This is a genomic window from Pseudomonas sp. SDO52101_S400 (assembly GCF_054071635.1).
Genome location: NZ_JBSVWF010000033.1, coordinates 1 through 57,671, shown reverse-complemented (window position 1 = coordinate 57,671; position 57,671 = coordinate 1). Strand labels below are relative to the sequence as shown.

Genomic DNA, 57,671 nt, shown 5'->3' with positions numbered 1-57,671 from the left:
TATTCACCCTATTCAATTGCACGTTCGAGAGTTCTTCGCTATACGCAGACTTTATCGTAATTGGGGAAATAAGATCTGAAATTACATATTTTCATGTAAAATATGGAGATGTATCAGATTGGTTCTTGCGCGGTCAGCATATCACTGGCCAGATTGGTGAATCTCTTAACTGGAATAATCCAGCGCCTCACCTGTCGGTTAATATAAAGACACCGGATGAAAATTTCTCTTTAAAGACCGAGACATTCGGCAGCCTCACAAAACTTGGCGAAGACCATGTGATACATGAGCATATTCGATTTATTTTTGAACGACTTGGTGATAATTTTTCAATCGACGAGGTGAAAGAAAAATCTTTTGAAGTGTCTACATTATTGTCTGTATTGCTGGCCAACCCTGTGTCTATTGCAAATGCGTGGGTTGGATGCGACGGGAACTACCCAATGCCAATTTACTTTTCGGCATTCAAGAAGGTAGATCGAGGAGACTCAAGCGACGTGTTTTGGCTAAGATGTTTTACCCAAAGACATTCGCTAAATGATAAATGGCAACTAGTCTTTGACCGATATTACTCTTCCCCATTTCGGAAGTCTTCGTGGGTTCGCCTAGCTGGCATGCAACGTTACGAGGGGTTCTGGGAGTTCAAAATCTTAGGATATGTAAGCTTGATGGACGAGTACGTCAGTACCCATGCCGCCCAAGCTAATCAAAAAACTATAAATGTTGAAAATAAAAAAGCAGCGCAATTTATAAATCGGCTAAAAAAATTAAAGCACCCACTAGATGACGCTCAGTTTAATGATGTAAAAACTCTAGCTGAATCAATATTTTTGGCTTCACGCGAACTCAACTTTAGAGAAAAATACGATTTTGCGTTAAGCCTCACGAACAAAGATATTTTAAAAGTTATAAATCTGACAGATGACGACTTTTCATCGATAAAAAGAATCAGGGACAAAATTGCTCATGGCAATGCCCCAGATTTGGCAGACACCTCATATCAGGAAATTCACTTTATTATTGAGAAGATTGCACTTTTAATGACATATTGGGCCCACGCAGATCTCGGCTTCTCACACTCTGAATTCGCCTCCGCTTTAATGCTTACTCACAACCACCTACATTTTAACCCTAAGCTAGATAGCATTTTTCTCAAGCGAATAACCAATTCGGCAACATTCATAAATGTTTCAAAGGAACTTTTTGACAAATTCCCCTCTGTTGGATACCCAATCATTAACGCTTGCTTTACTCAGAGCTTGCAAGGCGAGTTAAAATATTCTGCAGAGTACCAGGCAATGTACGACGCATGGATTAATGATCGCGGCCGAAAAGGCGTGTATGTTATTGATGCATTTGGAATCGCACCAGATAGATTCATCTCCGCGGCCAATCTATTTTTAGAATGCGGAGAAGAAATCAAAGAGTTACACATGGCATATATAATCATGGATGCTTAATATACCAAAATTCAAACCTGGCGAAACACCGGGCTATAGCACACAACCATTAAACAACCACTTTCGAGTAATTGAGTGCACACGAACAACAAAGGGGACAACAACAAAGGGGACAGATTTATTTATTGCCGACGGCTTCCTTGCAGGCCTGGGCGTGAGCGCAATTTGCGGTCCAGCAGCGCCAGCATGCGCCGTAGCTGTGGTTTTAATAGGCAGCATGGCAGGTGGCATTGCCGGAGGCGTCGTCGCAGATACTTTTGACGAAGAATTAGAGGAGCTTTCTCATTGGGAAGTATTTTAACTCCGGAAGATAAGGCCAAGATCCAGATAGCATTGGCTGAAGCCTTCGTTGACAACGAAGTTGACTATGCATACATCGCGGAGCGAATTAAATCCTACGATCTGAAAATTGTTGAAGACATACTATATTCAGAAGTGGCTCCCGTGTGTTTTGGCAATCTTGAGACGCCAGTTCCTCCCATCTGGACGGGGTTCAAGGATGAGTGGCTGTTAGACGAGATTGAAAAAGAACTGCGGGCTCGTCAACGGAGTAAAGTGCGGCAAACTTTTGACGAACTGAAGATTCTTTGGCTTCGTTACAGCTATCGCTATATTTGGAAAGAAATCTTAAAAAACATAAACAAACAATCAATTCAATAGCAAAAATTAGGACAGATATATTCATCAATTAGCAATGGGGACAGCAATGGGGACAGATTTATTTATCATTAAAAACCATCAAATACCCTTCTCTCTGCTCACTAGCTTATTAGTAGCATTCGAGAAAAATAAATATTTCCCCTTTTCCGTCTTTTTATTTCTGTCATGGCCGCATTCAACAGAACCGCTTTGTGGTGCGGTCGAGGTAGACTCACTGTCTGTTGACAACAAATAAATCTGCTCACTTTTTCTTCAAAAAAATAAATGCGTCCCCTTACTCTTCCGTCCCCTTACTCCCTTCGGCGAGGCTGAATTCATTCATCAGCAATCATTCACAGAAATAAATCCATACACCTTCGCTCCAGAATCAGAAAAGCGAACCTTGAGGCAAAGCCAAATACTTGTAATCAACCCCCTCTAATCCTCCAACCAAAAAAGGACTCTGAGGATCATGCCTGCGCCTATTTTTTAAAACAACTTCTTTACTGAAGGTAGCATAGCAATAAGAACACTCATGAAGGCAGGTATTATACATCCCTATATCGATGCTTTTAATGCAACCACACTCTTCTCGCTGGCCGCCATCTTTCTTAGAGCTTGCAGAAAAACCGAAAACCTCGCTTATCAAATCATTATCAATACATTTTCCATGAGGAACACCGATATTTGACGTATCAATACTTTCCGCACAGCTCTGTATTGACATCCCATGATCGCGCGCAACGCTCGCCATAAATTCAACTAATGCCAAAAGCGATTCAGGCACCTTAACTATATCAGTGCAAATCAGTCCCGGGACCACATTGAGATTTTTTTCTGTCTTCTTGTAGAAGTCCGCAAAGCTAATAACTACGCGCTTAGTCTTCCCCTTCAAAAGCTGCGAAAGCTTCAAAAAAAGCCTTTTATGCTCGTCTAGCGAAACCATATTAGACAAGAGAATCGGATCATAGCGCCAGACAACTTTATCCGCCCCGACCAGATCACTCAACTCACAAAAATTTTTCACCGCAGCATACGGCTTAGGCACTGACCTTTCAATTGCTCTTGGATACCCCGTAATTGTGTACTGAAAATAATACTTAAGCCCTCGCCGATCAAAATCAGCTAGATATTTTACTATATGGACTGGATTTCTTGTCCAGAACACTATGACATCAACATCTTTTTCCAACAATGAGACACGCGTAATTTGATTGGCATTGAAAGGATTTCTCGTTAGAAGAAATCCTTCCTCCACCCTATTAGCGAACCACTCAGCATAAAAGGCTGGAATATCTGTCCTTCTGCTGGCGCTAATAATCATACTTTTACATACTCCAAAAACTGGTAATCCATGAACTCATTACTAAATATCGGACTTTTTACCACATTACAAACACCACAATCACTTTTTTTGCCCCGACTTGCGCATACTATACGCCCAGCGTTCGGATAATAAAAACCACTATCGATGGTGGCTAGCCATGCAAATTTACCACCTGTCTGCGGATGCGGTAAATAACTTGTAACCGCATTATTATCCTGACAAATAAAGCCAGCAGAAACAAGCCTATCATGAATAACATTGAAAAGATCCGCATCAAGTGATCGCAACCCTTTAGTACAAACAAAAGAATTCAAAAAAAACAATCTTTTTTTGGGTGACGACGCGATAGCCTTTGCTAGGCTGCTTAGTGCTGTAGATTTACTTTCATAAATATCCCTAATTGACTTTGGAAAAACGAATACATCGTAATCCTTCAAATCTTTTGCCGTTAAGTCATATACATAGTCGTGCTTAAAACTGTAGTTAGCACCTTTGGCTGGCATCAGCCCTTGCGTTGACCACTGAGACTGGTCGATCCCAACATACGTAAAACTCACCCCTTGAAGATTATCTTTTAGCGCATAATAGTCAGGTGCCAAACCACATCCAAAAGAAGCGACATTAACGCTGTTAATACTCCTATTACCCAATCGAAGTCGCAAAGCGTCCGCCAAAGCACAATATTCAAAATAGTAAGCCGGCAAAAAACGTAACGCATACAGCTTTTGATACTTCTGAATAAAATACGAGCTATTTACAGGCGGCAACGTAGCAATCGAGCACCAGTCATTATCGCCCATAAAAGAAGCATGATAAGACATCACCATCTTATTAATAAACTGCCAACTGACCACCATTATTCCAGCTTCCATATCATTATTATCACAGCAAGCAAGGATATCCAACCTGGCTCGCCCAATCAGAGCTAATAAAGCACGAGTCAATTCTTCCCAACTCAAATACTTTGCTTTGACCTCTTCACCCAAGGTTAACATTTACAATTGACGCAGAATCTATCTCATGCTTATCGATATTTGTATATCTAGTAAATTTTGCCTTGCTCATTAAATCGCGTGAAAAGACTTTGATAGCATCAGCAATGTCTGCAGACAAATTCTTACAAACCACCTTATAGAGTTCGCGACCTGCAGTAGTCAGCTCCCAATAATTAAACTTCGGCACATCATACCTTGATGAAGTCAAATCGTTTTCACCAATAAAAATAAACAAGTCATTATTCCTAACAAAGACGACATCCTGCGCTTCTTCACCTGACACAGAAAGTTTAGTTTTTGGCCAAGGAGTAGACGTGTACATACCAGGAGTGAAGGTTGCTATCAAACCGGCATCTCGCAATGAAGAAAACACCTCCTTTGCAATCGGAGAATCTGACTTATTGTCAACTACAAGCTTATCAAAAAAGACATACTTGCATACCTCATTAAAATTCAATGCTTCTTTATGAGAAAGATTTTTTATAACATCAATAGTCCGAAGACTAATACTACCGGGAGAGTTTACCTCTTGAGCCAAAACCCTACCCCAAATGGCTTGCGCGCTTTCTGAGGAGATTAGCTTAGCTTCATTTTTCCACCTATTTATAAAATCTTGCAGTTCTACAGCCCCGTCCCCTCGGTCTCCTTCCTGAATATATTCCGCTGCATGCATTGAGCACCCTATTAAATTGGAAATCCCGTCTTCTTGATTTCCGTCCACAATCAGACGTTTGTAATTTGGCTTATCAACCTCAACAAGCCGCTGACTTGACTGGTCAAAATACGCCTCACCAGCGATTATTTTCTTAACATCTACTGCATCTTGAGCATTAGATAACTTTAGCATTCGTTCGGCTTCCGCGTGTCTCTCACCGAACAATAAATTAAATATATATCTAAGCCCTACCGGAGCAGCCTTCATTACCGGCTCCAAATCGGCCTTAACATTAATACCGCTATTTTCGCTGTCCATACACAGTCCTTATATTGTAACGAACGAAAAAAAATCGCAGAGATTACAACCTCACCTTAAAGCTACGAGGAAAGCTCAATTGACTCTATTTCGAATCAAACTGATTAAAAATCCTCAACAGGCTTTTTAACCTCAGCCAAAACCTTATTCGCCTCTAACCGCGGAAGCGTAAACCGAATAATCATCCCCGAATCCGCGCCCTGCCCCGCCATCACCAATTCAGCGGACCGAATATTCTCCGGCGCAGCAGCCAACGCGCTTACAGCATTGGTTTGCCCTTTAGCGTTCAAACCTTCAAGAAACGTGTAAGTCAGATTCCCCGACGCCAGACCAACCTGTTCAAAATTGGAAATCTTCGTCGTCAGCTCTTCAGTGCTTCTCGACTTTCTCGCGGTATCAAACATATCCAGAATGGATTTCTCATCACTCATGGAAACCAGCGTGAATGACTTGGAAAGCCCCGCAACGGCTTTAACATACAAATTCTGATCAAACGGGCTGATCAGTGAAACCATCATCAGCTTGTCACCGGAAAAAATCAGCGCGACGGTGAATTTCTCTTCCAGGAAATCCACATCGTCGATGCACCTCGCGGTCCCGCCGACATCTTCGGAGCAGTCGTAGTAACCGGCCGCTTCGGTGAATTTTGCGAGTGGGGTTTGGTAGACGTAATTCTTGAACAGCTTTTCTTCGGCGAAAGCCCCTTGAGCGGAAGCAAGCATGGCGCCGGCGACGAGAATGGATGACGTGATTTTCTTCAGCATGGGATCCCTTCCTCACTCTTATTGATAGCCCGATGCTATCAGTCCATTTCATGGCTGTCTCGCCTAATCCCACACTTGATGAGGTTGTATTTCCGCCGGATATCACTGAGCCCGACCGGTCATTCCTGATAAACTCCCCCACCTCCCAGCCACACCGATTCCGTACCCCCAATGCCCCCAATCTCCGCCACACCCGCCCCGCTCTCCCGCCGTTTCTCCGTCGCACCGATGATGGATTGGACTGACCGTCACTGCCGGTACTTCCTACGCCTGCTGTCGAAAAACGCCCTGCTCTACACCGAAATGGTCACCACCGGCGCTCTGCTGAACGGCGATCACGAACGTTTCCTCCGTCACAACGAAGCCGAGCACCCTCTGGCCTTGCAGTTGGGCGGTAGCGTTCCGCTGGACCTGGCCGCCTGCGCGCGTATGGCGCAGGAGCACGGTTACGACGAGGTGAATCTGAACGTTGGCTGCCCGAGTGATCGGGTGCAGAACAACATGATTGGTGCGTGCCTGATGGGGCATCCGCAGTTGGTGGCGGATTGTGTGAAGGCTATGCGTGATGCGGTGTCGATTCCGGTGACGGTGAAGCACCGGATCGGGATCAACGGGCGGGACAGTTATGAGGAGCTGTGTGATTTCGTCGGCACTGTGCGGGATGCCGGGTGCACCAGTTTTACGGTGCATGCGCGGATTGCGATTCTGGAGGGGTTGTCGCCGAAGGAGAACCGGGACATCCCGCCCCTGCGTTATGACGTGGCGGCGCGGTTGAAGGCGGATTTCCCGGAGCTGGAGATCATTCTGAACGGCGGGATCAAGACGATGGAGGCCTGCCATGAGCATTTGCAGACCTTTGACGGTGTGATGCTGGGCCGTGAGGCTTATCACAATCCGTATCTGCTGGCCGAGGTGGATCAGCAGTTGTTCGGCAGTTCGGCGCCGGTGATCACCCGGGCCGAGGCGTTGGCGCAACTACGGCCTTATATTGCCGAGCATCTGGCGACGGGCGGGGCGATGCATCACATCACGCGCCATGTGCTGGGCCTGGGCACCGGTTTCCCGGGGGCGCGCAAGTTTCGGCAGTTGTTGTCGGTGGATATTCACAAGGCCAAGGATCCGCTGGCGTTGCTGGATCAGGCGGCGGAGTTGTTGGCGGGTCGTTGATCGATGCGTTGATTGTGTGGGCAACGAATGAGCGTTGCCCGCGGCTGTAATTCTTTTGATGTACTGACAGGATGTCTTTTGTTTATGCCCGCGTTGAATTTCTCTGGCTTCAAGCGCTGCACCCTCCTTGCCTTGTTTTGCGTCACGTCCAATGTTCAGGCCCACTGCGACGGGCTGTGTCTGGGTAACACCGATACGCCATGGGAGGTGACCAAGCTGTCTGGTTTCACGCTTGTCTCTTTGCTGCTCACGCCCTTTACGGCCTCGCAAGAAACCACCGAAAGCCATAAACGCGTTTACTCCGCCGAGGAGCTGGAAGATGCGCGGCTCTACCTCGCCAGCGACGGCATGCTGCAAGCCGCGTATTTCACGTCAGCCTTGCAGCGTTTTCGTCATGAATCGCCTGATACGGAGTTGAGCGACCTCGCCGTCGCGGCGCTGATCAGCAGTCAATAATCAGGCAGCCGCTTCCGTCCAGTTCACCCACCCAAACACCCACGTAGCCAGGATCAGCAAGCCAAACGCGATCCGGTACCAGGCAAACGCGGCGTAGCTGTGGTTCGCAATGAACTTGAGCAAACCGCGTACGGCGATCATCGCAAACACGAACGCGTTGACGAAGCCCAAGGCGAAGACCGGCAGGTCGCCCGCCTGGAACAGTTCCCGGTACTTGTAGCCCGAATACACCGCCGCGCCGACCATGGTCGGCATTGCCAGGAAGAACGAGAACTCCGTGGCCGCTTTTCGCGACAGGCCGAACAACAGACCGCCGATGATGGTGGAACCGGAGCGCGAGGTGCCGGGAATCATCGCCAGGCACTGTACGAAACCGATCTTCAGCGCATCGGACCAGGCCATGTCGTCGACGTGCTCGACGCTCACCACATGATCCCGACGTTCGGCCCACAACATCACGATACCGCCCACCACCAAAGCGACAGCAACGGTGATCGGGTTAAACAGGTAATGATGAATCGCGTCGGCAAATAACACGCCCAGGACGACCGCCGGGAAGAACGCGATCATCAGATTAAGGGTGAAGCGTTGTGCATTGCGTTGGGTCGGCAGGCCTTTGACGATCTCGAAGATCTTCGGGCGAAATTCCCAGACGACGGCAAGAATGGCGCCCAGTTGAATAATGATGTTGAACGCCATTGCACGTTCGCCACCGAAGTCGAGCAAGTCGGCAACGATAATCTGGTGGCCCGTACTGGAGATGGGCAAGAACTCGGTGAGACCTTCTACCGCACCTAAAACCAACACCTTGAACAAGGTCAGTAAATCCATTAATCCTCCGTCAGAACGCTCGAAAAGAGCGCCCGGTCAACTGCATTCAGGCATTGGGTATCTGAAATTAAACAATGGGTAGATCCAGTCCCATTGCCCGATTGGGTGACGGAGAATATGTCTTATCAAAAGACACACTCAAGCCATGTTAATAATCGTCCGTCTGTGAACTTGCTCTCTTAGTGGCAAAAAAATTCGTCGCCCCCTAAAATGTGACCCAGCTCACATTCCCCTGAATCAAGCAGCGATCAATAGTGGCCATAGGACATAAAAGTGGTCGCCATAGTTACAAAATAGTGGCACCATTGCACATCGCCACCATCTAACGGCCTTCGTTTCGTTAGTTCACAGCCCCGAGAAAATCAACTAAAAGCTTGAAAAGCTTAATTATTGTTAGAAAACTCGGGAGCCACGTCTAAAAACCGCGTAAATGTTACCAATTGTCAGTCACAGATGAGAACCGGTGCTTTAACATCCCGATGTCAGCACTTTTTCGAGTCAACGCATCATGCTTACAGGGAACTTGGCGACTAGAAGCCCACACCGGACAAACAACGAGCCAGGCGTTCTCACTCTGGCTCGCACACGCGCTGTGGCTGAACATTTTAGAGCGTTGATCGCGCAGCATGTGCAGACCGATCTGGCTCTAGAGGCCAACTCCTTCACTAGTTCATATCAGCAAAATGAATATCACGGCTCCTATCGAGCCATCTTCATCATCATCGACACTCCCCAGGCACTTGAAGACAACCTGGCGCTGGTGGAAAACCTGCGTGCCGACAACTTGAAGCCGATCATTTGTGCGGTCATTACCGGTCGCGGCGCCTACAGCAAGATCAAATACCATCTTGCGGGGGCCGACTTCTGTATCAAGCTCAATACGCTTGCCGACGAAGGCGCCGAATTGTTCGGTGAGTTCTTCAGCAGTGAAGAATGGCTCAGGGATATAGATCTGGTGCTGGACCCCACTCGAATCTGCCTGTCGGATACCAGCAAGAAACTGGACATATCCTTTGCCGAAATGAAGATTCTGGAAGCGTTTGCGCAAACCAGTAATCACATCCTCAGCCATGATGAAATCGCCAGCATCATGGGGCTCAACACCAATTTCTACGACCCTCGCGCACTGGAAAAATCCATCAGCCGCTTGCGTGGGAAAATCAAGGACGTGTACGGTACGAACGCCATCCAGAGCATTCGCGGGTATGGCTACCGCCTGATGAGGGGGTTGATCTCGACCGCCTGAGTCAGGAAATCATCATTTGCAGCATACGAGGGAACGTCTGATGCAACGCTATGAAAATCCAACGTCTCACCGTTTTATTCGCAACACCTATCCAATAAAAAGCTGTCAATTGAATGAGCGCTGCAACACTTAAACATAACAATAAATCATTACTCTAAAAGCAGACCCAGTGGAACTTATCGCGGGCCATAATTGGGCCCAGACCCTGCCTGTCGATTATTTCCGAACGCGTTATAACTCGTCTGCCGATTACCTTTTAGCCAAATTTGGTGCGTTATTCAGGAGAGAGACATGGAAACCAGTACAACCCTCCCAAGAAAATATTTTGTTGTCGTGACGAACAATTCCGCGTCGCAGCGCGAACTCGAGAGCATTCTCTCCAGTGAGCGTTTCAATTCGTTTGGTACGTCTCAGGCACAGATGTTTGTTGAAGGTGTTGCTTCGCCCTCTTCCACTCCCACGCTGATGGAGTTCACTTACCCACGCGGCACAAGGAAAAGCGTCGCTCGCAGTATTGAACATGATACACAGCGAATATTGGCCACCCTCGAGTCTGAATGGCTGGCTGCGCAATCTATTCATTCATTCCAGAACACCCAGGCAATAACGTCGGACGTCAATGAAACTCGTCCTCCGGTCACAGAAGCCTGGCACCTCGACAATGATCAAGGCGTACTCGTCCGGGAGGATATCGAGATCAGTCTTACCGGCCTCGAAACCGCATTGGTCAGGAAAATGCTGCACCATGAAGAGCGCGTTGTCAGTCGCGACGATCTGATTCTCAGCATCGGCCGGGAACCGGAACAATATCGTGGTCTGGAGATGTGCCTGAGCCGTCTTCAAGACAAGTTCAAAAGTGCCAGCAACGGCGAACGACTGTTTCGCGCGGTCCGCAATCGCGGTTACTGCCTGATCCAGGAAGTTGTTGCATAAGCACAGCCTCCATATCAATGAACAGAAGCAAGTGCAATTACAAAAATAAAAAAGCACTTTGCTTGGTTTAACCCTCCTTTGTCAGTAATGCCTCCCTCCTCACCCTTCCTACGATAGCAAACACAACAGGGTTTATTAACCCTCCGCCCTTCGACCTTTTCTAACGTTTGATATTCTTCAATTCAATTGGTTGGCACTTTGCCATCTTGTTAGAACTCGTCAGACAGCTTCTTCCCCAATAACTTAGTCTATTGATTGACGACAGTTCGGCATACCGATGTTGTTACCTCAGAACATGGGCACCTAAAACAAAAACAACTCTGCTTAACAACTCGGATTTCAACTGTCGAAACCTGAATGGAAGTCTTTTGGGGATATCGCATATGGATCTCACTCTACGTATCAACCGAAACACCGGCCTCAAGGGACTTACCTTCTGGGGCCAATGGGCATTGGCACAGTGCTTTATTGTTTCACTGCTATTTATATTGGCTGAGCAGCACACGGGAACGGTCGAGTTCTATTACCGGATGTGCACCATGCTGGCCGTGTTGGCGTCGGTTCCGGCCTATACGTTCAGCGGCGCCTACCGAAAGCGCGACAACTACCTGACCGGTCTCGGACGGCTGCTGATGGGCTGGTCGATGACCATGGCCGGGCTGACCTTCATCGCGTTCATCTGCAAGGCCGATGAGCTGTTTTCGCGCCAGGTGATCCTTGACTGGGCGGTGTACGGCTTCCTCGGACAGGCGTTGCTGTATGCGCCGCTGCATGCGTTCTCCAAGTACTACCAGCGCTCACGCAAAAGCGAGCACAAGACCCTGATTGTAGGGACAGGCGAACTGGCCCTGGGCCTGGCGAAGAAGCTCAGTGAACACGAAAACCTGCCGCTGGTAGGTCTGGTCAGCAACGGCACCCTGCCCTCCCTGGACGCAGACGCACCGCGCGTCGTCGGCGATCAGGAAAACCTGCTGGAACTGATCAAACGCCACGATATCCGTCGTTTGTACATCACGCTGTCGCTGTCCGAAGCGGCGAAGATCGAAGCGATGTATGTCGATCTGCTGGATGCCAACGTCGACGTGGTCTGGGTGCCGGACCTCAACAGCCTGACGCTGCTCAATCACTCGGTGAAGGTTGTGGACGGCCTGCCGGCGATCTACCTCAATGAAAGCCCGCTGACCAGCCGCCCGACCGCCGCCCTGAGCAAGAGCCTGATGGAGAAAAGCGTCGCGCTGCTGGCCATCATCCTGTTGAGCCCGGTGCTGCTGCTGATCTCGTTGGCGGTGAAGCTCAGCTCGCCGGGCCCGGTGTTCTTCAAGCAGGATCGCCATGGCTGGAACGGCAAGGTGATTCAGGTCTGGAAGTTCCGCTCGATGCGCGTGCACGATGACCGCGACGTCAAACAGGCCAGCCGCAACGACTCGCGCATCACCGCAGTCGGGCGCTTCATCCGCCGCACTTCGCTGGACGAGCTGCCGCAACTGTTCAACGTGCTGCAAGGTCACATGGCACTGGTCGGCCCACGCCCGCACGCCGTGGCGCACAACAACTACTACTCGGGGAAAATCCTCGCCTACATGGCGCGTCACCGAATCAAACCGGGTATTACTGGCCTGGCGCAGATCAGCGGTTGCCGCGGCGAGACCGACACCCTGGACAAGATGGAAAAGCGTGTCGAGATTGACCTCAAGTACATCAACAACTGGTCGCTGTGGCTGGATGTGAAGATCCTGGTGAAGACGCCGTTTACCCTGTTGTCGAAGGATATTTACTGAGACACAGAGCTCGGTAAGCAACACCGCAAGGGGACGAAAGTCCCCTTTTTTGTGGGCGGGATTTGGGGACTGGGGCGGCTGGCGATTTCGATGAATCAGTCAACATGGATGTCGACAGGACTGACGCTTTCGCGGGCAAGCCCGCTCCCACAGTTTTTGGATGATGCCGCAATTTGCAGCACTTCCCGGATCCCTGTGGGAGCGGGCTTGCCCGCGAAAGCGTCGGGTCGTTCAGCAACGGGCTCGGACTTGCCAATCTCCTCACCCGGAACACGCCCGTTCCGTCGGTTGTGCTGGATGGATCAAGACGGCCATCCACCACAAACCAAAATGGGAGCCGACAGGCTCCCATTTTGACTTCCCAGTCTCCCGGGCTTACTCGGTAATCTTCCCGAAGTTGCGATAGAACATGTCGTCTTCGCGGCTATCGGTCATGGAGTGCAGCTGGAAGCTGCGATTAAGCCTCGCACCGCCGTCACGGGTCAGCGGCGCCCAGACCAGGTTGGCCCGGCGCATGGTCGACATGCTCATCATCTCGTCGAACGGGATGGACAGGTAAATGCCCTTGTCGAAGCTACCTTCGCCATATTCCGCACTGCCGGCGGTGGTGATGGTCGCCCAGGCACCGAAGCGCACGCCGTTGGAAAACTCCCGGGAGATATCCAGCGTGCCGCCAAAGTCGCCCGCCAGATAGCGCCCGACGCTGACCGCCGCGAGCGTTTCGTAAGGCAGATCGGTATAGCCGGTGATATGACCGGTCAGCACCGAATAATCACGCAGACCGAAACCCTGATCGAATTCACGCTGACGCACATAGTTCAGGTCTGCACCGATCGCCCAGCGTTCCCCGGTCGGACGGAACAGCACCTCGCCGCCCACCCCGGCAAACATCGACTCCAGATAACCGCCGTAGACCATGCCGTACAAGTCTTTGTCCAATTGCTCGGCGTGGCTGACCTGAAACAGCGGCATGGTGGTGTCGGACGTGGTCAGGTACTGACGCAGGTCCGTACGCACACGCGGCAAGCCGCTGGGTGCATCGTATTTGAACTTGTCGAAGTTGTTCGCCAGGTTCTGGCTGAGCATGCCGCTCCACCAGGTGTTGCGGTTGAAGCGGAACTCGGCGTCGAGGTCGGCACTGAACTGATAGAGCAAGCCATCCGGGCCGCCGACGTTCTGCTTGAAGCCCAGACCAGCGCCATAACTGAAGTGCTGCGGCGCCTGGGTGTAGAGAGTTTTCTCGTTGTGCGGCATCGCCGGGTTGACCTCGGTAGTGCGGTGCAACGCTTGCAGCGGCTCCTCGTTGTTGATCACTTCGCGGAAGGTCTGGCGCGGCACGCTGGTTTCTTCCAGCGGCAGGTCGTAGCGCTTGTTGACCACGGTGAACCAGTTGATGTCGTCGTTGACGCTGTTGTCCAGAATCCGGCTCGCACGCCCCACCGCTTTCGCCGAATGGAAATAACGCTGCTGTTCGCCGTACACGATCAACTCGGAATCGCGCTGGGTGATGCGCTCGACCTGATAGCCCGCGTTTTGCTGCAAGCGCTGCGAGACGTTGGCCCAGTCGACCTGATCCAGCGACGTGCTTGGCGCCTTCGCCGGCAGTGGTTCCGGTGGCGGATCGAAGGTCTTGGCCGGGGCTTTGCGGCTTACGAAATTGGTGTGGAACGTGACGCCGAACATCGCCGTATTGCCCCGTTCCCACGCCGCGCTGACGTCGAGGGAATCCGTCACCTTGAACACCGCGCCAAGGTTGATCGGCGAGTCCTGCTTGATCACATTGTCCTTGGGCTCATGCTTGTAGTCGTTGCCTTCGTATTCGAGTTTCAGGCTCAGGCGATCCCAGGGTGTCTGGTAACTCACGCCGCCGAAGAACGATGGCTGGCCGCGAAAGTACGAGCCGGCGTTGACGTCACCGGTGCCTTCCATCGCTGGCCGGGTCTTGAAACGATCATCGAGATAGCCCAACGGGTTGTCGACGTCGCCGCGATTGCCGATGTAACCCCAGGCAATGCCGGCGCTGAAATCCAGGTTGTCGAAGCGCTTGTTGGCCACCAGGAATTCACTGGCGAACAAACCCGTACCGCCGACGTCTCGGAAGCCCAGAGAGACGTCGGGCGCCCAATGGGTTTCCTCCCAGAGCCGGACTTTGACGTCGACCGCCTTGTCCTTATAGCTCTGGTTGCCGCTCATTGATTCGGGGCCGTAAGGGCGGTTGGTGATGGCGGTGTAGCGAAAGGAGCCTTCGAGCCAGTCCAGCGGCTGCAACGAAACGCTGTAGCGGCTGTAAGGCTCGGTGCGGTTGGCATTGACGCTCAACTCGCCGGCCGGGGCCATGCGCGCGGTCGGGGTCTGCAACAGACCGGTGCCACCGAAATCGCCCTGGGTAATACGCGGCTCCGCATGGGCCAGCCCGCACGGCAATAACAACACAGCTGCAAAACGCAAATTCAACGAACCACCTCAGCCAACTGCGTGGCAATAAATTCGGCCAACTGCTGATTCAGTTCAGGGACAGGCGGATCCAGATCATCGTTTTTCAACGGCACCAGAATCTTGCTGCCGGCAACGGGAAACTGCCCGCTCTCGCGATTCCAGTGGGCAATGCCGACGCGCCGCGAAACCCCGTTGGGCTGGATCAGCCACAGGTAATCGGCGTCGGCGTCGTCCTCCAGCAGCACACAGCCGCTCAGGTATTCACGGGCTTCGAGCAGCGGCTGATAAGGCAGCCGGCAGGTGCCGGCAACGGCGCCCAGCACTTGCACTTCATCGACCCGCTGCGGATAGATCAGGCGATCGCCATCGTCCAGACGAATGTTGCGGGCGAAGCCGACTTCCAGCGCCACCGGGTCCAGATCCGCGATCTGGCGTCCGGTGACCGGCATCTGCCGGACATCCTCGGCCATGCGCACCGCCAGGGCTTTGCGGCTCGGCCGATCGAACAAGTCGGCCATGCGCTGCAACACGTCCAGATCGAACAGCACGCCGACCTTGAGCCGGGTCTGCTCTTCCAGCAACGACTGTCGCAGCAGCACACCGGCCAGCCAGTAACCCTCGGCATTAGGAACGGCCTCGCTGATCACATCGGTCAATCGGCCACCCGGCGGCAACGCCACCGGCCCCGGGTTGGCGACATCGCCGGTGACGGTGACTGCCGCCTGACTTGCTCCGGCGAGCAACATCAAACTCGCCGACAGAACCCTCAAGCGCTTCATGGCACGTGCCTGCGATCAGGGGTCAGTTGCACGATCTTCACTCGCAGTTGCGAGGTCAGTTGCTGCTCGCTCTGCACAATGAAACCGTCAACCGGATCGACCCAGTAACGGTTGGTCGCCCGCAGGCCGATGGCCGGGACGTCGATACGCTCATCGACACGCAGCACGGCGTATTCCTTGTTGAGAATCTTCAGGGTTTCCACGGATTTTCGGGTGAAGCGACTGTTGACGATCAACCCGACTTCCTGGCCCTTGTAGAGATCGATCCAGCGCTGACTGGTATGGCCATCGGCAACGTTCTGCAGACCGCGCTTGAACGGCGATGCATCGGACAGCCGCGTGCCGTCCAGGTCGCCTTCTGCGCCCAGGCCGATGGTGCGCACGACGAGACCGTCGCGCAGCAGCAGGACCTGCTTGCCCGAGGCAACCCAGAACTGCAGGTTTTCGCGTTCACGCACCAGCGCCAAAACGCCGGAGCCGGACGGCGTGGTCAGTTTGATCTGGGGATAGTTGACCTCGGCCACCTGGGCCGGCGTCACGTCAATATCATCCGGGCCGACCACCGCCGACTTCAGGTTGGTCACAGAAGCAACCATCAACGGATTACAGCCACACAGCAACAAGGCCGCCATCAGGCAGACGCCAACATTCAACGTTTTCACAGTCGGCCGGCCTTATTTGCTGTTGTTGGTGAATTCGCTCCAGTTCTTCGCAGCGGAAGCACCGGTTCCGACAATCGATGCCGATGGCACCAACTGACTGATCAGGCGGTTCCAGCGAGTCACGTTGGCAGGCCCTACATAAACGACGTCCTGGGGGCGCACTTCAAAGTGCGTGGCGAGGACCATAGCGGTGGGAGATTCGGCTTCCAGTTGATAGATTTTTGCCGGCTCCACATCGAGGTTTTCCACCCCGCGAATCACGTACACGGCGTTGCCGTTGGAAGTGGTCTGACTCAGGCCGCCGACCGATCCGAGCACGTCGGACAGATTCATGGTCGCGGTCTTGAAGCTCAGGGCGCGCGGCTGGTTGACTTCGCCCATCACGTAGATGCGTTTGTTGTCGTTGTACGGCAGATACAGTTTGTCGCCACCTTGGAGGTAGACATTCTGCAACTCGGAATCCTGTTGATTGAGGGTATCCAGATTCAGCGGATAGACCCGCCCATTGCGCGTCAGCAACAACCCGGACAGGTCGGCATTATTGGTGTCGATGCCCGCCGAACCGAGGGCTTCGACCACGCTCAGCGGGTTGGTGGAAATCGCCTGCGGGCCGGCCTTGGCGACGGCGCCGGTGACCACCACCTTCTGACTGGCGAAGCGCAGCACGGCGACATCCACTTGCGGCTCGGCGATGAACGCCGACAGCCGTTGCTCGATGTCGTCGCGCAGTTGCTGGATGGTCCGGCCGGCGGCCTGGACTTCCTTGATGTACGGGTAATACAGCGTGCCGTCGGAGCGCACCAGACGGCCGTTGGCGTCGATCTGCTGCTGCGCGCCCGACGGCGCGGTCAGCTCGGGGTGATCCCAGACCGTGATGTACAGCACGTCGTTGTTGCCGATGCGGTATTCGGCAGGCGTCGCCAGCAATTCCGGCGGTACCGACTCACGCTTCTGCGTGGCCCGGTTCATGGAAATCAGCTTGGGCGTGATCGGAATCAACTCGACCCGGCTGCTTTCACTGGCGCCCTGGCGGGTGATGCCAAAGGTGCTCAGGTGTTGACCGGGGGAAAACATGCAACCTTGCAGAGCGAGACTTGCCAGCATTAAAAGAGAAAAACTACGAGTCATAATGGCACTACGCTATTCAAGGGCGAATCCAAAACAAAGTCACCCGACTTTCGTCGGGCGACCATGTACTGCACCAACAGTTACTTCAGTTAGTTGTGCGTGCCGGTTGTACCCGTGGTACCGGTGGTACCCGTTGTACCGCCGTTGGCACTTCCACCACTGTTGGACGCCGCTACGGCACTGGCAACCATTGCAGTACTGGCAGCAGGCGCTGTAGAAGCCGCGACACTACCCGATACATTGGTCACCGCAGTAAGCGGCGCTTCAGCTGCGGATGCCCAGTTGCTCAACATCGTCAACAAGGCAATCGCCATCACTTTTTTCATATCAACTCCTTTCTAACATTGCACCGTTACATCGGGTGTTCCGTTAGAGGTGGTAGAGTTCAAGTCGCAAAAAGCGCGAACAAGATCCGCTGTTCTTTCACAGTCAGAAGCAACTGATAAAGTCGAACGGCAGGTTATATCTACGGACTTGCAAAAGGCATTGCCAGTGTAATTTCCCGACGATATCTAACAACCTGACCGAAAATAACATTGGACTAAATGGCCATCATTCCAGGTAACCCTTGGGGTGGTTCGATTGCCAACGCCAGGTATCGGTAACCATGTCCTGCAAGTTGCGCGTGGCTTTCCAGCCCAGTTCTTTTTCCGCCTTGGAAGCGTCGGCCCAACTCTCGGCAATATCGCCCGAACGCCGTGGCATCACCCGAAATGGCACCGGTTTCCCGCACGCCTGTTCGAACGCTCGTAGCACCTGCATCACGCTGTAGCCGTCGCCGGTGCCGAGGTTCCAGGTATGAATGCCGGTGCGCCCGTCGATGGCCTGCAAGGCCTTCAGGTGACCGTCCGCCAGATCGACGACGTGGATGTAATCACGCACACCAGTGCCGTCTGCCGTGGGGTAATCGTCGCCGAAGATCGACAGTTCCTGCAGGCTGCCGACCGCAACCTGGCTGATGTAGGGCAGCAGGTTATTGGGGATGCCGCTCGGGTCTTCGCCCATGTGGCCGCTGTCGTGAGCGCCGATCGGGTTGAAGTAACGCAGCAGCGCGATGCTCCAGCGCGGCTCGGCCTGGCTCAGGTCGCGCAGGACGTTTTCGACGATCAGCTTGGATTGGCCGTAGGGATTGGTCGGAATGCCGGTAGGAAAATCCTCGCGGATCGGCATCTGCTCAGGCTCGCCGTACACCGTGGCCGAGGAGCTGAACACCAGCCGGAAGACCCCCGCCGCTGCCATCGCCTGGCACAACGTGATGCTGCCGCTGACGTTGGTCTCATAATACTCGAGCGGCTTGCGCACGCTCTCGCCGACTGCTTTAAGCCCGGCAAAATGCAGGACGGCGTCGATCGAATGCTGCTGGAATATCCGGTCCAGTAACACTCGGTCGCAGACATCGCCGCGAATCATCACTGCACTTTTGCCGCAAATGCCTTCCACCGCGTGCAGTGCCGCGTCGCTGCTATTGCAAAGATTATCCAGAACGACAACTTCATAACCTGCTTCAAGCAATGCGAGTGTGGTGTGCGAGCCGATATACCCGGCGCCACCTGTTACCAGAATCTTCATAGCGCGGTCCATAGTGGGAAAAGTGCCAACTAGCGTGTCAAGCCTCATTTGTTTAATGTGTGTCTTGCTTCACACAAACAAGGCGACAACAATCCAAAACAAAAACAGTTCCATCACTGGCCAAAAATATTTTTAAAGGCCAAACTGTATTGCTAGGTACTTATTAGCACTCTCGCACTTTCACCACTATCGACAGATACCGACTAAAAATAACTGTTATTTATCAAACCGACATCTAATAACATTAGCCCGCTTTACACTAAGCTAACGTTGTCACTTACAACCTGACTCAGGTATTAAAGTACAGCTTCATCAACTTGCAACTTTTCCTTATTGCAATGTAACCGATGGCTGTATGCCATGAATGTCCAGGAAACTTCTATGATTCGTAAATGTTTGTTCCCCGCTGCCGGCTATGGCACGCGTTTCTTGCCGGCCACCAAAGCCATGCCCAAAGAGATGCTGCCGATCGTCAACAAACCGTTGATCGAGTACGCCGTTGAAGAGGCACGGGACGCCGGCCTGCAGCACATGGCAATCGTCACCGGGCGGGGCAAGCGCGCACTGGAAGACCACTTCGACATCAGCTACGAACTCGAACACCAGATTCGCGGCACCGAGAAAGAGAAGTTCCTGGCCGGCACTCGCGAGTTGATCGACACCTGCACCTTCTCCTACACCCGCCAGGTGGAAATGAAAGGCCTGGGTCACGCGATTCTCAGCGGCCGCCCGCTGATCGGCGACGAACCTTTCGCCGTGGTCCTGGCCGACGACCTGTGCCTGAACCTGGAAGGTGACGGCGTGCTCACCCAGATGATCGAGCTCTACAAGAAATTCCGCTGCTCGATCGTGGCCATCCAGGAAGTCCCGCGGGACCAGACTCACAAGTACGGCGTGATCGCCGGCGAGGCGATTTCCGAGGGCATCTACCGGGTCAACCACATGGTGGAAAAACCCGCGCCGCAAGACGCTCCGTCGAACCTGGCGATCATCGGCCGCTACATCCTGACGCCCGACATCTTCGACCTGATCGCCGACACCGAGCCAGGCAAGGGCGGAGAGATCCAGATCACCGACGCACTGATGAAACAGGCGCAGAACGGTTGCGTGCTGGCCTACAAGTTCAAGGGTCTGCGCTTTGACTGCGGCGACGCCGAGGGTTACCTCCAGGCGACCAACTTCTGCTACGAGAACGTCTACCTCAAGGGCCGTTGAACGGTCCCCGCGCACATCCGACGAGGCAACCATGAACATCGCACAACATTCGACAGACATTGAACGGGAGGTGGACAACCTCGGGGTGATGAGCTGGTTGTCTCGTCATCAGCCGTTGCCCAGCGCCAACGAATCCTGGCTCGGGACTATCCTGCTGGTGGAGCGGATCGGCATGTTCCCCTCATCCGGGGACATCCGCCGGCCAGTCCGCGATCCGTATCCCCTGCTCGCCCATCTGAAACGGATCTACGGCGAGCAGGCGCTGGAGGTCGATGACCGCGACGGCCTGAAAGTGATTTTCAGCGACTGGCGATTCCGGGTGCGCATCTGCTGCAACGACCCGGCGATCATCATCACCGTGGAAACCCGTTGCGTGACGCAGTTGATGCCACAGAAGACCGCAGAGCTTCTGGGTCACGTGGACAACTTCGACAAGGGCTGAGCCCTTATTCAGAGGCGGCGCCGCAGGAACCTCCGTGGTTGCCGCCGACGATCATCCGGTAGAAGTAATCGGCAATCACCTTCCCCCCCGTGGCCGGCACCGGATGTATCTTGTCCGGGCCGATCATCGCCGCCGCGTAACGTTTGACGTCCGTACCGAACGCGCATTGCAGATTGGCGTAACCCAGATGCTGCGCGCGGGCCCAGGGTTCCAGTAGCTGCGCATACGCCGACATCGGATAGGCACTGGAGCGCGTGGTGTCCTGGCGCATGATCAGGTTGACGCTCGCGGCCGGTTGAATCTCGTGGATCATCCCGACCAGGCCTTGAACGTTTTTCAGGTATTGCTCGGGCTTCACCCCGAAACCCTGATCGTTGCCACCGAGCATGATCAGATAGATGTCCGCCGGAATCTTCGAGACCACCGCTTTCCACTGCGCCTGCCACTGACCGTCACCATGATAGAAATCGGCAGAGGCCGCACCCGACGCCGCCAGTTTCGACACTCGCAAACCGGCCTGATCGTTGCTCATCCACAAGCCGAAAAGCGTTGGCGTGCCCTTCACCACTTCCAGCCTGAAGTTCCAGTCCGTTGCGGCGGATGCGCCTGACAGCGGGACTTCCTGGACTCCCGTACCGCTCAGTTTCAACGGCTGCCAGGATTGCGAGGGTGCCCAGCGATAGCGGATTTCGTTGGATTCGCCGTTACCGAGGTAGAGCAACTTGGCCTGGGTGACGGCGGTGTTTATCGCTTCACTCGGATGAGCATCGACCTGCAGCCATGCACCGGGGCCGCCAGTCACGGTACGGCTGTCGGGGCTGGCCTGGCCAAGGCTCGACACCTGCCAGTCGCCGCCGAAATACTTTTCGCTGCTGCGGGTGTATTTGAAATGGCTGCCGCCCAGCGCTGCACCATGATTGAAGCCGACATAACCGGGGCCGGCAAAACCGACCTCCCCGACCAGCCGCTGCACCAGTTTGTTCAGATAGAAATCCTGCCCGGCGCTGTAGCTGTCGCCGATCACCGAGACCGACAGAACCTTCCCGCCCTTGCCTTCGCGCCACTGGGCAAAGCGCTCGCGAGCGTCGCCGACTTCGACCACCGATGCCGCAACCGGCGCTGCGTCATCCACTGCAACCATCACGCACTTCCTTTAGCCGAGACTTGCGCCGGGGAGACGTTCCCCGCCGGTTTTTTCGCCGCCGCACGCTCGCCCAGAAACAGCACCGAAGTGAAGTTGAACCGGCTGAAGATCGTCGACAGCAACACCGGCCCGAGCAACCCGCAAGCCACGCCGCAAAACACCAGCACGCTTTCGTCCTTGATGCCCAGGCGTCCGAGCACCGAACGCGATGTCGCGGCGAACAGCACATGAAACAGGAAAATCGCGTAAGAGTAACCACCGAGCCAGGTCAGCGCCTTCGAGCGCATGTCACTCGACAGCAGCGCAAAGCAGGACACACAACCCACCGTCAGGCCGATCAGGCTGCGGCGATCGATGATCAGCTCACGATCCAGCGCCGCAATGTACAGCAGCGTCAACGAAATCAGCACGAACACCAAAGGGCCGACAACTTTGAATCGCTGCTTCAAAGCGCTGACATTTTCCTGGCCAATCATCCCGGCCACAAAGAACGGCAACAGATAAGTCGCACCATTGATGCCGAACGCATCGAACTTGAACGGCGGCAGCAGGAACACCGCGGCGGAGAACGCGAACAGCAGGTACAGACGCGTCGCCGAACGCAGCCAACCACGCCATTCCAGCAGGCCGACAAACATGAAGATGATGAACACCGCCTGCAGGAACCAGAAGTGGTTGATCGGCACAAAGAACGACAACAACGCATCGATCACACCGACGTCCTTGTTCACGCCCGGCCCCACCGCCTGCAACACGGAAAACGGCACGCCGACGCAAAACAGCGGCACGATCAGCCGCCGCACCTTGCCGGTGAAGAACGCCGAAAAGTCATTGCCGCGAATCTTGTAGATCGAATAGATGTAGCCCGAGATAAAGGTGAACAGCGGCATGCGTACGTACACCATCGAATCGGCGATCACCCGGAACGGTGAGCCGATGTCGATCTTCAAACCGCCGCCCAACGGGCCGATCACGTGATAGAGCACCAGCAGCAGGCACGCCAGACCGCGCAGGGTTTCGATCTCCAGCGACTTTTTCTTGCTCGACATAAAACACCCGTCTCAATTCAGAATTCTTGATTCGACCCGTACCGGTTTGTTCGCCCGCAGCATCAACCCCAGGCCCACGAACAGCACCGGCACCACCATCGAAAAGTGCCGGGCGAACGAGCCGAAGTCCGGTTCGAACAAGCCTTGAACCAGCAGAAACGCCAGGGGAATCGCGATCAGCTCCTTGGGTTTGGTCTGGATCGGCGCGCCTTTGTAATCGGTCGAGGTGATGACTTTGAACAGCAGCAGCGCGGTCATGATCATCAACGCCACGAAGATCACCTGACCCGGCCCGGACAGCAGGATCAACTCCACCGGGAACGACAACCGGAAGAAAATGATCATCGAGTCCAGTGCCTGCGAGACGAAGTCACTGCCGCTGAGCCACGAGACGATCAGCGATTTGGAACCCTCCTCGCCCGCCGTGCGCAGCTCGTTGTTGCTGGCGCGAATCGACGACACCGGAAAGCCCAGCGCCAGCTGAATCGCCATGGCCACCGCCAGGTAGAACAGGAACAGCATCAGGAAGAAAGTCATGCGCGACACGTATTTCTTCATCATGCAGACGCCGACCCAGGACAGCGAAAACAGAATCCAGTAGGGCCGGATCAGCACGCCGTAGATCACCGCCGACAGGAAAAATCCTCCGCGATATTTGCGCGTCAGCGAGCTGAACAGAATGCTCAGCACCGCCACCGACACGATGATTTCCTTGGTCAGGTTTTCCAGGAAAAACGAGCGGACGATACCCCACAGACACAGCGTGCCGAAGATCGCCAACGGCATGCGCCGGAACACCACCACGGGAATCGCCGTGAGGAAGAAGTTGCAGAACATCCCGTAGGCCCAGGCGTTGGTCAGGTTGATCCCGGTGGGCCGCAACAGGAACGCCGAACACTCGTAGGACGAGCGATCCGGCGAGAACGGGTTCCAGAAATTGCAGTTATCGGCCCGGGCATAGGACGACCATAACGTCATCGCATCCGGGCCCGGATCGCGGGGGATCAGCAGCGGCATGGCCACCGACAGAAACAGCCCGGTGAACAGGATCAGGAACGACAGCGACGAATCGAGTTTCCTGCCGCGAAACTCGATGCACGGCAGTTTCAGGCCCATGACACGACAGCCTTTTTCGCGCGCGTCGCACGGGTCAGCAGCGCGATCACGCCGAGCTGCACGATGATCCCGAAGACATTGCCCCAGGCTGCGCCATAGATCGAATAGTGCTTGATCAGCACGTAGCTGACCGGCACCGAAATCAGCAGGCAAATGGCTGCGCTGGCGAGGGATACCCGGCTATTTTTCGACGCGATCAAGCCACCCCAGACGATGTCGCCAATGGCGCGCAGGGCAAAGGAAAAGATCAGCACGCCGAGGATTCCGTTGTCCGGACGCGGCACCGCCGTTGCGACGTAATCGAGCACGACATTGAAGAACAGATAAATCGCCACCGCGACCCCGGCCGACACCACCAGCGAACGCACAACCCATTTGTTCACGAACAACTGCCTCACCGTGAACGGTTGCTGATCGGCCTGATAACGCTTGGCGAGCACCGGAATGCCCACCACCGCCACCACCGCGTAGGACAACGCCTGCAAAGTGTTGGCCGCCGACCAGGCGTAAACGTATTTACCGAGGCTGGCGTAGGGTTCCAGATCGATGATCAGAAAGCGCTCGGCGTACTGACTCAACGCGATCAGACCGGTGCCCAGATAGAACGGCAGCCCGGCTTTCCACACGGTCGCCGTCGCCAGCGCCCCCTCTTCGCGCCCACGATGAACGTTCGCCACAATCAGATAACCGGCGACGATCACCAGCACGTTGGCGATGACCCACAGCCACAACACGCTGGAGATTCCGGACACCCTGCCGAGCATCATCCCGCCCACGGCCAGCAGCGCCCAGAGGCCAGTCTTGATGAAGAACAGCAGAGCACCCGCCGTGGCTTTCTGCGCGGAAAACACGAACGAGTTGATCTCGAACGACAGGTGTTCGGTCAGCAGTACCAACGTCACACAGGCGATCAATGCCGTCGTCGCCTCGACCTGCTGGAACAGGGAATAGATCAGCACCGTCACCACTGACAGCACCAATCCCACGGCCAGGTACAGCAGCAGAACCTTGTCCACCACACGTTTCGAACTGCCGCCGACACTGATCAGCCGATTGATTTCGGAGCTGAAACCGACGCTGTAGAACTTCGAAGCGATCAACGACGCCGCGACCACCACGCCGTAAAAACCCAGCGCCTCGTAACCGAGGTAATGGGTGATGGCGAGCACCAGCAGGAACTTCGCGCCCAGTGCTCCGCCCCGCAGCAACAAGCGGAATATCATCGAATGACGCCCTTGATGATGTCGTCCATGGCCACGGTTTTGGCTTCGATTTCACGGCAGGTGTCGGTCAGGCGCTTGCCGAAATCCGACAGCGCGTCCGGCGCGAAAACCGTGTCGATGATGGTGTCGACATTGATGTCGCCGCCGTTGATCACCCAGTCTTCGACGCCCATGTCCTGATAGGCGCCGAAGCCCTTGCGTTCGTAGCTGATGTGGTACGCGGGCACCCCGGACAGCAGCGACTCGATCGCCCCGTGCAGGCGCACGGAAATCACCAGGTCCGGTTGGTATTTGGCCAGCGTCGCCTTCAATGGCAGCAGGTCTTCGGTGATGCCCAGTTCGCGATAGAACGCGCCGTCATCGTTGCCGCGCACAGCGCTCTGCACCGCGCAGACCACTTTGCTTTTGTTCTTCAAACGCTGCAGCAATACCTTGAGGTTGGCCACGTAAGCGAGCTTCTTTTCCTTGCTCCACGCCGGCGGTTTACGCAGCACCACGCACACCGTGGCCGGCGTCGAGGCGCAGCGGGTGAACTTGGGTTGCTGAAGGATCTTGCCGGCCAGGGCCTGCACCGCAAGGTCTGGCGCGCGGTAGACATTTTCGCAGGCATCGAACAATGCCGAAGAGCGGTTATCGCGCACGAACACCGCATCGGCGCTGGCGTAGTGCCCGACGATCTTGTCGCTGTCGCCGTGGAACGGTCCGATGCTTTGCGGCAGGTACACCGACGGGACTTTGCTGAGGATCGCCGTTTCCAATTGCTTGGCGTGGCCCAGTTTCAGCTTGATGTGTTCGAAGGCACTTTTGGAGCGCATGTAGCCGCCACCGACGCCGACGATCAGATCGGTTTTCTTCAACAGGTCCGCCAGCCCGGCATAGGACTGATTGAGGAACACCGCCTGCTTGACCCGACCCAGCCCTTTGGCCGCCATGACCGGCGCATCGAAGCGCGGGTGCGGCAGGTACTTGAAAGAGTCCGGATCGGAGGCCACGACACTGATCGAGGTGTCCTCGCCAAAATTGCGCTGCACCAGCGCAATGGCCAGATCGACCAGCAGACCATCACCGGAATTGGAGGCACTGTAGCCATGCAAAATCGTTACGTTCATGAGCGGCGTTCTACTTAATAAGAGGGAGCGGAATACACGTCGTAGGTCTGGCGGATCATCAACGCGGCGCTGAAGCGCTCGCGGACGATGCGCCGGCCTTCGATGCCGAGGGCCGACAACGCGGGTTTCTGGATCTGCTTCAGGCGATCGGCCAGCGCGTGGTGGTCACCGGTGGGGAACACGTAGCCGGACACCCCGTGGGTGACCAGTTCCGGCAGCGAGGTGCAGTCGCTGGCAATCACCGGCAAGCCCAGCGCCATGCCTTCCAGCGGCACCATCGCAAAGCCTTCCCAGCGACTCGGAACAATCAGCGCATCGGCCTGTTGATACAGCGCGTTGACCTCGGCGGGCGTGACCCACGGCAGGTATTGAACGCCGTCCATTGGCGGACACTCGACCGTCGCCTCGTTGACCGCACTGCCGACCACCGTCAGTTTCAGATCGTTGCGCCCGGTCTTGGCGTAGGCCTTGAGTAGCACGTCGAAGCCTTTCTGATAGTCGAGCCGACCGACGAAGAGCAGATGAATAGGCTGCGGATCTTCGGCTTTGCGTTCGTCATCCTTGGGATGAATGCCGTTGTAGATCAGGCGCATGCGCTTGCGCTCAATGCCGAACGCCGCCGCTTTGTCCAACTCGTACTGGCTGACGCAAATGATCGTGTCGGTGACCTTCTGCAACACGCGCTCGATCCACGCATAGACTTGCTGCTTGGTCGGCGAGCTTTCCATCAGGAACGAAAAGGCATGCGGGCAATAGACGATTTTCGGTTTGCGCCACGGCCGCAAAAGCACGCACACGCAACGACCAATCACCCCGGAAAACGTGCTGTGCAGGTGCACGACATCGGGTTTTTCCTTGAGCATCACTTGCATCAGTCGCCAGGCAAAACGCAGCAACGACGACACGTTGCGCCCGGTTCGGTCGAAAGTGCGAATCTGCTGCGGGGCGATGCCGTGCAGTTCCTTTTCCTGATCCTGCGGCACCAGATACACCAGCTCGTAGTTCGCCTGCGCATCTTCCGGGGACGCCGAAATCGTGCGGATCACCGTCGCGACGCCACCTTTTATCGTTTCAGCCACGTGCAGTATTTTTTTCACAACCCACCCACTTTCTTGCCGGTAAGGACAATCACTGATTTTCAGGACTTGTCGGACGCATATTCGTAGTTGTAATAGCCGTAGCTGCCATTGCCGTAATAACTGGCCGCACGCTTCTCGACGCCGTTGAACACCGCGCCTTTCAACTCGATGCCGTTCTGGGCGAAGCGGCGAATCGTCAGCTCGATCTCTTTGGCCGGGTTCACCCCGAAGCGCGCGACGATCAGGCTGATGCCCGCTTCGCGACCGACAATCGCGGCATCCGTCACCGCCAGCAGCGGCGGCGTGTCGATAATCACCACGTCATAACGCTCGCTGAGTTGCGCCAGCAGTTCGCGGAAATTCGCGTGCATCAGCAGTTCAGAAGGATTGGGCGGTACCTGGCCACGGCTGATGAAATGCAGGTTGTCGACTTCGACCTTGTTGATCGCCTGCTCCAGGGTGCAGCGCTTGACCAACAGGTCCGACAAACCATTGGTGATCGGTGTGTTCAGCGTCTTGTGCAGATGCCCCTTGCGCATGTCGGCATCGATGAGCACCACACGCTGACCGCTCTGGGCCATGACCGCCGCGAGGTTGGAAGACACGAACGTCTTGCCGACCTGCGGACTCGGGCCGGAAATCATGATGCGGTTGTTGGTCGAATCCAGCGCCGCGAAATGCAGGCAAGTGCGCAGGCTGCGGATCGACTCGATGGACAGGTCAGTCGGGTTACGCAGGGCCAGCAGATACGCAGGGGTGTCCACCGTAACCTTGGCCCGGACTTTCTTGGTGTCCTCTTCCTGTTGCAGGGCGCTGTAGGGAATCGAGGCGTAGACCGGCAGACCGAGCTGCTCGATGGCTTCCGGCCCCTCCAGGCCCTTGCTCAGGGACTTACGCAACAACACCAGGGCCACGCCGACAAAGGCACCGAGGAAGGTCGCGATCAGCACGATCAGGGCTTTCTTCGGTTTGACCGGACTGGTCAGGTCGACATCCGCCGAGTCCACCAGACGCACATTGCCCACGGCGCCGGCGCGGATGATGTCCAGTTCCTGGGACTTGTTCAGCAACTGGGTGTAGATCTGCGAAGCGACTTCGACATCGCGGGTCAGGTTGAGCAGTTCCTGTTGCGTGGCCGGCAGGTCCTGAACCTTGCCTTCCAGCGACCGCTGTTGCTGGGTCAGCTCGCCGATCTGGGTCATCAACGCACGATAGGCCGGGTGCTGTTTGGTGAACTTGCGGTCCATCTCCGCTTGCTGCAGTTTCAGCTCGGAAATCCGCGTTTCGAGGGCGACGGACTGGCCGAGTACCGATTGGGTTTCCAGCGAGATGTTCACGGTCTTGCCGTGGGTCTGGTAAGCGTTGAGCGCATCGCTGGCCTTGGCCAGATCGCGTTTGACCTGCGGTAACTGGCTTTGCAGGAAAGCCAGGCTCTGCGCGGCTTCGGCCGAGGTGCGGCGTACGTTCTGATCCACGTACAGCGAAGCGATCTTGTTGAGGATCTTCACCGCTTCGGCGGCGTCGCTGCTGGCCAGGGCCAGACGGATGATCCCCGACTCCTTGCCCTGCTCGGAAATATCCAGCGCATCCTGATACCCCTGAATGGTCACGATCCGCGGGTAGCGCACCACTTCGAAACGGGTGCCGGGGTTGGCCAACAGTTGCGTGATCTGCCCTTCTACGCCGTCCTGCGCGAAGTCTTCGCCGGCAACGCCTTCTGCCAGCAGGTTGTCGTTGTCATCGAACAACTGGAAGCGATGCTGCTCGCCGGCGATCAGGCTGAGTTTCTTGCCCAGCAATTCCTTGGTCAGATCGAGCCGGGCAAACTCCAGGCGCTCACCGCCCCAGGCGTAGCTGTTCAGACCAAAACGCGGCGGCGCGACGCTGAGCTCGGTTTCACCGCGATAACGACGGGCGAGAAAACCGCCAATCACCGGGAAGGTGTTGGGCGTGACATCGATGTCCAGGCGCAGATCATCGACTGTCTTGCCGATCACTGCGCGGGATTTGATGATGCCGATCTCGGTCACGGAAGGAGACTGGCCGCCCAGCATGCTGTTGAGGTCGGAAAAACCGAGCATGTCGTTCTTCTTCGGCTCGACCTGCACCAGCGCGTTGGCCAGATACACGGGCGTGGCCAGAATCGCATAGGCAACTCCGGTCATCATGAACGCGCCGGTGAAAGCGCCGATCAACCACTTCTGATCTATCAGGCTGCCAAATATGCCGAGAAGATCAATACTGTCTTGATCGTTGTCACGGGTGCCGACTACTGACGGTAACTGCATAAGTCTTTCTTACCATTCACTGTTCTGAAGAATGTTCATCAATGCCCGAGGCGCTGTACCCATGAGCCAACAGCATCTTCAATCAATGCATGGGCATGTATAAAAGCGGCCTGCCCTTGACGATACGGATCCTGTATTTCCCGCTCGTTCTGCCACTTGCCGAGAAGAAACACTTTGCCCCTGGCGTGAGAGGCAATCTTCAGTACTTGTTTTACATGTTCTTTTTCCATGACCAGAATCAGGTCTGATTCATTGACGATGTCCGCTGTCAGTTGGCGGGCCTTGAACCCCTCGGCGCTCTGCCCACGGTCCTCCAGAACCTGCCGGGCGTTGACTTCCATGGACTCGCCAACCCGTGCGGCAAGGCCTGCGGAGGCCACCGTGATCGTCGAGGGCGCCAACGCGTTACGCAGCAATAGTTCTGCTGTCGGACTTCGGCATATATTGCCGACGCAGACGACAAGAATCTTTCTGAACAAGGTTTACTTTCCCGTGTAATGTCAATCGGCCAACATCTCCGTGAACTGGAATGAACCCACCGGACTTTCCTGCACTCGGAAATAGATTCGCCTGTTAGTACCGGTGCATTAAGTACCACGGGGTATAAAAGTCACCCAACCAGAATTACCGGACTAAAAATAACTGTGATTTTCGGCGCTTTTTACACTTGGAGTTTTCCGACAAAAAATAACATTCGTGCACTTTTCAGCCACTTCGGAGTCGCATGAAAGTAACGAGATAACCATTGGCTAGATGTCATTTCTCATCAGGAGAGCAGACATGAAATCAGCACATATCAAACGTCTCGGCGCCCTTTCCCTGTTAATGCTCAGTGCAGCGCCTTCGCTCCACGCCAGCGAGCTGTTTCCCGCCCTCCCCCACAGAACGGTCGGTGTTCAGGTCAAAGTCCAGAATTTTTCCGCCGCCGATGCCGCGCAGATAAAAGCAGCCGGTTTCAGCTTCGTGCGCCTGGGCGCGTGGAGCGATAGCCTGGGTGACAAGGCCTATCAGAAACAGCTCGGTGATGCGTTTGCCGCCGCCGGATCCGCCGGGTTGCCGGTGCTGATGACAGTACGCGCCACCAAACCGCTGACGGCGGACCCTGCTACGGCGGGCGCAGCATTTGCCGGCGCGGTGACCAGCCTGGAGCAGAGCTACGGTTCTCAGCTGGTCGCGATTGAAATCTGGAATGAACCGGATCTGGACACGTACTGGCCCACGGGCAACTTCAACACCACGTTTGCACCGTTCATGAGCGCCATGTGCAAAACGCTGCAAAGCCAGACGCCGGCCACTCCCCTGATCGGTTTTGGTTTTGCCCGGCCGCCGAGTGCAGGTTCTGCCTCGACGGTGGCACTGAACAGCATTCTCGGTGCCTACCCCCGATGCCTGAGCGCCATTTCCTACCATCCCTATGGCATGACCGCGACACAGATCAGCAATGCGCAGAGCTTCATCCAGCAGAACTTTCATCTGCCGGGCGTGATCAGCGAATGGGGCATCTCGGCACTCGCCTCCAACGGCGGTACCGACGGACAGGCCGCCAAGGTCGCGGCGTTCATTGCCGATGTGAAACGACTGCAGATTCCGCTGACGTCGATTTACGAATGGAAAAACAGTGATTCGGGGAGCAATGACCGGGAGAGGAATTTCGGTTTGCAGACCTCGAACGGGCAACCCAAGCCGGCAGAATCGGCCGCCAGGACACAGCTGGAGTCCGAATAGGTCGTACATTCCACAGTCAGTTGCTTTGAACCTGTGCTTCGATTTGGCATCGTATCTATCGATACCGCGCCCCGATCATTCAAACAGCCGTTTTCAGGTTGTTGCCAGCGGGGCAATCGATACATCCACATGCCCTTGAGTGGCCGTCAGCGCTCGGGTAATGTCGTCAGACCCATAGGACAGAGCACGCTCATGACTTCCAAGCTGGAACAACTCAAACAATTCACCACCGTGGTTGCCGACACCGGCGACTTCGAAGCGATTGCCCGGGTCAAACCGGTCGACGCCACCACCAACCCTTCCCTGCTCCTCAAGGCTGCCGCCATTCCGGCCTATGCCGAGCTGCTGAACGCCGCCGTCCGCGACTGCAAGGGCGATGTCGGCCTGGCCAGCGACCGCTTTGGCGTCGCGGTGGGTCAGGAAATCCTCAAAGTGATCCCGGGCCGCATCTCCACTGAGGTGGATGCTCGCCTGTCCTTCGACAAGGACGCGATGCTCAAGCGTGCGCACCGTCTGATAGAGCTGTACGACAAGGCCGGTATTGGCCGCGACCGCGTGCTGATCAAGATCGCCTCGACCTGGGAAGGCATCCGCGCTGCCGAAGTACTGGAGAAGGAAGGCATCCAGACCAACCTGACCCTGTTGTTCTCTTTCGCTCAGGCCGCCGCGTGCGCCGATGCCGGCGTGTTCCTGATTTCGCCGTTCGTGGGCCGCATCTACGACTGGTACAAGAAGGCCAACGGCAACGACTACACCGGCGCCGATGATCCGGGCGTGCAGTCCGTAACCCGCATCTACAACTACTACAAGGCCAATGACTACAAGACCGTGGTCATGGGCGCGAGCTTCCGCAACCTCAATCAGATCGAGCAACTGGCCGGCTGCGACCGCCTGACCATCAGCCCGGACCTGATCGACAAACTGGCGGCAGACACCGGAAAACTGGAGCGCAAACTGGCCCCGGGTCACGCCGGTGAAGCACGTCTGAGCCTCAACGAATCGCAATTTCGCTGGTTGTCCAACGAAGACGCGATGGCCACCGAGAAACTGGCTGAAGGCATTCGTCAGTTTGCCCGCGACCAGGAAAAACTCGAGGCGTTGCTGCAAGCCAAGCTGTAATGGGCTGACGGCAAACGCAAAAAGGGCGAACCTTCACAGGTTCGCCCTTTTTTGTGCCTGATGGCGGGTGAATCAATGCCTTTCGAGGGCATTCACCAGATCATGGAAGGCTTCACGGTTGGAGTCGTTCAGGCCCATGAGGATCTTGTGTGCTTCGAGCACCTTGATCCGCACGACTTCCTCCGACTGATCCTGATCCGGCAGGTCATCGAGGCATTCCGGGCAAGGCACGGGATGGTTGACGATATTGAACACCTGCTCGAAACCCATCGATTGCAGCAGACGGGTGATGTCGTCGTGGGTGGTGACCACGGTCGGCAGCAGGCCGACCTTCTGCCGCGACAGGATCGACAGCTTGGCCAGCAGGCCCAGCGTGGTGCTGTCGATGCTGCGGGTTTCGGTCAGATCGATCACGATCGCGTTGAAATTCAGCGCGGTGAAGATCTTCTCAATAGTCGCATCCAACGCCGAACACAGGGTCAGGCGAACTTCACCGACGAACTTCAGGACGAAGGTGCCGTCCTGCTCGGCGAACTGGATTCTACCGGTACTCATTAAAGATTCCTGCTCAACACCAACAAGGCGATATCATCCGGCATCTCCCCTAGCGTGGCCAATCCAAAAACCTGCCGCAGGCCATCCAGGCTGCCGCCCGCCGACTTGACCCGTTGGGGCAAGGCAGCTTCTTTCTCTTTGAGTGTGGGTTCTGGCAAAAGATCCAGAATGCCATCAGACATCAGCGTCAGGCTGAACGTCGGTGGCAGCTCGAGCACGTGATCTTCGTAGGTGGCTTCGTTGAAAAGCCCCACGGGCAGACCTCGCCCCTCGAGGTAGCGAACACTGTCAGGCGTGTACAACACAGGCAACGGCAGATGGCCGCCGATGCTATAGGTCAACAAACCGGTCTCCTCGTCGATGACTCCACCGACCATTGTGACGTGTTTACCCAGCTTACAACTGATCAGCCCCCGGTTGATATGACCAAGGACTTCCGAAGGCTTGAATTCCGGCAAGGTGCCGTTGCGCTTGGACTCGAACAACAGGCGCGTGGTCATGAACTTCAGCAGCACGGTGACGAAGGCCGAAGAGGCGCCATGGCCCGATACGTCCGCCAGGTAGAACGCGACCCGACGCTCGTCCACCCGGAAATAGTCGACAAAATCACCCGACAGGTACAGCGACGGAATGATCTGGTGGGCGAACTTGAATTCGTCGATGGTCCACGGGCTTTCCGGCAGCATGTTCATCTGCACCTGGCGACCGGCGTTCTGGTCTTCCTGGAGCAGGTTCAGGCTGGCTTCGAGCTCACGGTTGGCCTTTTCGAGCTTCTCGCGGTAGCGCTGGTTTTCCAGCAGCAGGCGCGCACGATCCAGGGCCCGGCGCACGGAGTGCTCGAGTACGGCCAGATCTTCGAGAGGCTTGATCAGGTAATCCGCCGCGCCCAGGCGCAAGGCTTCGACCGCGTCGTTCATCACGCCGGCACCCGAAACCACGATCACAGGCGTCTGTGGTGACCGCTCGGTGACCTGACGGATGAGTTCGAGACCGCCCATCTGCGGCATGCGCAGATCGCAGATGACCAAGTCGGGCTCGTCTTGCTCGAATACCTGAAGACCCTGCTGGCCATTACTGGCCTGCAAGACGCTGAAACCACTGTCTTCCAAATAGGCCGCGAGGCTCGCGCGCACTACTTCGTCATCATCGATTATCAGCAGCGTGGCACTGGTTTTTGGCATGTGGGCAAACGGCGCCAGAATTAGGTTGGCGTAGCAGGCGGGGCAACGGCCCGGCACAGACTACTGGATTCGCTTTCTAGCCTCTCTGCTGCACCGTTTCAGAGCGTTTGCCCTGCTCACGGTTACACCAGAGGTGCCCTTCTAAGGCGCAGACGGTACTCCCATCCTTCGAGCGTTTCAAGCATGCGCGGATGGTCGCTTGGAGACTTTGTTTGTCAAATCACTCGCAGTTATAAGAACGGCTTCAACCGTAACCCAATCATTGGACACGCCCACAAAAAAGGCGACCTTGCGGTCGCCCTTCCCGATCTATCGATAGCGATCAGAAATCGTCTTCGACGTGACCGTCCTTGACCTTGAACTCGCGGTTCTGCAGGTAGGCATTGCGGATGAAGGTGTACTTGTCGCCGCTGATCAGCTTCTCGCTGGACAGCAGGCTGGCACGGGTGTCGACGATGTTCAGGCCGTAGATGGTGTTACGCGCCGGGATATCGTTCATGTAGCGGTACGGTGCGGTGTAGGTGTCGACGTACTTGGACGGTGCGTCACGCAGAGTGCTTGGACCGAGCAACGGCAGCATCACGTACGGACCGCTGCTGACACCCCAGTAGCCGAGTGTCTGGCCGAAGTCTTCGTCGCTGCGGTGCAGGCCCATCTTGGTGCCGACGTCAAAGAAGCCGAGCAGGCCGAAGGTGGTGTTGAAGATCAGGCGCGCAGTGTCGACACCGGCAGCGGCCGGTTTGGCCTGCAAAATATTGTTTGCCAGGTTGGTGATGTCGCCAACGTTGCGGAACATGTTGTGGATGCCGTCTTCCAGGAATTGCGGCGTTACATATTCGTAGCCCTGCGCCAGTGGTTTGAGCGCGTAGGTGTCGACGAAATCGTTGAACTGGAAGATCGGACGGTTGACGCTTTCCCAAGGGTCTTCTTCCGTCGCAGCTTGAGCGGCGAACGGAACCAGCATCACGCTGGCACATACACAAAGCTGAGCGAGAGGGTTGCTCCAGCGCATAGAAAACTCCTTGGATTGTACTGACGCGGCAAACTGGCCACGGTTATAAGGCGATCAGTATAAGACGGAAACGATGTTTTAGGCATTTCCCACGTGAATGCCTCTGTAGGAAGCTTCGTCACGCACTTGTCATCCAACTGTCACCGGCAATGCTTAGCCTGACTTCTATTTCAGGGACGTTTGCCATGCCACAAGCCGAAGCCTTGCCCCTATCCGCCCCCAGCCTGACGGCCGTGCTGTTCGGGCTCAGCGGTTGTCTGGTGGACTTTGGCGCCCGTGCCCGCCATCACGACAGCCCCGGCACGGAACATGCCGACGCCACACCGGGTGCCCTCGACAGTCTGCGCAGCCTGCAACGTCAACTGATCCCATGTGCCTGGCTCGATGAGTTATCCCCTGCCCTCACCCAAGTGCTTGCTTGCGGATTACCTGCGTGGATCAAACCATCGCAACATCCAGCAACAAACAATCCATGGCCGGCACCGAATGCCTGCTGGCAAGCCTTGATGGCTTTGAATGTCGATCGCCTGGACGGTTGCGTGCTGGTCAGCGGCGAACCGCGCTTGCTGCAATCAGGCTTGAATGCCGGGCTGTGGACCATTGGCCTGGCGTCCTGTGGCTCACTCTGCGGCCTGGCCCCGGGCGAATGGCAAGCCCTCAGTCAGAAAGAACGCGAACAACTGCGCGGCAAGGCCACTGTGCAGTTGTTCGGCCTGGGTGTGCACTCGGTGATCGATCATCTGGGCGATCTCGACACCTGCCTGGCGGACATCAGCCTGCGCCGCCTCAAAGGCGAAAAGCCCTGACCGGGATCATGCAGGTTCATCGAGAGTGGATTAGTCTTAAGGAGAGTCATAGACCTTTGGCGCACGGCTGCGGTCTATGCCAGTGCCTCTCGATAAAAGGAAAACACCATGCCCGCCCGCGAACTGCAAGAACAGCTCAACACCCTGCGCGAGCAACTGGATCAGAATCCGCCGCTGTCGGAAGCCGAGCGCGAAGACCTGCACGCACTGATGCAACAGATCGAACTGGAACTTGAACTGGAAACCAAGACCCAGGACTCCAGCATCGCCGACGGTGTGAATCTGGCAGTTGATCGCTTTGAACTAGAACATCCCGCCATTGCCGGCACATTGCGCAACATTGTGAATTCCCTGGTCAGCATGGGAATCTAAAACCTGCGAATACAAAAAAGCCCTGCCAGCGATGGCAGGGCTTTTTCATATCCGCGTTGCGGATTACTGGCGAACCAGACGATGGTTCGGCAACTGCACGCTTTCAGTGCTGCGATACGGGTTGATATCCAGCCCGCCCCGGCGCACATAGCGTGCAAATACGGTGAGTTTTTCCGGTTTCAGCAAACGCTGCAGGTCGAGGAAAATCCGCTCCACGCATTGTTCGTGGAAGTCCGAGTGCTGGCGGAAGCTGACGATGTATTCCAGCAGGCTGGCATGATCCAGCGCCGCGCCACGATATTCCACCACCACGCTGCCCCAGTCCGGCTGACTGGTCACCGGGCAATTGGATTTGAGCAGATGGCTGTGCACGCTCTCCTCCACGATTCGCGAATCATCGCAGCGCAGCAATTCGGGACGCGGGTGCTCGTAGTTGCTGACGCTGATATCCAGATCGTCGATGCACACGCCCGGCAATGCGACGACGCCTTCGGCCTCGACCTCTTTCAGGCTGCGAACCCGCACGCCCACCGGCTTGCCGGCAGCGGCGGACAAGTCCTTGACCAGGGTCGCTTCCAGGTTCGCGATGTCGGCGAACGGGGTCTGGTTCAACGAGTTCAGGTACAGCTTGAACGACTTGGACTCGATGATGTTCGGCGAATCCGCCGGGATGCTGAATTCGCCGATCGCCACAACCGGCTTACCCGACGGCAGCAACCACGACAGTTCGAAGCAGTTCCAGAAATCCACACCTTTATACGGCAGGGTCTGGGCGGTCAGGCCCAGCTCGGCCCACTTCGCGGTGCGCGGAATCGGGAACAACAGGGACGGTGTGTAAGTGGCGATGTATTCGCTGGACTTGCCCAGCGGCGAATGTTCGGCTGCGGGATGCATGGCGGAAACCTGACTGAAGAATCAGCGGATTCTATCAGCCTTTGCTCCCGCCTTTGAGTGCTTACTGACTGACAGTCAGTTTGCCGACCATTCCGGCCTGGTAATGCCCTGGAATGTTGCAGGCAAATTCCAGGCTGGTCGCCTTGCTGAAAGTCCAGGTCAACTCGGCGGTCTTGCCGGGCTCGACCAGCACGCTGTTGGGGTCGTCATGCTTCATGGCGTGCCCCATCGAGGCATGATCCATGCCCGCCATGTCGTGGGACATTTCCTTCATGCCTGTCGGCGTGAGCATGCCGCTTTGCTGCATCTGCAGCATTTCCTGCTGGTGCTTGGCATGCATCGCCGCGTCGCCGAGGTTGAATTCGTGCAACAACTGGCCTTTATTCACCAAGACAAAGCGAATGGTCTCACCGGCCTTGATCTCGATGGCCTTCGGATCGAACGTCATGTCGCCCATCACCACTTCAACGCTGCGGCTGGCCTTGGCGGCCGCAGCTGGCTGGCCGAAATCATACGTGTGCGCAGGGTCTGCCCAGACGGATGAGCTCAGCGCCAGCAAACAGGCGGCGACGGCCAGAGGGTTGCGCAAAAACATAGTCATACTCCAACAAGATAAGGTTCAGCCTGTGGGAAACTTTAGCCGGCCTGCGCTGGCAGCTACCTGACAGGCAGATTACAACTTTGTCAGGTTGGCGCTTGTGACAATGTCCCACGGTATAAAGCTTTCGATCCTACAACCCCGAGTTGCCCATGAAACTGCTGATCGTCGAAGACCAACCGAAAACCGGCCACTACCTGCGCCAGGGCCTGACCGAGGCCGGCTTCAACACCGAGTTGGTAGCCGACGGCACCACCGGACAGCAACTGGCCTTGAGCGGTGACTATGCCCTGCTGATCCTCGACGTGATGCTGCCCGGTCGCAACGGCTGGCAGATTCTGCAAGCAGTGCGCAGTGCCGGTCTGGAAACACCGATCCTGTTTCTGACGGCCAAGGACACCGTGGAAGACCGGGTTCACGGCCTCGAACTCGGTGCCGACGATTATCTGGTCAAGCCCTTCGCCTTCTCCGAATTGCTGGCTCGAGTACGCAGCCTGTTGCGCCGCGGCAGCGCCACACCGCAGGAAACCTGCCTGCAATTGGCCGACCTGCGCCTGGACCTGATTCGCCGCCGCGTCGAACGCAGCGGTCAGCGCATCGACCTCACGGCAAAAGAGTTCGCCCTGCTGGAAATGCTCCTGCGCCGCCAGGGTGAAGTGCTGCCCAAATCCCTGATCGCCTCGCAAGTCTGGGACATGAACTTCGACAGCGACACCAACGTGATCGAAGTGGCGATCCGCCGCCTGCGCCTGAAGATCGATGATGACTTTCCCGACAAACTGATCCACACCGTACGCGGCATGGGTTACGTGCTTGAAGAGCGCTCCGCCTGATGCGCCGTCTGTCACTCGGCAGTCGGCTGGCGTTGCTGTTTGCGGCGTGTACCGCGACGGTGTCGCTGGTGGCGGGCGTGGTTTTCAATCGGGCCAGTGAGGCGCACTTCATTGAACTCGATCAGCAATTGCTCGAAGGCAAGCTGATCAATGTGCGCCAGACGCTGCAGGGTGATGGTGACGCCACGCATATCACCGCTGAATTGAGCCAACAGGGCGATGTCACGCTGCGCATCAGCGGCCCTGAAGGACAGAGCTGGTTCGGCAGATCCTTGCAAATGCCGGCAAACCTGCCGCAGCAGCCTGGCCTGGCCACCATCAACGACAACGGCACGGACTATCGCCTGCTCAACGCCCCGCTTGACCCGGAAAAACCTGATTCAACGCAATTGACCTTGCTGCTGGACATCACCCATCACCAGCACTTCCTGCAACGCATGCAGCATCTGATCTGGCTGACCGTCGGCCTTTCGGCGCTGGCGACCGCACTGCTCGGCGCCTGGGCCGCGCGCAGCGGGTTGCGTCCATTGCGCCGCATGAGTGCCGTCGCACGCGGGATTTCGGCGCAATCGCTCAATGCCCGGCTCCCGGAAGCGCAGATGCCTGCGGAACTCACGGAATTGGCCCACAGTTTCAACGCAATGCTCGGACGCCTCGATGACTCCTTTCAGCGTCTCTCGGCGTTCTCCGCCGACATCGCCCATGAACTACGCACCCCGCTGTCGAACCTGCTGACTCACACGCAGGTCACCCTCACCCGCCCTCGCCCACTCGAAGATTATCGCGAGGCCCTGCACAGCAACCTCGAAGAGCTGCAATGGATGGCCCAACTGGTCAACGACATGCTTTATCTGGCCAAGGCTGACCACGGATTGCTGGTCCCCAAACGAGAACCGCTAGAGTTGGCGGAAGAAGCCGATGCGTTGCTGGAGTTTTTTGCACCGCTGGCCGAGGACGCTCAGGTAAACCTGAGTCGTGACGGTCAGGGGCGGTTCGAGGGTGATCGCGCGATGTTGCGCCGAGCGCTGTCGAATCTGCTGGATAACGCGTTGCGCTTTACCCCTGTCAACGGCGAAGTGCGCGTGCGGGTGGCCGATCAGGCGAAATCCTTGAGGGTGACCGTGGAGAACAATGGCGAAGGGATTTCTGCGGAGTTGTTGCCGCGTTTGTTTGACCGTTTCTACCGGGTGGATCCGGCGCGCCAGGAAGGCAGCAGCGAGCATGCGGGATTGGGGCTGGCGATTACTCAGTCAATCATCCGGGCCCATGGCGGGCAGATTCATTGCGAATCAGCTCTGGGGTGGACGCGGTTTGTGATTGAGTTGCCGAAAAACGATTGAGGCCGGCAATGCCGGCCTCAACGGGGGAGCTTACGAATAGCGCAACGCGTGCGCCGGTTCGATCTTCGCCGCTCGCCAGGCCGGGTAAACCGTGGCCAGGAAGCTGAGGATGAAGCCCGCCGAGCAGATCAGCAGCACATCGCCGCCCTGCAATTCCGATGGCAGGTTGCTGACGAAGTACACGTCCGAACTGAAGATGTGCTGCCCGGACACTCGCTCGATCCAGCCCACCATCTCACTGACGTTCAGCGCGGCAATCACGCCGAGCACACCACCAATGATGGTGCCGACAATCCCGATCACCGTGCCCTGCACCATGAAGATCGCCATGATTTGCCGTGGCGTGGCGCCGATGGTGCGCAGGATCGCGATGTCCGCGCCCTTGTCGTTCACCACCATGATCAGGGTCGCGATGATGTTGAACGCCGCCACCGCAACGATCATCAGCAGCAACAGGCCGATCATGGTTTTTTCCATCTTCATCGCACTGAACAGGCTGCCCTGGGTATGGGTCCAGTCGTCAGCCTTGAAATCGGCGCCGAGGCCGTTGGCAATGTCCGACGAAACCTTCGGTGCGGCGTACAGGTCTTTCACCGCCAGGCGTACGCTCTGCACCTGATTCGGCTCCCAGTGCTGCATGGTCGCGGCGTCGGAGACGTGGATCAGGCCCATGGAACCGTCAAGCTCGGCACCGACCTTGAACACACCGACCACGTTCAGTCGCTGCATGCGCGGGGTAATGCCACCCGGTGCAGTGCTGACTTCCGGCACGATCAGGGTGATCTTGTCGCCGACATTCAGACGGAAGCGGCGGGCCGTGATTTCACCCAACACCACGCCGAACTCGCCGGGCTTCAAGGCGTCGAGACGGCCCTGAACGATGTGCTGCGCAACGATCGACACCTTGCCTTCCTGGGCCGGGTCGACGCCGCTGATCTGGATCGGTTGCATCATGCCCTTGTAGGACAGCATGCCTTCCATCTCGGTGAACGGCACGGCGGCCGTCACTTCCGGGTTCTTCATCGCAGCGGCGGCGACTGGCTGCCAGTCATCGATCGGCTTGACGCCAACGATGGTCGCGTGAGGCACCATGCCGAGGATGCGCGAGCTCATTTCGCGCTGGAAGCCGTTCATTACCGACAACACCACGATCATCGCCAGCACGCCGAGGGCGAGGCCGATCATCGAGGTCATCGAAATGAACGAAACAAAGCGATTGCGGCGCTTGGCGCGGGTATAGCGCGTGCCGATAAAGATCGATAACGGTCTGAACATTCGCTGGGGCACCGTATAAAAATAAAAGACCCGATGCCTTTTCAGGCATCGGGTTTCAAGCCGTCAGATAGGCGTCAGGCAGCCTTCCTGCAGGTGCAGGACACGGTCCATCTGGCGAGCCAGGTTCATGTCGTGAGTCACCACCAGGAACGCTGTGCGCATCGAAGTGCTGAGTTCCAGCATCAAGTCCTGAATGCCTTGGGCGGTGTGGGAGTCGAGGTTGCCGGTCGGCTCGTCGAGCATCACCAGGCCAGGCTTGTTGACCAGTGCACGGGCGATGGCCACACGCTGACGCTCACCACCGGACAGTTCGGCCGGTTTGTGTTCCAGACGATGGCCCAGGCCGACTCGCTCCAGCAACGCGGTGGCGCGCTGACGCGCTTCCGGGATCGGCGTCTTGCCGATCAGCAGCGGCATGCAGACGTTTTCCAGCGCAGTGAATTCCGGCAGCAAGTGGTGGAACTGGTAAACGAAGCCCAGCGAGCGGTTACGCAGCAGGCCGCGCTTCTTCTCGCTGAGGGCGGAGAGTTCTTCGCCGTCGAGCCAGACGCTGCCCTTGGTCGGCGTATCAAGGCCGCCCAACAGGTTGAGCAAAGTACTTTTGCCCGAACCCGAGGTACCGACAATCGCCACACGCTCGCCCGGATGCAGTTCCAGTTGCAGGCCGGCCAGTACTTCTACCGATTCCGGACCTTCCTCGTAGGATTTGCCCAGGTTGCGGCAGCTCAAGATTGCTTTTTCACTCATGCCCGACTCACTCATAACGTAGCGCCTCCGCCGGCTGGGTGCGCGCGGCACGCCAGGCTGGATACAGGGTGGCGAGGAAACTCAGGACCAACGCAGCGGCGCAGACCATGATCACATCCTGGCTCTGCACCTGCGACGGAAGATAATCAATGAAATACACGTCAGCATTAAGGAACTTGTGGCCGATCAGGCCTTCCAGTGCCGAGATCGCGGCGCTGACGTTAAGCGCAGCGAATATCCCGACCACGGCGCCAATGGCCGTACCGACCACGCCGATCACCGTGCCCTGCACCATGAACGTGCGCATGATCGTGCCCGGCGTAGCGCCCAGTGTGCGCAGAATGGCGATGTCGCCCTTCTTGTCGTTCACCACCATTACCAGCGTGGAAATGATGTTGAACGCAGCAACGGCGACGATCAGCAGCAACAGCAGGCCGATCATGGCTTTTTCCATGCGGATCGCCTGATACAGATTGCCGTGGGTGCGAGTCCAGTCGCGGGCGTAGTAATGGTCTTCGCCAAGCCGTTGAGCAATGTTCCACGCTTCACGCGGTGCCTGGAACAGATCGTCGAACTTCAGACGCAGGCCCTGCACCTGATCAGGTTTCCAGCGGTGCATCTTCGCCAGATCCTGCAGGTTGGTCACGCCCAGGTAACCGTCCAGTTCACCGGCGCCGACATGGAAAATGCCGACCACGGTGAAGCGCTTCATGCGCGGGAACATCCCGGCCGGCGTCACGCTGACCTCCGGCGCGACGAAGGTGACCTTGTCACCGATGCCTACGCCGAGCTTGGTCGCGGCCTTGTCGCCGATCACGATGCCGAAGCTGCCGGGCGTCAGATCGTCGAGTTTGCCCTGCTTCATGAAGTTGTCGATGATCGAGACGTTGCGCTCAAGTGCCGGATCGATGGCATTGAGCAACACCTTGGACACCTGGCCGTTGTTGGTCAGCAACCCCTGCATCTGGGTGAACGGCGCGACGGCCGCCACCTGCGGGTTCTGCTTGACCTTGGCGGCCAGGCTCGGCCAGTCGCTGATGGCCTCACCGGACTCGATGGTCGCGTGGGGCACCATGCCCAGCACACGGGTGCGCATCTCATGATCGAAGCCGTTCATCACCGACAACACCACGATCATCACGACCACGCCAAGGGCGAGCCCGATCATCGAAGTCAGGGAAATGAATGACACAAAATGATTGCGACGCTTTGCACGGGTATAACGCGTGCCGATAAATACGAAGAGAGGTCTGAACATGTCGGGGCTTGTTCGGAGGGAAAAGGAACGTCCTTGTGGCGGGGGTCGATAACCAGCTTTACACTCAGACCACCGCCGCTACCATGGGTTCGCCATGTCGACATTAGATGAAGAAGATCGCCGCGAATACTACCGTATCGAGGACATGATCGCACTGGAAATTAGGCCCCTGTCCGCTCCCGAAGCCGCAGGCCAGGAAGTGTTGCAGGATGCTTCCCCACTGTTCAATCTGCTCAGCGAGCTGCACCTGAGCGAATTCGAGTCGCAGCACCTGCTGCGCCAGATCAGCGAACGCGACCGCGCCATCGCCGCGTTCCTGAAATCCCAGAACAAACGCATCGACCTGCTCAGCCAGGTGGTCGCCCTGACTGTGCTCGGCCATATCGGCGAGCCGCAGCCAGTGATCATCTCCGAGGGCGGCATCGACTTTCAGCACCCGACCCCGATCACCACCGGCGCCCATCTGTCGGTCAAACTGGTGCTGATGCCCCAGGCCCTTGGCCTGCTGCTGCGCGCCCGGGTCACCCATTGCGACCGCAAGGGCGACGGCTACGACATCGGCACCGAGTTCGAACACTTGACCGACGCCCAGCGCCAGTTGCTCGCCCGCTATATCTTGCAAAAGCAGGCACAGGAACGACGTCTGGCCCGCGAACAGAACGAATCAGGCATTTAATTAAGGAAGAACCGTGACCCTTATCTATGGCCACCGCGGCGCCAAGGGCGAAGCACCGGAAAACACCCTGACCAGTTTTCAGGAATGTCTCAAGCACGGCGTACGCCGTTGCGAACTGGACCTGCACCTGTCCAAGGACGGCGAGTTGATGGTCATCCACGACCCGACACTCAAACGTACCACCGAGCGCCGCGGCAAGGTGGTCGAGCACACCGCCGCCGATCTGGTGACCTACGACGCGCGCAAGGGCGGCCCGGGCTGGATCAAGCCGTGCCCGATTCCGACACTGGAAGAACTGTTCGAAAAATGTGATTTCGATCACTGGCAGCTCGAAGTCAAAAGCGCTTCCCGCACCCGCGCAGCGACCACCGTTCTGGCCATCCGCGAGATGGCGGTCAGGCACGGCCTGCTCGACAAGGTGACGATCACCTCGAGTTCAAGGGAAGTATTGAAGGCTGCACTGGATCTGGTGCCCGACGTATCGCGCGGCCTGGTGGCCGAATACGCCTGGCTCGACCCGCTGAAGGTCGCACAAAGTTATGGCTGCGAGATTCTCGCGTTGAACTGGACGCTGTGTACGCCGGAACGCCTGCAAAAGGCGCAGCGTCAGGGGCTGCACGTGTCGGTATGGACCGTCAACGAGCCTGCACTGATGCGCAGACTCGCCGACTTCGGCGTTGACAGCCTGATTACAGACTTTCCCGGTTTGGCCACTGCCACCCTTGGGAATAGCTGAAATCGGTCTCCCCGGCCGGCTCAGGCCACCGGCCGGAGCCCGTCAAAAAAGCCGGTTGAGGCCGTCGTACGCCGCTACCCGATAGGCTTCGGCCATGGTCGGGTAGTTGAACGTCGTGTTGACGAAGTACTTCAGAGTATTCAGCTCACCCGGCTGGTTCATGATCGCCTGACCGATGTGCACGATCTCCGACGCCTGATAACCGAAGCAGTGAACACCCAGCACTTCCAGGGTTTCACGGTGGAACAGGATCTTCAGCATGCCTTGCGGCTCGCCGGCGATCTGCGCACGCGCCATGCTCTTGAAGAAAGCCTTGCCCACTTCGTACGGCACTTTGGCCTGGGTCAGTTCCTGCTCGTTCTTGCCGATCGAGCTGATCTCAGGAATGGTGTAGATGCCGGTCGGCACGTCATTCACGAAGCGCCAGCTGCCATTGTCGACGATGCTGCCGGCCGCCGAGCGACCCTGGTCGTGGGCGGCACTGGCCAGGCTCGGCCAGCCGATCACGTCACCGGCACCGTAGATGTTCGGCACGCAGGTGCGATAGGCCTCGTCGACCTCGATCTGGCCACGGCTGTTGACCTTGACGCCGATGTTTTCCAGACCCAACTGATCGGTGTTACCGGTTCGGCCGTTGCACCACAGCAAGGCGTCGGCCTTGATCTTCTTGCCGGATTTCAGGTGCAGGATCACGCCGTTGTCCACGCCTTCCACACGATCGTAGTCTTCGTTGTGGCGCACGGTGATGTTGTTGTTGCTGAAGTGGTAGCTCAACGCCTGGGAAATTTCCGAGTCGAGGAAGCTCAGCAACTGACCACGGTTGTCCACCAGCTCTACCAGTACACCCAGACCGCTGAAGATCGAAGCGTATTCGCAACCGATCACGCCGGCGCCGTAAACGATCAGTTTGCGCGGGGTGTGGCCGAGGCTGAGGATGGTGTCGCTATCGTAGATACGCGGGTGGTGAAAATCGATGTCTGCCGGGCGATAAGGACGCGAACCGGTGGCGATGATGATGTGCTTGGCCACCAGTTTCTCGACCACGCCGTTGGCGCAGACCACTTCGATGGTCTGCTCGTCGGCGAAGCTGCCGGTGCCGAAGAACACGTCGACGCGGTTACGAGCGTAGTAGCCGGTACGCGAAGCGACTTGTTTGGAGATGACTTTCTCGGCGCTTTTCAACACGTCCGGAAACGAGAACCAGCGTGGCTCACCGATCGCACGGAACATCGGATTGGTGTTGAACTGCATGATCTGCCGCACCGAGTGACGCAAGGCCTTGGACGGGATGGTGCCCAGGTGGGTGCAGTTACCGCCGACCTGGCGACGGCTGTCGACCATCGCCACCTTGCGCCCTGCTTTGGCGGCGTTCATTGCCGCGCCTTCTCCCGCCGGGCCGGAACCCAATACCACCACGTCGTAGTTGTAGACAGCCATGCGTACTCCTCAGAACAGGCCGCGGTGCCAGCAGCACCGGCGGCTAAATCACGCCGAACGGCGGCGCGAAGGAACAATTGGGGGCCAGTAGAAAACCCGGACACAGTCTATAGAAGCGTCAACGCCGCGCACATTAACCCTTGGTCGCGTCGTAGGCTACTTTTGCCTGCACTACAACGCCAGCTTTCGTACTGTTCTCAGTCAACTTTTGCACCACTGAGCCGTTCGAAAGCGTGACTGGTGCGTGTGACGAAACCTGTATCGGCACGAATCACAAAGAATGCACCAATGTCGTGTTTTTCGGCATAGTCCCAGGCCCTTTCCGGCCCGAGAATCAGCAACAGCGTTGATAGTCCATCGGCCATCAAGGCTGAAGGATGAATCACCGTGACTGACGCAAGATCGTGTAGGACGGGTGCACCGGTCCGAGCATCGAAGGTGTGGGAATAGCGCCGACCATCCTGTTGAAAATAGTTGCGGTAGTCGCCGGACGTAGAAAGACCATAGCCATCGACATTAATGACCCGCTCAGCGACCTGCTGATCATCACGTGGCTCTTCCAGCGCGATGCGCCACGGCGAGCCATCGAGTTTCCTGCCGGACGCCTTGAGCTCGCCCGTGGCTTCGGCGAGGTAATCATGAATGCCCATGGCATCGAGCCGTGCGGCAATGGTATCGACCGCGTAACCGGCAGCGATGCTATTGAAATCGACTTCGACCGCCGCGTCCTTGCACAACTGGTCGCCATCGATACGCAAATGCCGGTAACCCACCCGCTTCTGCACCTCGGCCAGCGCATCGGCGCTCGGGACTTTTTCTTCACGTCCCTGCGGACCGAAACCCCAGAGGTTGAGCAGCGGCTCCACCGTAAGGTCGTAGGAACCTTCACTTTGTTGCGACAGCTGCTCGCCAACCCGCACCAGCTCAAGAATCGGTGCCGGCATGGTCTGACAGCGATCGGCGGGTAACTCGTTGAAGCGCGAAATATCGGAGTCCGCACGATAGGTGGACATCTGCTGGTCGGCGTCGGCGAGGATCTTCTCGACTTCGATGCGGACATCCTGAGGGGCAGGCAGATTGGCGCGGCGCACGTACTTGATCGAATAAGTGCTACCCATGGTCGGGCCGCCGAAGCTCTCCATCGAGTCGCCGGAGCCGCAGCCGGACAAAACCGCGAGAAGAACCACGAAAACCATCCAGCGTCCAGTTAACAATTCTTCATCTCCGAGCAAAACCGCGCCGGCCATTATGACCACAGAGCCCGCTCGCTCCCAAACAGATGCAACGCTTTCATACAAAATCAAAAAAGTGAGTACCTGAACATGTCCTCCACCACGGGCAAAGGCAAAGCGATTTTTCGCGTTGTCAGCGGCAATTTTCTCGAAATGTTCGACTTCATGGTCTATGGCTTCTACGCCACGGCCATCGCCAAGACATTCTTCCCTACCGATAGTGCTTTCGCTTCTCTGATGCTTTCGCTCGCCACCTTCGGCGCAGGCTTTTTGATGCGTCCTCTGGGGGCGATTTTCCTCGGCGCCTATATTGACCGACACGGGCGACGTCAGGGGCTGATCATTACCCTCGCACTGATGGCGGCCGGCACCGTGCTGATTGCCTGTGTGCCGGGCTACGCCACCCTTGGCGTCGCTGCGCCGCTAATCGTGCTGTTTGGCCGATTGCTGCAAGGCTTCTCGGCTGGCGTGGAACTGGGTGGCGTATCGGTGTACCTGGCAGAGATCGCCACGCCAGGTCGCAAGGGCTTTTTCGTCAGCTGGCAGTCCGCCAGCCAGCAAGCGGCGGTCGTATTCGCCGGCCTGCTCGGTGTTGGCCTCAACCACTGGCTGAGCCCGGAACAGATGGGCGACTGGGGCTGGCGCGTGCCGTTCCTGATCGGCTGCATGATCGTTCCGGTGATCTTCGTCATTCGTCGCTCCCTGGAGGAAACACCGGAGTTCCAGGCACGCAAACACCGCCCTACCCTGCAGGAGATCGTCCGCTCGATCGGTCAGAACTTCGGCATTGTCATCGCCGGCATGGCGCTGGTAGTGATGACCACCGTGTCTTTCTACCTGATCACCGCCTACACCCCGACCTTCGGCAAGGCGGAATTGCACCTGTCGGACTTCGATGCACTGCTGGTAACCGTGTGCATCGGGCTGTCGAACTTCTTCTGGCTGCCGGTAATGGGCGCACTTTCCGACAAGATCGGCCGCAAACCCCTGCTGCTGGCGGCGACGATTCTGGCGATCCTGACCGCTTACCCGGCTTTGTCGTGGCTGGTGGCAAACCCGAGCTTCAGCCATCTGCTGATCGTCGAGTTGTGGCTGTCGTTCCTGTACGGCTCGTACAACGGCGCAATGGTGGTGGCGCTGACCGAAATCATGCCGGTGGAAGTTCGTACGACCGGTTTTTCGCTGGCCTACAGCCTGGCGACCGCGACTTTCGGCGGTTTCACACCGGCCGCCTGCACTTACCTGATCCATGTGCTGGACAACAAGGCCGCGCCGGGGATCTGGCTCAGTGGTGCAGCCGTATTGGGCCTGGTTGCAACGCTGGTGCTGTTCCGTGGCAACAAGCACGAACTGCGCACGGCACAAGCCGCCATACCCCGCTGACACAAATCGCGCACAAACAAAAACGCCCCGACCAAAGTCGGGGCGTTTTCATTTGCAGCTAAGGCTTAGCGCGGAAAGGCTGGCGGGTTTACACCGGCCATGTCTTCCATCACGCGGATCACCTGGCAGCTGTAACCGAATTCGTTGTCGTACCAGACGTACAGAACAACGCGGTTATCCTGGGTGATGGTCGCTTCAGCGTCGACAACACCGGCGTGGCGCGAGCCAACGAAGTCGGTGGAAACCACTTCCTGGGAATTGACGAAGTCGATTTGCTTGTGCAGATCGGAGTGCAGCGCCATGTAGCGCAGGTACTCGTTCATCTCTTCACGGGTAGCGGCTTTCTCAAGGTTCAGGTTGAGAATGGCCATCGACACGTTTGGCGTCGGAACACGGATCGCGTTACCGGTCAGCTTGCCGGCCAGCTCAGGCAGGGCCTTGGCAGCAGCGGTGGCAGCACCGGTCTCGGTGATGACCATGTTCAGCGCGGCGCTGCGACCACGGCGATCGCCCTTGTGGAAGTTGTCGATCAGGTTCTGGTCGTTGGTGTACGAGTGAACGGTTTCGACGTGGCCGTTGACGATGCCGAACTTGTCATTTACAGCTTTCAGCACCGGCACGATGGCGTTGGTGGTGCAGGAAGCGGCGGACACGATCTTGTCGTCAGCAGTGATTTCGTTGTGGTTGATACCGTGAACGATGTTCTTCAGCTTGCCTTTGCCAGGAGCGGTCAGAACAACGCGGTCGATACCCGGGCACTGCAAGTGCTGGCCCAGGCCATCGGCATCACGCCATACACCGGTGTTGTCCACCAGCAGCGCATCTTTGATGCCGTACTGGGTGTAATCCACTTCGGTAGGGTTTTTCGCGTAGATAACCTGGATCAGGTTGCCGTTGGCGGTGATGGTGTTGTTCTCTTCGTCGATGGTGATGGTGCCGTTGAACGAACCGTGTACCGAATCGCGACGCAGCAGGCTGGCGCGTTTGGTCAGGTCGTTTTCGGCGCCTTTGCGCACCACGATGGCACGCAGACGCAGACCGTCGCCGCCACCGGTTTTTTCGATCAGGATGCGCGCCAGCAGACGGCCGATACGACCGAAGCCGTAAAGCACAACGTCAGTGCCTTTGCGGGCCGAAGCGTTCTGCTGGCCAACCACGTCAGCCATTTCTTCACGAACGAACTGCTCGGCGGTACGGCCGTTGCCTTCGTTGCGGAATTTGAACGCCAACTTGCCCAGGTCCACCGAAGCCGCGCCGAGCTTGAGCTCGCTCATGGCTTTCAGCAGAGGGAATGTTTCGTGGACGGAGAGTTCGCTATCGTCCGAAGAACGATGGCGAGCAAAGCGGTGAGCTTTGAGAATCGCGATGACAGACTGGTTGATCAGGCTGCGGCCATAGATCGAGCTCACCACGTTGTTATTGCGGTAAAGCTGACCGATAAGCGGAATCATCGCTTCTGCGAGTGCTTCACGGTCGATCCATTCACCAAGACACTGGTCGGGCTTCTGAGTCACGGGAACCTTCCACATGTAGGGGCAGAAAAAAGGGGCTACATTATGCCGCCGAGAACCTCTTGTAGCAATGCGCGCTTGTCGCGCAATCGGTAACAAAATCCGCTCCAAAAAAATAACGCTCTCCGCGAGCCCAGTAAAACCGGGGCTTCCAGCGCAGTCAGTTTTTCGACGACTGTTAGACGATGTCTGTAACCCTCCGTAACACCAGCCACTTTCGGCACTACATAATCGTCAAAAAAGGGCTGGTTTTTATGGTTACCACTACATTTCACTGAAACAGCGCAGATAGACGCAGTCTGCAACTGACAGGCGGCACCGGACGCCGCTACAATTACCGACTTTGTCGCAACGCCTGGAGCTCAACCTTCCGTGCCTGTTCTGCGTCTACCGATTCTCCCTGCCGCGGCAGGAAAACAGCATTGGGGCAATCTGCCCGGTGCTGCCCTGAGCCTGGCCATTGCCGAGGCTGCCAGCGCTGCCAAGCGCTTCACGTTGCTACTGACCGCCGACAGCCAGAGTGCCGAACGGCTGGAGCAGGAGCTGAGTTTCTTCGCCCCGGATTTGCCCGTTCTGCATTTTCCCGACTGGGAAACCCTGCCCTACGACCTGTTCTCGCCGCACCAGGACATCATCTCCCAGCGCATCGCCAGCCTTTATAGACTGCCGGAGCTGGAACATGGCGTGCTGGTGGTGCCGATCACCACAGCCCTGCATCGTCTGGCGCCGACCAAGTTCCTGCTTGGCAGCAGCCTGGTGCTGGATGTCGGGCAGAAGCTCGACGTCGAGCAAATGCGCTCGCGGCTTGAAGCCAGCGGCTATCGATACGTCGACACGGTTTACGAACACGGCGAGTTCACGGTGCGCGGCGCACTGATCGACCTGTTCCCGATGGGCAGCAAACTGCCCTATCGCATTGATCTGTTCGATGACGAAATCGAAACCCTGCGTACCTTCGATCCGGAAAACCAGCGCTCCATCGACAAGGTCGACTCGGTCAAGCTGCTGCCGGCCAAGGAATTCCCGCTACAGAAGGATGCGGTCACCCGTTTCAAGGCGCGCTTTCGCGAGCGTTTCGACGTCGACTTCCGACGCTGCCCGATCTTCCAGGATCTGAGCAGCGGCATCACGCCGGCCGGCATCGAGTACTACCTGCCGCTGTTCTTCGAAGAAACTTCGACCCTGTTCGATTACCTGCCTCAAGACACGCAAGTGTTTTCGCTGCCGGGCATCGAGCAAGCGGCGGAAAACTTCTGGAACGACGTGCGCAATCGTTATGAAGAACGCCGCGTCGATCCATCGCGTCCTTTATTGCCGCCCGCCGAACTGTTCCTGCCGGTGGAAGACTGTTTCGCCCGCCTGAAGAACTGGCCGCGCGTGGTGGCCAGTCAGCAGGACGTGGAAACCGGTGCCGGCCGCGAACGCTTCCCGGCGCAGGCCTTGCCGAATCTGGCGATCGAAGCCAAGGCCACGCAACCACTGGCCGCGCTTTCCGCCTTCCTCGACGAATTCCCGGGGCGTGTGCTGTTCACCGCCGAATCCGCCGGCCGTCGCGAAGTGCTGCTGGAATTGCTGGAGCGCCTGAAGCTGCGACCGAAAACCGTCGACAGCTGGCCGGATTTCGTCGCGAGCAAGGATCGCCTGGCGATCACCATCGCCCCGCTCGACGAAGGCCTGATGCTGGATGACCCGGCGCTGGCACTGGTCGCGGAAAGTCCGCTGTTCGGCCAACGGGTGATGCAGCGTCGCCGTCGCGAGAAACGCGCCGACGCCAACAACGATGCGGTGATCAAGAACCTCACCGAACTGCGCGAAGGCGCGCCGGTAGTGCACATCGACCACGGCGTCGGCCGCTATCTCGGCCTGACGATTCTGGAAATCGACAATCAGGCCGCCGAGTTCCTGACCCTCGAATATGCCGAGAACGCCAAGCTCTACGTGCCGGTGGCCAACCTGCACCTGATCGCCCGGTATACCGGCAGCGATGATGCACTGGCTCCGCTGCACCGCCTCGGTTCCGAGACCTGGCAGAAAGCCAAGCGCAAGGCCGCCGAGCAGGTGCGCGATGTCGCTGCCGAGTTACTCGATATCTACGCCCGCCGCGCCGCCCGCGAGGGCTACGCCTTTGCCGACCCGAAGGCCGATTACGCCACCTTCAGCGCCGGTTTCCCGTTCGAAGAAACCCCGGACCAGCAATCCACCATCGAAGCCGTGCGCGAAGACATGCTCGCGCCGAAGCCGATGGATCGCCTGGTCTGCGGCGACGTCGGTTTCGGCAAGACCGAAGTGGCCATGCGCGCCGCGTTCATCGCGGTACATGGCGGCAAGCAAGTGGCGATCCTGGTGCCGACTACCCTGCTCGCCCAGCAGCACTACAACAGCTTCCGCGACCGCTTCGCCGACTGGCCGGTGACCGTGGAAGTGATGAGCCGCTTCAAGTCGGCCAAGGAAGTAAATGCAGCGGTGGCCGAGCTGGCCGAAGGCAATATCGACATCGTCATCGGCACCCACAAGTTGCTGCAGGACGACGTCAAGATCAAAAACCTCGGGCTGGTGATCATCGACGAAGAGCACCGTTTCGGTGTCCGTCAGAAGGAACAGCTCAAGGCCCTTCGCAGCGAAGTCGACATCCTCACGCTGACCGCCACGCCGATTCCGCGCACGCTGAACATGGCGGTGTCGGGCATGCGCGACCTGTCGATCATCGCCACGCCGCCGGCTCGACGCCTGTCGGTGCGCACCTTCGTGATGGAGCAGAACAAGAGCACGGTCAAAGAGGCCTTGCTGCGTGAGCTGCTGCGTGGCGGTCAGGTCTATTACCTGCACAACGACGTGAAGACCATCGAGAAATGCGCCGCCGAACTGGCCGAACTGGTGCCGGAAGCGCGGATCGGCATCGGCCACGGACAGATGCGCGAGCGCGAACTCGAACAGGTGATGAGCGACTTCTACCACAAGCGCTTCAACGTGCTGATCGCCTCGACCATCATCGAGACCGGCATCGACGTGCCGAGCGCCAACACCATCATCATCGAGCGCGCCGACAAGTTCGGCCTGGCGCAGTTGCACCAGTTGCGCGGTCGCGTCGGTCGTAGTCACCACCAGGCTTACGCCTACCTGCTGACTCCGCCACGCCAGCAGATCACCGGCGATGCGGAAAAACGTCTGGAGGCGATTGCCAATACTCAGGATCTGGGCGCGGGTTTCGTGCTGGCCACCAACGACCTGGAAATCCGTGGCGCCGGCGAATTGCTGGGCGACGGCCAAAGCGGCCAGATTCAGGCCGTGGGTTTCACGCTATACATGGAAATGCTCGAGCGCGCGGTGAAATCAATCCGCAAGGGCGAACAACCAAACCTCGATCAACCGCTCGGCGGCGGCCCGGAGGTCAACCTGCGGGTGCCGGCGCTGATTCCGGAAGATTACCTGCCGGACGTGCATGCACGCTTGATCCTCTACAAACGCATCGCTTCGGCCACCGACGAGGAAGGCCTGAAAGACCTGCAAGTGGAGATGATCGATCGCTTCGGCCTGCTGCCGGAACCGACCAAGAATCTGGTGCGCATCACGGCGCTGAAATTGCAGGCTGAACAGCTGGGCATCAAGAAAGTCGATGGTGGCCCGCAAGGCGGACGCATCGAGTTCGCGGCGCAGACGCCGGTCGACCCGATGACCCTGATCAAACTGATCCAGAGTCAGCCAAAACGCTACAAATTCGAAGGCGCCACGATGTTCAAGTTCCAGGTGCCGATGGAGCGCCCGGAAGAGCGCTTTAATACTGTGGAGGCGCTGTTCGAGCGCCTCATCCCGAAAACTGCTTGAAGGACGCCGCATGCGCCTGTTTCGCTCTCTGACTTTGCTGCTGACCCCGTTCTTGATAACACTGGCGGCACCCTCGGCGTTTGCCGATGACCTGTACCAGGTTGAAATGATTCTGGTACGCCAGAACGCCGTACCGGCAATCGTCAGCCGTGCCGCACCCGAGGACTGGGCCGCAGGTGCCCAGCGCCTGGCCGATGACAGCCAGCGCACCCCGGCGCTGAACGACGTTGCAACCAAGCTCACCGCCAGCGGCGAATACAGCGTGCTGATGCACAAAGCCTGGCAACAACCCTTGGGCGAGTCGCCGACGAAGGTCGCTGTCAGCGACGGCAAGGAACAGTTCGGCCAGTTCCCCATCGAGGGCACACTTGAAATGAAGCTCGGGCGCTTCACTGACGTGAACGCCGACTTCTGGGTCAACCAGATCGACGCCAATGGCATGGTCACCGCCAGCGAGCGCCTGAAGCAGGACAGCCACACCAAGAATGGCCAGCTCAACTACCTGGACAACGGCCACCTGGCCCTGCTGATCAAGATCACTTCACTGACGGCGCCTGCGCCTCGGGAAGCGCCTGAATCCATTCCGGACTGATCGAAGTCCTTATGTCCCCGCCTCTGAGTAAACCGCTGGCTTCCTCCTGGGTCAGCCGGTTCAAGGAACAAAGCCTGGAGCGCGGCCGCCGCTACGCTCTGGAAAACCGGGTGCGAATCGTACAGGTCGGCGATGCGACCATTACCGCCAGCTGCGAAGGCTCTGGCGGCAACATTTATCGTCAGACAATTCATCTGCGTGAGTCAGCCAAAGGCACGCTGCTGATGGTCGACGCCACGTGCACCTGCCCGGTCCACAGCAACTGCAAACACTGCGCGGCGGTCTTGCTGCAGGTGCAGGAAACCCTCGAATACCCCGCTGCTGCCAAAGACGCCGAACTACTGGAGAAGCTTCAGGCCGTTCTGGAAAACCGCAGCCCCAAGGCGCCGCCGCAAGTACTGGTGGACAACGTGCAACCGGTGCCGCGCCTGTGGCTGGCCAGCGTCGAGTTCAGCGCTTTCGAACCACGCAACGGCAAAATGCAGCGCTACATCCAGCATCGCGCGGCGCTGTCTTTCAGTTACCTCGACGAATACGTCAGTGGCCAGAAAAACAGCGACATCCTGATTCGCCAGGAAGCGCAGACCCTGCGAGTCAAACGCCAGCCGGACGTCGAGCAAAGCTACCGCGAGCAATTGCGAATTCTCGGCTTTCGCATCGCCACCCGGCAAAGCAAGGCCCTGCCGGAAAGCGCCGGCGAACTCTACGAGATGGTCAATGACAGCGCTTGGCTGACCTTCACTCTCAACGACCTGCCGAAGCTGCGCACTCAGGGTTGGGAGTTGCTGGTCGACGATGAATTCGGATTCGACCTGACAGCCGTCGATGACTGGTATGCCACCGTCGAACAAGCACCGGAACGCGACTGGTTCGACCTGGAGCTTGGCATCATCGTCAATGGCGAACGCCTGAGCCTGCTGCCGATCCTGCTCAACCTGATGCGCTCTCACACAGAAATCCTCAACCCCGAACGCCTCGCCCGGCGACGGGACGATGAACTGATTCTGGTGAACATCCCGCAACGCAACAGCGAGCACGGGCCCTTGCAGGTCGCCCTGCCCCTCGGCCGGTTGAAACCGGTGCTGGCGACGCTGGGCGAGTTCTATCTGCAAGAACCGGGCGAAACCACCCTGCGCCTGAGCAAGGCCGACGCCACACGCCTGAATTCGCTGGAAGGCATTCCACTGCTTTGGGAGGGCGGGGAGCAGATCCGCAGCTTCGCCCAGCGTCTGCGCGATATCCGTGACTACAGCGCCGAAGCGCCGGAAGGGCTGAACGCGACACTGCGTCCTTATCAGCTCGAAGGTTTGAGCTGGATGCAGTCGCTGCGACAACTTGAGGTTGGCGGGATTCTCGCGGACGACATGGGTCTGGGCAAAACCCTACAGACCCTGGCGCACATTCTCAGCGAGAAAAACGCCGGGCGCCTGGATCGACCCTGCATGGTGGTGATGCCTACCAGCCTGATTCCCAATTGGCTGGACGAAGCGGCGCACTTCACGCCACAGCTCAAAGTGGTGGCCCTGTACGGCGCCAGCCGCAAAAAGCATTTCGAGCACCTGGCCGATTACGACCTGATCCTCACAACCTATGCGCTGCTGCCCAAGGATGTCGAGCGTCTCGCACAGCAACCGCTGCATGTATTGGTGCTGGACGAGGCGCAATACATCAAGAACCCGAACAGCAAGGCCGCTCAGGCCGCCCGCGAACTGAACGCCCGCCAGCGCCTGTGCCTGAGCGGTACGCCGCTGGAAAATCACCTCGGCGAACTGTGGTCGCTGTTTCACTTCCTGCTGCCCGGATGGCTCGGTGACGTCAAAAGTTTCAACGCCGATTACCGCGTACCGATCGAAAAACGCGCCAGCGAAGTCAGACTTCAACACCTCAACGGTCGGATCAAACCTTTCCTGCTGCGCCGCACCAAGGAACAAGTTGCGACCGAGCTGCCGCCGAAGACCGAGATCATCCACTGGGTCGAGCTCAACGAAGCGCAGCGCGACGTCTACGAAACCATGCGCCTGGCCATGGACAAGAAGGTGCGCGACGAAATCACCCGCAAAGGTGTGGCACGCAGCCAGATCATCATTCTCGAAGCGTTGCTCAAGTTGCGCCAGGTCTGCTGCGACTTGCGCCTGGTCAACGACGCCACCCTGCCCACTCGCGGCAGCACCTCAGGCAAACTCGACAGCCTGATGGAAATGCTTGAGGAGTTATTTGAGGAAGGACGGCGAATTCTGCTGTTTTCGCAGTTCACTTCGATGCTGTCATTGATCGAGGATGAGTTGAAAAAACGCAATGTCACCTATGCGCTGCTGACAGGACAGACGCGGGATCGGCGCACGCCTGTGAAGGAATTCCAGAGCGGCAAGCGTCAGATCTTTCTCATCAGCCTGAAAGCCGGCGGTGTCGGTCTGAACCTGACGGAAGCGGATACGGTGATTCACTACGATCCGTGGTGGAACCCGGCGACCGAAAATCAGGCGACCGACCGTGCGTATCGCATTGGTCAGGAGAAGCCGGTATTCGTCTACAAGATGATTGCCCGGGGCACGGTCGAGGAGAAGATTCAGCATCTGCAGAAGGAAAAGTCCGACCTGGCGGCCGGCGTGCTGGATGGGCGCAAGGCCGGGGACTGGAAGTTGCAGAGTGATGATATCGAGGCGCTGTTTGCGCCGTTGCCGGACAAGTTCGACAAGCGTTGAAGTCTTTGTCGCCTACCAGATCGATTCGCGGGCAAGCCCGCTCCCACAGGTTTAGCG

The 57,671-nt window shown here is 57.2% G+C and carries 51 protein-coding genes (1 of these 51 running past the window's edge); 21 read left to right on the top strand and 30 right to left on the bottom strand.

Features of this window, described 5'->3' with window-relative positions:
* Both ACW9HX_RS17700 and ACW9HX_RS17695 read left to right on the top strand, forming a co-directional pair.
* On the top strand, positions 1-1,460 hold the 3' portion of the coding sequence (locus ACW9HX_RS17700; RefSeq protein WP_457381581.1) for an ApeA N-terminal domain 1-containing protein. It extends 199 nt beyond the left edge of the window; 1,460 of the gene's 1,659 nt are visible here — the last part of the coding sequence; its start codon lies off the left edge, out of view; its stop codon occupies positions 1,458-1,460.
* Between the two features lie 285 nt (positions 1,461-1,745).
* Entirely contained in the window at positions 1,746-2,120 is a 375-nt protein-coding gene (locus ACW9HX_RS17695; protein WP_457381580.1) for a DUF7079 family protein, read from the top strand.
* 367 nt (positions 2,121-2,487) lie between these two features.
* Here ACW9HX_RS17695 and ACW9HX_RS17690 read toward each other — a convergent pair whose 3' ends face one another.
* The 4 genes from ACW9HX_RS17690 to ACW9HX_RS17675 form a co-directional block, all read right to left on the bottom strand.
* Positions 2,488-3,423, bottom strand: a complete 936-nt coding sequence (locus ACW9HX_RS17690) for a DUF1848 domain-containing protein (RefSeq protein WP_457381579.1) — start codon at positions 3,421-3,423, stop codon at positions 2,488-2,490.
* On the bottom strand, positions 3,420-4,421 hold the full coding sequence (locus tag ACW9HX_RS17685) for a hypothetical protein (protein ID WP_457381578.1): 1,002 nt from the start codon (positions 4,419-4,421) through the stop codon (positions 3,420-3,422). The genes ACW9HX_RS17690 and ACW9HX_RS17685 overlap by 4 nt, the downstream gene beginning before the upstream one ends.
* On the bottom strand, positions 4,405-5,394 hold the full coding sequence (locus tag ACW9HX_RS17680; RefSeq protein ID WP_457381577.1) for a DUF2806 domain-containing protein: 990 nt from the start codon (positions 5,392-5,394) through the stop codon (positions 4,405-4,407). The genes ACW9HX_RS17685 and ACW9HX_RS17680 overlap by 17 nt, the downstream gene beginning before the upstream one ends.
* Before the next feature lie 104 nt (positions 5,395-5,498).
* The gene (locus tag ACW9HX_RS17675) at positions 5,499-6,158 is read right to left on the bottom strand and encodes a hypothetical protein (protein WP_457381576.1); all 660 of its coding nucleotides are present in this window, start codon (positions 6,156-6,158) and stop codon (positions 5,499-5,501) included.
* A 171-nt stretch (positions 6,159-6,329) separates the two neighbouring features.
* On the opposite strand from ACW9HX_RS17675, the gene dusA reads away from it, so the two are divergent.
* Entirely contained in the window at positions 6,330-7,325 is a 996-nt protein-coding gene (gene dusA / locus ACW9HX_RS17670) for a tRNA dihydrouridine(20/20a) synthase DusA (RefSeq protein ID WP_457381575.1), read from the top strand.
* Between the two features lie 84 nt (positions 7,326-7,409).
* Positions 7,410-7,781 (top strand): DUF2388 domain-containing protein, encoded by a 372-nt coding sequence (locus ACW9HX_RS17665; protein ID WP_457381574.1) that lies wholly within the window; start codon positions 7,410-7,412, stop codon positions 7,779-7,781.
* On the opposite strand, the gene ACW9HX_RS17660 is transcribed toward ACW9HX_RS17665, so the two are convergent.
* A complete protein-coding gene (locus ACW9HX_RS17660) occupies positions 7,782-8,612 on the bottom strand; it encodes an undecaprenyl-diphosphate phosphatase (RefSeq protein WP_457381573.1) in 831 nt (276 codons plus the stop codon).
* Between the two features lie 505 nt (positions 8,613-9,117).
* Here ACW9HX_RS17660 and ACW9HX_RS17655 point away from each other — a divergent pair.
* The 3 genes from ACW9HX_RS17655 to ACW9HX_RS17645 all read left to right on the top strand — a co-directional run bounded on the left by ACW9HX_RS17655 (position 9,118) and on the right by ACW9HX_RS17645 (position 12,569).
* Positions 9,118-9,858, top strand: a complete 741-nt coding sequence (locus tag ACW9HX_RS17655) for a winged helix-turn-helix domain-containing protein (RefSeq protein ID WP_457381598.1) — start codon at positions 9,118-9,120, stop codon at positions 9,856-9,858.
* A 291-nt stretch (positions 9,859-10,149) separates the two neighbouring features.
* Positions 10,150-10,791: a winged helix-turn-helix domain-containing protein gene (locus tag ACW9HX_RS17650; protein ID WP_457381572.1), complete on the top strand. Its 642-nt coding sequence runs from the start codon at positions 10,150-10,152 to the stop codon at positions 10,789-10,791.
* A 383-nt stretch (positions 10,792-11,174) separates the two neighbouring features.
* Complete coding sequence (locus tag ACW9HX_RS17645) at positions 11,175-12,569, top strand: undecaprenyl-phosphate glucose phosphotransferase (RefSeq protein WP_457381571.1); 1,395 nt, start codon at positions 11,175-11,177, stop codon at positions 12,567-12,569.
* A gap of 375 nt (positions 12,570-12,944) precedes the next feature.
* Here the strand turns inward: ACW9HX_RS17645 and ACW9HX_RS17640 are convergent, their stop codons facing one another.
* The 6 genes from ACW9HX_RS17640 to galE all read right to left on the bottom strand — a co-directional run bounded on the left by ACW9HX_RS17640 (position 12,945) and on the right by galE (position 19,143).
* Positions 12,945-15,023, bottom strand: coding sequence for a YjbH domain-containing protein (locus ACW9HX_RS17640; protein WP_457381570.1), 2,079 nt, complete (start codon positions 15,021-15,023; stop codon positions 12,945-12,947).
* Positions 15,020-15,784 carry a capsule biosynthesis GfcC family protein gene (locus ACW9HX_RS17635; RefSeq protein ID WP_457381569.1) on the bottom strand — a complete coding sequence of 255 codons (765 nt, stop codon included), beginning with the start codon at positions 15,782-15,784 and terminating at the stop codon, positions 15,020-15,022. The genes ACW9HX_RS17640 and ACW9HX_RS17635 overlap by 4 nt, the downstream gene beginning before the upstream one ends.
* On the bottom strand, positions 15,781-16,446 hold the full coding sequence (locus tag ACW9HX_RS17630; RefSeq protein WP_457381568.1) for a YjbF family lipoprotein: 666 nt from the start codon (positions 16,444-16,446) through the stop codon (positions 15,781-15,783). The genes ACW9HX_RS17635 and ACW9HX_RS17630 overlap by 4 nt, the downstream gene beginning before the upstream one ends.
* Positions 16,447-16,458: 12 nt before the next feature.
* A complete protein-coding gene (locus ACW9HX_RS17625) occupies positions 16,459-17,574 on the bottom strand; it encodes a polysaccharide export protein (protein WP_302852026.1) in 1,116 nt (371 codons plus the stop codon).
* Positions 17,575-17,663: 89 nt separating this feature from the next.
* The gene (locus ACW9HX_RS17620; protein WP_003226528.1) at positions 17,664-17,900 is read right to left on the bottom strand and encodes a hypothetical protein; all 237 of its coding nucleotides are present in this window, start codon (positions 17,898-17,900) and stop codon (positions 17,664-17,666) included.
* Between the two features lie 226 nt (positions 17,901-18,126).
* Positions 18,127-19,143 carry a UDP-glucose 4-epimerase GalE gene (gene galE / locus ACW9HX_RS17615; RefSeq protein WP_457381567.1) on the bottom strand — a complete coding sequence of 339 codons (1,017 nt, stop codon included), beginning with the start codon at positions 19,141-19,143 and terminating at the stop codon, positions 18,127-18,129.
* Between the two features lie 381 nt (positions 19,144-19,524).
* On the opposite strand from galE, the gene galU reads away from it, so the two are divergent.
* Both galU and ACW9HX_RS17605 read left to right on the top strand, forming a co-directional pair.
* Positions 19,525-20,358: a UTP--glucose-1-phosphate uridylyltransferase GalU gene (gene galU, locus ACW9HX_RS17610; RefSeq protein ID WP_011335161.1), complete on the top strand. Its 834-nt coding sequence runs from the start codon at positions 19,525-19,527 to the stop codon at positions 20,356-20,358.
* A gap of 31 nt (positions 20,359-20,389) precedes the next feature.
* Positions 20,390-20,800: a mannose-1-phosphate guanylyltransferase gene (locus tag ACW9HX_RS17605; RefSeq protein WP_457381566.1), complete on the top strand. Its 411-nt coding sequence runs from the start codon at positions 20,390-20,392 to the stop codon at positions 20,798-20,800.
* A 4-nt stretch (positions 20,801-20,804) separates the two neighbouring features.
* On the opposite strand, the gene ACW9HX_RS17600 is transcribed toward ACW9HX_RS17605, so the two are convergent.
* The 8 genes from ACW9HX_RS17600 to ACW9HX_RS17565 are packed head-to-tail and all read right to left on the bottom strand — an operon-like array spanning position 20,805 to position 30,287.
* Positions 20,805-21,941 carry an SGNH/GDSL hydrolase family protein gene (locus ACW9HX_RS17600; protein WP_457381565.1) on the bottom strand — a complete coding sequence of 379 codons (1,137 nt, stop codon included), beginning with the start codon at positions 21,939-21,941 and terminating at the stop codon, positions 20,805-20,807.
* Complete coding sequence (locus ACW9HX_RS17595) at positions 21,941-22,993, bottom strand: acyltransferase family protein (RefSeq protein ID WP_457381564.1); 1,053 nt, start codon at positions 22,991-22,993, stop codon at positions 21,941-21,943. The genes ACW9HX_RS17600 and ACW9HX_RS17595 overlap by 1 nt, the downstream gene beginning before the upstream one ends.
* A 12-nt stretch (positions 22,994-23,005) precedes the next feature.
* Positions 23,006-24,109, bottom strand: a complete 1,104-nt coding sequence (locus ACW9HX_RS17590; RefSeq protein ID WP_457381563.1) for a hypothetical protein — start codon at positions 24,107-24,109, stop codon at positions 23,006-23,008.
* Positions 24,100-25,332: a phosphoribosylaminoimidazole carboxylase gene (locus tag ACW9HX_RS17585; RefSeq protein WP_457381562.1), complete on the bottom strand. Its 1,233-nt coding sequence runs from the start codon at positions 25,330-25,332 to the stop codon at positions 24,100-24,102. Before ACW9HX_RS17585 ends, ACW9HX_RS17590 begins: the two co-directional genes overlap by 10 nt.
* Positions 25,329-26,441 carry a polysaccharide pyruvyl transferase family protein gene (locus ACW9HX_RS17580; RefSeq protein WP_457381561.1) on the bottom strand — a complete coding sequence of 371 codons (1,113 nt, stop codon included), beginning with the start codon at positions 26,439-26,441 and terminating at the stop codon, positions 25,329-25,331. Before ACW9HX_RS17580 ends, ACW9HX_RS17585 begins: the two co-directional genes overlap by 4 nt.
* 14 nt (positions 26,442-26,455) lie before the next feature.
* Positions 26,456-27,538 carry a glycosyltransferase gene (locus ACW9HX_RS17575; protein ID WP_457381560.1) on the bottom strand — a complete coding sequence of 361 codons (1,083 nt, stop codon included), beginning with the start codon at positions 27,536-27,538 and terminating at the stop codon, positions 26,456-26,458.
* Between the two features lie 41 nt (positions 27,539-27,579).
* Complete coding sequence (locus ACW9HX_RS17570) at positions 27,580-29,808, bottom strand: polysaccharide biosynthesis tyrosine autokinase (protein ID WP_457381559.1); 2,229 nt, start codon at positions 29,806-29,808, stop codon at positions 27,580-27,582.
* 38 nt (positions 29,809-29,846) lie between these two features.
* Positions 29,847-30,287, bottom strand: a complete 441-nt coding sequence (locus ACW9HX_RS17565) for a low molecular weight protein-tyrosine-phosphatase (protein WP_457381558.1) — start codon at positions 30,285-30,287, stop codon at positions 29,847-29,849.
* A 301-nt stretch (positions 30,288-30,588) separates the two neighbouring features.
* On the opposite strand from ACW9HX_RS17565, the gene ACW9HX_RS17560 reads away from it, so the two are divergent.
* Positions 30,589-31,533: a glycosyl hydrolase family 5 gene (locus tag ACW9HX_RS17560; protein WP_457381597.1), complete on the top strand. Its 945-nt coding sequence runs from the start codon at positions 30,589-30,591 to the stop codon at positions 31,531-31,533.
* 192 nt (positions 31,534-31,725) lie between these two features.
* Complete coding sequence (gene tal / locus ACW9HX_RS17555; RefSeq protein WP_096822069.1) at positions 31,726-32,652, top strand: transaldolase; 927 nt, start codon at positions 31,726-31,728, stop codon at positions 32,650-32,652.
* Between the two features lie 72 nt (positions 32,653-32,724).
* On the opposite strand, the gene rssC is transcribed toward tal, so the two are convergent.
* From rssC to ACW9HX_RS17540, 3 genes are all read right to left on the bottom strand, one after another.
* The gene (gene rssC, locus ACW9HX_RS17550; protein ID WP_042560140.1) at positions 32,725-33,207 is read right to left on the bottom strand and encodes an anti-sigma factor antagonist RssC; all 483 of its coding nucleotides are present in this window, start codon (positions 33,205-33,207) and stop codon (positions 32,725-32,727) included.
* Complete coding sequence (rssB, locus tag ACW9HX_RS17545) at positions 33,207-34,388, bottom strand: two-component system response regulator RssB (RefSeq protein WP_457381557.1); 1,182 nt, start codon at positions 34,386-34,388, stop codon at positions 33,207-33,209. Before rssB ends, rssC begins: the two co-directional genes overlap by 1 nt.
* Before the next feature lie 322 nt (positions 34,389-34,710).
* Positions 34,711-35,400: an MlaA family lipoprotein gene (locus tag ACW9HX_RS17540; protein ID WP_457381556.1), complete on the bottom strand. Its 690-nt coding sequence runs from the start codon at positions 35,398-35,400 to the stop codon at positions 34,711-34,713.
* 185 nt (positions 35,401-35,585) lie between these two features.
* Between ACW9HX_RS17540 and ACW9HX_RS17535 the strand changes: the two genes are divergently transcribed.
* Both ACW9HX_RS17535 and ACW9HX_RS17530 read left to right on the top strand, forming a co-directional pair.
* Entirely contained in the window at positions 35,586-36,206 is a 621-nt protein-coding gene (locus ACW9HX_RS17535) for an HAD family phosphatase (RefSeq protein ID WP_457381555.1), read from the top strand.
* A gap of 108 nt (positions 36,207-36,314) precedes the next feature.
* Positions 36,315-36,578 (top strand): DUF4404 family protein, encoded by a 264-nt coding sequence (locus ACW9HX_RS17530; RefSeq protein WP_457381554.1) that lies wholly within the window; start codon positions 36,315-36,317, stop codon positions 36,576-36,578.
* A gap of 63 nt (positions 36,579-36,641) precedes the next feature.
* Here ACW9HX_RS17530 and queF read toward each other — a convergent pair whose 3' ends face one another.
* On the bottom strand, positions 36,642-37,472 hold the full coding sequence (gene queF, locus ACW9HX_RS17525) for an NADPH-dependent 7-cyano-7-deazaguanine reductase QueF (RefSeq protein ID WP_457381553.1): 831 nt from the start codon (positions 37,470-37,472) through the stop codon (positions 36,642-36,644).
* Between the two features lie 61 nt (positions 37,473-37,533).
* Positions 37,534-38,067 (bottom strand): copper-resistant cuproprotein CopI, encoded by a 534-nt coding sequence (gene copI, locus ACW9HX_RS17520; protein ID WP_457381552.1) that lies wholly within the window; start codon positions 38,065-38,067, stop codon positions 37,534-37,536.
* A gap of 155 nt (positions 38,068-38,222) precedes the next feature.
* On the opposite strand from copI, the gene ACW9HX_RS17515 reads away from it, so the two are divergent.
* Both ACW9HX_RS17515 and ACW9HX_RS17510 read left to right on the top strand, forming a co-directional pair.
* Entirely contained in the window at positions 38,223-38,903 is a 681-nt protein-coding gene (locus ACW9HX_RS17515; RefSeq protein ID WP_457381551.1) for a heavy metal response regulator transcription factor, read from the top strand.
* Positions 38,903-40,243: a heavy metal sensor histidine kinase gene (locus ACW9HX_RS17510; protein WP_457381550.1), complete on the top strand. Its 1,341-nt coding sequence runs from the start codon at positions 38,903-38,905 to the stop codon at positions 40,241-40,243. The genes ACW9HX_RS17515 and ACW9HX_RS17510 overlap by 1 nt, the downstream gene beginning before the upstream one ends.
* Before the next feature lie 30 nt (positions 40,244-40,273).
* On the opposite strand, the gene ACW9HX_RS17505 is transcribed toward ACW9HX_RS17510, so the two are convergent.
* The 3 genes from ACW9HX_RS17505 to ACW9HX_RS17495 form a co-directional block, all read right to left on the bottom strand.
* Entirely contained in the window at positions 40,274-41,518 is a 1,245-nt protein-coding gene (locus ACW9HX_RS17505; protein WP_457381549.1) for a lipoprotein-releasing ABC transporter permease subunit, read from the bottom strand.
* Between the two features lie 63 nt (positions 41,519-41,581).
* On the bottom strand, positions 41,582-42,265 hold the full coding sequence (lolD, locus tag ACW9HX_RS17500) for a lipoprotein-releasing ABC transporter ATP-binding protein LolD (protein WP_169844077.1): 684 nt from the start codon (positions 42,263-42,265) through the stop codon (positions 41,582-41,584).
* Between the two features lie 7 nt (positions 42,266-42,272).
* Positions 42,273-43,523, bottom strand: a complete 1,251-nt coding sequence (locus ACW9HX_RS17495; protein WP_457381548.1) for a lipoprotein-releasing ABC transporter permease subunit — start codon at positions 43,521-43,523, stop codon at positions 42,273-42,275.
* Between the two features lie 94 nt (positions 43,524-43,617).
* Here ACW9HX_RS17495 and ACW9HX_RS17490 point away from each other — a divergent pair, with 94 nt between their 5' ends.
* Entirely contained in the window at positions 43,618-44,199 is a 582-nt protein-coding gene (locus ACW9HX_RS17490) for a PilZ domain-containing protein (RefSeq protein WP_457381547.1), read from the top strand.
* A 13-nt stretch (positions 44,200-44,212) separates the two neighbouring features.
* Complete coding sequence (locus ACW9HX_RS17485; RefSeq protein WP_457381546.1) at positions 44,213-44,935, top strand: glycerophosphodiester phosphodiesterase; 723 nt, start codon at positions 44,213-44,215, stop codon at positions 44,933-44,935.
* Between the two features lie 42 nt (positions 44,936-44,977).
* On the opposite strand, the gene sthA is transcribed toward ACW9HX_RS17485, so the two are convergent.
* Both sthA and ACW9HX_RS17475 read right to left on the bottom strand, forming a co-directional pair.
* A complete protein-coding gene (gene sthA / locus ACW9HX_RS17480; protein ID WP_007984277.1) occupies positions 44,978-46,372 on the bottom strand; it encodes a Si-specific NAD(P)(+) transhydrogenase in 1,395 nt (464 codons plus the stop codon).
* A 197-nt stretch (positions 46,373-46,569) separates the two neighbouring features.
* A complete protein-coding gene (locus ACW9HX_RS17475) occupies positions 46,570-47,619 on the bottom strand; it encodes an FAD:protein FMN transferase (protein ID WP_457381596.1) in 1,050 nt (349 codons plus the stop codon).
* A gap of 75 nt (positions 47,620-47,694) precedes the next feature.
* On the opposite strand from ACW9HX_RS17475, the gene tcuC reads away from it, so the two are divergent.
* Positions 47,695-48,987, top strand: a complete 1,293-nt coding sequence (tcuC, locus tag ACW9HX_RS17470; protein WP_457381545.1) for a tricarballylate/proton symporter TcuC — start codon at positions 47,695-47,697, stop codon at positions 48,985-48,987.
* Between the two features lie 65 nt (positions 48,988-49,052).
* Here tcuC and ACW9HX_RS17465 read toward each other — a convergent pair whose 3' ends face one another.
* Complete coding sequence (locus ACW9HX_RS17465; RefSeq protein ID WP_457381544.1) at positions 49,053-50,516, bottom strand: glyceraldehyde-3-phosphate dehydrogenase; 1,464 nt, start codon at positions 50,514-50,516, stop codon at positions 49,053-49,055.
* A 354-nt stretch (positions 50,517-50,870) separates the two neighbouring features.
* On the opposite strand from ACW9HX_RS17465, the gene mfd reads away from it, so the two are divergent.
* Genes mfd through ACW9HX_RS17450 form a run of 3 tightly spaced genes read left to right on the top strand, consistent with a single transcriptional unit; the run spans position 50,871 to position 57,614 of the window.
* Positions 50,871-54,320, top strand: coding sequence for a transcription-repair coupling factor (gene mfd / locus ACW9HX_RS17460; protein WP_457381543.1), 3,450 nt, complete (start codon positions 50,871-50,873; stop codon positions 54,318-54,320).
* A gap of 10 nt (positions 54,321-54,330) precedes the next feature.
* Positions 54,331-54,912 (top strand): CsiV family protein, encoded by a 582-nt coding sequence (locus ACW9HX_RS17455; protein WP_457381542.1) that lies wholly within the window; start codon positions 54,331-54,333, stop codon positions 54,910-54,912.
* A gap of 11 nt (positions 54,913-54,923) precedes the next feature.
* The gene (locus ACW9HX_RS17450; protein WP_457381541.1) at positions 54,924-57,614 is read left to right on the top strand and encodes an SNF2-related protein; all 2,691 of its coding nucleotides are present in this window, start codon (positions 54,924-54,926) and stop codon (positions 57,612-57,614) included.
* Positions 57,615-57,671 lie beyond the last annotated feature (57 nt).

What these genes read in the sequence shown, in the direction of transcription:
- ACW9HX_RS17600 (WP_457381565.1), bottom strand. Translation starts at nt 21,941, where the DNA reads ATGGTTGCAGTGGATGACGCAGCGCCGGTTGCGGCATCGGTGGTCGAA.
- ACW9HX_RS17665 (WP_457381574.1), top strand. Translation starts at nt 7,410, where the DNA reads ATGCCCGCGTTGAATTTCTCTGGCTTCAAGCGCTGCACCCTCCTTGCC.
- sthA (WP_007984277.1), bottom strand. Translation starts at nt 46,372, where the DNA reads ATGGCTGTCTACAACTACGACGTGGTGGTATTGGGTTCCGGCCCGGCG.
- queF (WP_457381553.1), bottom strand. Translation starts at nt 37,472, where the DNA reads ATGCATCCCGCAGCCGAACATTCGCCGCTGGGCAAGTCCAGCGAATAC.
- ACW9HX_RS17495 (WP_457381548.1), bottom strand. Translation starts at nt 43,523, where the DNA reads ATGTTCAGACCTCTCTTCGTATTTATCGGCACGCGTTATACCCGTGCA.
- ACW9HX_RS17560 (WP_457381597.1), top strand. Translation starts at nt 30,589, where the DNA reads ATGAAATCAGCACATATCAAACGTCTCGGCGCCCTTTCCCTGTTAATG.
- ACW9HX_RS17465 (WP_457381544.1), bottom strand. Translation starts at nt 50,516, where the DNA reads ATGTGGAAGGTTCCCGTGACTCAGAAGCCCGACCAGTGTCTTGGTGAA.
- ACW9HX_RS17535 (WP_457381555.1), top strand. Translation starts at nt 35,586, where the DNA reads ATGCCACAAGCCGAAGCCTTGCCCCTATCCGCCCCCAGCCTGACGGCC.
- ACW9HX_RS17645 (WP_457381571.1), top strand. Translation starts at nt 11,175, where the DNA reads ATGGATCTCACTCTACGTATCAACCGAAACACCGGCCTCAAGGGACTT.
- lolD (WP_169844077.1), bottom strand. Translation starts at nt 42,265, where the DNA reads ATGAGTGAAAAAGCAATCTTGAGCTGCCGCAACCTGGGCAAATCCTAC.
- ACW9HX_RS17475 (WP_457381596.1), bottom strand. Translation starts at nt 47,619, where the DNA reads ATGGCCGGCGCGGTTTTGCTCGGAGATGAAGAATTGTTAACTGGACGC.
- tal (WP_096822069.1), top strand. Translation starts at nt 31,726, where the DNA reads ATGACTTCCAAGCTGGAACAACTCAAACAATTCACCACCGTGGTTGCC.
- ACW9HX_RS17650 (WP_457381572.1), top strand. Translation starts at nt 10,150, where the DNA reads ATGGAAACCAGTACAACCCTCCCAAGAAAATATTTTGTTGTCGTGACG.
- ACW9HX_RS17540 (WP_457381556.1), bottom strand. Translation starts at nt 35,400, where the DNA reads ATGCGCTGGAGCAACCCTCTCGCTCAGCTTTGTGTATGTGCCAGCGTG.
- ACW9HX_RS17570 (WP_457381559.1), bottom strand. Translation starts at nt 29,808, where the DNA reads ATGCAGTTACCGTCAGTAGTCGGCACCCGTGACAACGATCAAGACAGT.
- ACW9HX_RS17620 (WP_003226528.1), bottom strand. Translation starts at nt 17,900, where the DNA reads ATGAAAAAAGTGATGGCGATTGCCTTGTTGACGATGTTGAGCAACTGG.
- ACW9HX_RS17505 (WP_457381549.1), bottom strand. Translation starts at nt 41,518, where the DNA reads ATGTTCAGACCGTTATCGATCTTTATCGGCACGCGCTATACCCGCGCC.
- ACW9HX_RS17625 (WP_302852026.1), bottom strand. Translation starts at nt 17,574, where the DNA reads ATGACTCGTAGTTTTTCTCTTTTAATGCTGGCAAGTCTCGCTCTGCAA.
- ACW9HX_RS17490 (WP_457381547.1), top strand. Translation starts at nt 43,618, where the DNA reads ATGTCGACATTAGATGAAGAAGATCGCCGCGAATACTACCGTATCGAG.
- dusA (WP_457381575.1), top strand. Translation starts at nt 6,330, where the DNA reads ATGCCCCCAATCTCCGCCACACCCGCCCCGCTCTCCCGCCGTTTCTCC.
- ACW9HX_RS17455 (WP_457381542.1), top strand. Translation starts at nt 54,331, where the DNA reads ATGCGCCTGTTTCGCTCTCTGACTTTGCTGCTGACCCCGTTCTTGATA.
- galE (WP_457381567.1), bottom strand. Translation starts at nt 19,143, where the DNA reads ATGAAGATTCTGGTAACAGGTGGCGCCGGGTATATCGGCTCGCACACC.
- galU (WP_011335161.1), top strand. Translation starts at nt 19,525, where the DNA reads ATGATTCGTAAATGTTTGTTCCCCGCTGCCGGCTATGGCACGCGTTTC.
- ACW9HX_RS17690 (WP_457381579.1), bottom strand. Translation starts at nt 3,423, where the DNA reads ATGATTATTAGCGCCAGCAGAAGGACAGATATTCCAGCCTTTTATGCT.
- rssC (WP_042560140.1), bottom strand. Translation starts at nt 33,207, where the DNA reads ATGAGTACCGGTAGAATCCAGTTCGCCGAGCAGGACGGCACCTTCGTC.
- ACW9HX_RS17660 (WP_457381573.1), bottom strand. Translation starts at nt 8,612, where the DNA reads ATGGATTTACTGACCTTGTTCAAGGTGTTGGTTTTAGGTGCGGTAGAA.
- ACW9HX_RS17595 (WP_457381564.1), bottom strand. Translation starts at nt 22,993, where the DNA reads ATGTCGAGCAAGAAAAAGTCGCTGGAGATCGAAACCCTGCGCGGTCTG.
- ACW9HX_RS17510 (WP_457381550.1), top strand. Translation starts at nt 38,903, where the DNA reads ATGCGCCGTCTGTCACTCGGCAGTCGGCTGGCGTTGCTGTTTGCGGCG.
- ACW9HX_RS17590 (WP_457381563.1), bottom strand. Translation starts at nt 24,109, where the DNA reads ATGGGCCTGAAACTGCCGTGCATCGAGTTTCGCGGCAGGAAACTCGAT.
- ACW9HX_RS17580 (WP_457381561.1), bottom strand. Translation starts at nt 26,441, where the DNA reads ATGAACGTAACGATTTTGCATGGCTACAGTGCCTCCAATTCCGGTGAT.
- ACW9HX_RS17675 (WP_457381576.1), bottom strand. Translation starts at nt 6,158, where the DNA reads ATGCTGAAGAAAATCACGTCATCCATTCTCGTCGCCGGCGCCATGCTT.
- ACW9HX_RS17680 (WP_457381577.1), bottom strand. Translation starts at nt 5,394, where the DNA reads ATGGACAGCGAAAATAGCGGTATTAATGTTAAGGCCGATTTGGAGCCG.
- ACW9HX_RS17515 (WP_457381551.1), top strand. Translation starts at nt 38,223, where the DNA reads ATGAAACTGCTGATCGTCGAAGACCAACCGAAAACCGGCCACTACCTG.
- ACW9HX_RS17685 (WP_457381578.1), bottom strand. Translation starts at nt 4,421, where the DNA reads ATGTTAACCTTGGGTGAAGAGGTCAAAGCAAAGTATTTGAGTTGGGAA.
- ACW9HX_RS17605 (WP_457381566.1), top strand. Translation starts at nt 20,390, where the DNA reads ATGAACATCGCACAACATTCGACAGACATTGAACGGGAGGTGGACAAC.
- ACW9HX_RS17635 (WP_457381569.1), bottom strand. Translation starts at nt 15,784, where the DNA reads ATGAAGCGCTTGAGGGTTCTGTCGGCGAGTTTGATGTTGCTCGCCGGA.
- ACW9HX_RS17450 (WP_457381541.1), top strand. Translation starts at nt 54,924, where the DNA reads ATGTCCCCGCCTCTGAGTAAACCGCTGGCTTCCTCCTGGGTCAGCCGG.
- tcuC (WP_457381545.1), top strand. Translation starts at nt 47,695, where the DNA reads ATGTCCTCCACCACGGGCAAAGGCAAAGCGATTTTTCGCGTTGTCAGC.
- ACW9HX_RS17585 (WP_457381562.1), bottom strand. Translation starts at nt 25,332, where the DNA reads ATGATATTCCGCTTGTTGCTGCGGGGCGGAGCACTGGGCGCGAAGTTC.
- ACW9HX_RS17530 (WP_457381554.1), top strand. Translation starts at nt 36,315, where the DNA reads ATGCCCGCCCGCGAACTGCAAGAACAGCTCAACACCCTGCGCGAGCAA.
- rssB (WP_457381557.1), bottom strand. Translation starts at nt 34,388, where the DNA reads ATGCCAAAAACCAGTGCCACGCTGCTGATAATCGATGATGACGAAGTA.
- copI (WP_457381552.1), bottom strand. Translation starts at nt 38,067, where the DNA reads ATGTTTTTGCGCAACCCTCTGGCCGTCGCCGCCTGTTTGCTGGCGCTG.